Source organism: Stenotrophomonas sp. Pemsol (assembly GCF_003586545.1).
Lineage (GTDB): Bacteria > Pseudomonadota > Gammaproteobacteria > Xanthomonadales > Xanthomonadaceae > Stenotrophomonas > Stenotrophomonas sepilia.
Map to the genome: position 1 here is coordinate 3,032,147 of NZ_CP025780.1, position 52,372 is coordinate 3,084,518.

At 66.6% G+C, this 52,372-nt stretch carries 51 protein-coding genes, 1 other RNA gene and 1 riboswitch (1 of these 53 only partly in view); of the genes, 25 read left to right on the forward strand and 27 right to left on the reverse strand.

The window, feature by feature from the left end:
- The 3 genes from PEM_RS13945 to pepQ form a co-directional block, all read left to right on the forward strand.
- A protein-coding gene (locus PEM_RS13945; RefSeq protein WP_005418975.1) for a DUF1631 family protein crosses the window boundary here: on the forward strand, window positions 1–1,239 show its 3' portion. It extends 1,041 nt beyond the left edge of the window; only the last 1,239 of its 2,280 coding nucleotides appear in the window; its start codon lies beyond the left edge, outside the window; the stop codon is at window positions 1,237–1,239.
- Window positions 1,236–1,610 (forward strand): PilZ domain-containing protein, encoded by a 375-nt coding sequence (locus PEM_RS13950; RefSeq protein ID WP_111128983.1) that lies wholly within the window; start codon window positions 1,236–1,238, stop codon window positions 1,608–1,610. The genes PEM_RS13945 and PEM_RS13950 overlap by 4 nt, the downstream gene beginning before the upstream one ends.
- Before the next feature lie 75 nt (window positions 1,611–1,685).
- Entirely contained in the window at window positions 1,686–3,017 is a 1,332-nt protein-coding gene (gene pepQ, locus PEM_RS13955; protein WP_065179103.1) for a Xaa-Pro dipeptidase, read from the forward strand.
- Between the two features lie 793 nt (window positions 3,018–3,810).
- On the opposite strand, the gene PEM_RS13960 is transcribed toward pepQ, so the two are convergent.
- Both PEM_RS13960 and PEM_RS13965 read right to left on the reverse strand, forming a co-directional pair.
- Window positions 3,811–5,133 (reverse strand): aminopeptidase P N-terminal domain-containing protein, encoded by a 1,323-nt coding sequence (locus PEM_RS13960; RefSeq protein ID WP_111174779.1) that lies wholly within the window; start codon window positions 5,131–5,133, stop codon window positions 3,811–3,813.
- 5 nt (window positions 5,134–5,138) lie between these two features.
- Window positions 5,139–5,687: a UPF0149 family protein gene (locus PEM_RS13965; protein WP_005418994.1), complete on the reverse strand. Its 549-nt coding sequence runs from the start codon at window positions 5,685–5,687 to the stop codon at window positions 5,139–5,141.
- Window positions 5,688–5,841: 154 nt separating this feature from the next.
- Here PEM_RS13965 and PEM_RS13970 point away from each other — a divergent pair, with 154 nt between their 5' ends.
- The 8 genes from PEM_RS13970 (at window position 5,842) to PEM_RS14005 (ending at window position 9,968) form a co-directional block, all read left to right on the forward strand.
- Window positions 5,842–6,063, forward strand: coding sequence for a TIGR02449 family protein (locus PEM_RS13970; protein WP_005418996.1), 222 nt, complete (start codon window positions 5,842–5,844; stop codon window positions 6,061–6,063).
- Complete coding sequence (locus tag PEM_RS13975) at window positions 6,060–6,356, forward strand: cell division protein ZapA (protein ID WP_005410899.1); 297 nt, start codon at window positions 6,060–6,062, stop codon at window positions 6,354–6,356. Before PEM_RS13970 ends, PEM_RS13975 begins: the two co-directional genes overlap by 4 nt.
- A gap of 153 nt (window positions 6,357–6,509) precedes the next feature.
- Window positions 6,510–6,695, forward strand: a non-coding RNA gene (gene ssrS, locus PEM_RS13980) — 6S RNA.
- Between the two features lie 83 nt (window positions 6,696–6,778).
- Window positions 6,779–7,372: a 5-formyltetrahydrofolate cyclo-ligase gene (locus tag PEM_RS13985; protein WP_032954483.1), complete on the forward strand. Its 594-nt coding sequence runs from the start codon at window positions 6,779–6,781 to the stop codon at window positions 7,370–7,372.
- The gene (locus PEM_RS13990; RefSeq protein ID WP_005419001.1) at window positions 7,369–7,848 is read left to right on the forward strand and encodes an EVE domain-containing protein; all 480 of its coding nucleotides are present in this window, start codon (window positions 7,369–7,371) and stop codon (window positions 7,846–7,848) included. The genes PEM_RS13985 and PEM_RS13990 overlap by 4 nt, the downstream gene beginning before the upstream one ends.
- A 23-nt stretch (window positions 7,849–7,871) precedes the next feature.
- A complete protein-coding gene (gene rpiA, locus PEM_RS13995) occupies window positions 7,872–8,519 on the forward strand; it encodes a ribose-5-phosphate isomerase RpiA (protein WP_005419003.1) in 648 nt (215 codons plus the stop codon).
- A gap of 21 nt (window positions 8,520–8,540) precedes the next feature.
- Entirely contained in the window at window positions 8,541–8,987 is a 447-nt protein-coding gene (locus tag PEM_RS14000) for a DUF192 domain-containing protein (protein ID WP_005419005.1), read from the forward strand.
- Between the two features lie 135 nt (window positions 8,988–9,122).
- Window positions 9,123–9,968, forward strand: coding sequence for a SirB1 family protein (locus tag PEM_RS14005; protein WP_005419007.1), 846 nt, complete (start codon window positions 9,123–9,125; stop codon window positions 9,966–9,968).
- A gap of 40 nt (window positions 9,969–10,008) precedes the next feature.
- Here PEM_RS14005 and PEM_RS14010 read toward each other — a convergent pair whose 3' ends face one another.
- Window positions 10,009–10,233 carry a rubredoxin gene (locus PEM_RS14010; protein ID WP_080104347.1) on the reverse strand — a complete coding sequence of 75 codons (225 nt, stop codon included), beginning with the start codon at window positions 10,231–10,233 and terminating at the stop codon, window positions 10,009–10,011.
- 34 nt (window positions 10,234–10,267) lie between these two features.
- Between PEM_RS14010 and thiE the strand changes: the two genes are divergently transcribed.
- A complete protein-coding gene (thiE, locus tag PEM_RS14015) occupies window positions 10,268–10,894 on the forward strand; it encodes a thiamine phosphate synthase (RefSeq protein ID WP_005419011.1) in 627 nt (208 codons plus the stop codon).
- Window positions 10,895–10,910: 16 nt separating this feature from the next.
- Window positions 10,911–12,200, forward strand: a complete 1,290-nt coding sequence (hemL, locus tag PEM_RS14020; RefSeq protein ID WP_095377969.1) for a glutamate-1-semialdehyde 2,1-aminomutase — start codon at window positions 10,911–10,913, stop codon at window positions 12,198–12,200.
- Between the two features lie 101 nt (window positions 12,201–12,301).
- Here the strand turns inward: hemL and azu are convergent, their stop codons facing one another.
- Entirely contained in the window at window positions 12,302–12,751 is a 450-nt protein-coding gene (gene azu, locus PEM_RS14025) for an azurin (RefSeq protein ID WP_005419015.1), read from the reverse strand.
- 123 nt (window positions 12,752–12,874) lie between these two features.
- Here azu and PEM_RS14030 point away from each other — a divergent pair, with 123 nt between their 5' ends.
- A complete protein-coding gene (locus PEM_RS14030) occupies window positions 12,875–13,477 on the forward strand; it encodes an HAD-IA family hydrolase (protein WP_005419017.1) in 603 nt (200 codons plus the stop codon).
- A gap of 53 nt (window positions 13,478–13,530) precedes the next feature.
- Here the strand turns inward: PEM_RS14030 and PEM_RS14035 are convergent, their stop codons facing one another.
- Window positions 13,531–14,757: an acetylornithine transaminase gene (locus tag PEM_RS14035; protein ID WP_053497478.1), complete on the reverse strand. Its 1,227-nt coding sequence runs from the start codon at window positions 14,755–14,757 to the stop codon at window positions 13,531–13,533.
- Between the two features lie 63 nt (window positions 14,758–14,820).
- Here PEM_RS14035 and PEM_RS14040 point away from each other — a divergent pair, with 63 nt between their 5' ends.
- Entirely contained in the window at window positions 14,821–15,693 is an 873-nt protein-coding gene (locus tag PEM_RS14040) for an ion transporter (protein WP_069139259.1), read from the forward strand.
- Window positions 15,694–15,795: 102 nt separating this feature from the next.
- On the opposite strand, the gene PEM_RS14045 is transcribed toward PEM_RS14040, so the two are convergent.
- The 3 genes from PEM_RS14045 to PEM_RS14055 all read right to left on the reverse strand — a co-directional run bounded on the left by PEM_RS14045 (window position 15,796) and on the right by PEM_RS14055 (window position 18,801).
- A complete protein-coding gene (locus tag PEM_RS14045) occupies window positions 15,796–16,737 on the reverse strand; it encodes a YiiG family protein (RefSeq protein ID WP_111129424.1) in 942 nt (313 codons plus the stop codon).
- 160 nt (window positions 16,738–16,897) lie between these two features.
- Window positions 16,898–17,890 (reverse strand): YiiG family protein, encoded by a 993-nt coding sequence (locus PEM_RS14050; protein WP_111129425.1) that lies wholly within the window; start codon window positions 17,888–17,890, stop codon window positions 16,898–16,900.
- Between the two features lie 92 nt (window positions 17,891–17,982).
- Window positions 17,983–18,801: an NAD(P)-dependent oxidoreductase gene (locus tag PEM_RS14055; protein WP_005419027.1), complete on the reverse strand. Its 819-nt coding sequence runs from the start codon at window positions 18,799–18,801 to the stop codon at window positions 17,983–17,985.
- Window positions 18,802–18,909: 108 nt separating this feature from the next.
- On the opposite strand from PEM_RS14055, the gene PEM_RS14060 reads away from it, so the two are divergent.
- Complete coding sequence (locus PEM_RS14060; protein ID WP_005419028.1) at window positions 18,910–19,593, forward strand: hypothetical protein; 684 nt, start codon at window positions 18,910–18,912, stop codon at window positions 19,591–19,593.
- A 55-nt stretch (window positions 19,594–19,648) separates the two neighbouring features.
- Here PEM_RS14060 and PEM_RS14065 read toward each other — a convergent pair whose 3' ends face one another.
- A complete protein-coding gene (locus PEM_RS14065) occupies window positions 19,649–20,155 on the reverse strand; it encodes a DUF2867 domain-containing protein (protein WP_065185340.1) in 507 nt (168 codons plus the stop codon).
- On the reverse strand, window positions 20,152–20,814 hold the full coding sequence (locus PEM_RS14070; protein ID WP_049413709.1) for a serine/threonine-protein kinase: 663 nt from the start codon (window positions 20,812–20,814) through the stop codon (window positions 20,152–20,154). Before PEM_RS14070 ends, PEM_RS14065 begins: the two co-directional genes overlap by 4 nt.
- Before the next feature lie 85 nt (window positions 20,815–20,899).
- On the opposite strand from PEM_RS14070, the gene PEM_RS14075 reads away from it, so the two are divergent.
- A complete protein-coding gene (locus tag PEM_RS14075; RefSeq protein ID WP_032954490.1) occupies window positions 20,900–22,897 on the forward strand; it encodes a bifunctional DedA family/phosphatase PAP2 family protein in 1,998 nt (665 codons plus the stop codon).
- A 122-nt stretch (window positions 22,898–23,019) separates the two neighbouring features.
- Here PEM_RS14075 and PEM_RS14080 read toward each other — a convergent pair whose 3' ends face one another.
- From PEM_RS14080 to PEM_RS14090, 3 genes are all read right to left on the reverse strand, one after another.
- On the reverse strand, window positions 23,020–23,598 hold the full coding sequence (locus PEM_RS14080) for an LON peptidase substrate-binding domain-containing protein (RefSeq protein WP_005419042.1): 579 nt from the start codon (window positions 23,596–23,598) through the stop codon (window positions 23,020–23,022).
- Window positions 23,595–24,959 (reverse strand): UDP-N-acetylmuramate:L-alanyl-gamma-D-glutamyl-meso-diaminopimelate ligase, encoded by a 1,365-nt coding sequence (gene mpl / locus PEM_RS14085; protein ID WP_005419043.1) that lies wholly within the window; start codon window positions 24,957–24,959, stop codon window positions 23,595–23,597. The genes PEM_RS14080 and mpl overlap by 4 nt, the downstream gene beginning before the upstream one ends.
- Window positions 24,960–25,287: 328 nt before the next feature.
- Window positions 25,288–25,851 carry an adenylate kinase gene (locus PEM_RS14090; protein WP_005419045.1) on the reverse strand — a complete coding sequence of 188 codons (564 nt, stop codon included), beginning with the start codon at window positions 25,849–25,851 and terminating at the stop codon, window positions 25,288–25,290.
- Window positions 25,852–25,987: 136 nt separating this feature from the next.
- Here PEM_RS14090 and PEM_RS14095 point away from each other — a divergent pair, with 136 nt between their 5' ends.
- Both PEM_RS14095 and PEM_RS14100 read left to right on the forward strand, forming a co-directional pair.
- Entirely contained in the window at window positions 25,988–27,244 is a 1,257-nt protein-coding gene (locus PEM_RS14095) for a 6-phosphofructokinase (protein ID WP_005419049.1), read from the forward strand.
- 117 nt (window positions 27,245–27,361) lie between these two features.
- Window positions 27,362–27,751 carry a DUF488 family protein gene (locus tag PEM_RS14100; protein ID WP_005419050.1) on the forward strand — a complete coding sequence of 130 codons (390 nt, stop codon included), beginning with the start codon at window positions 27,362–27,364 and terminating at the stop codon, window positions 27,749–27,751.
- A 52-nt stretch (window positions 27,752–27,803) separates the two neighbouring features.
- On the opposite strand, the gene PEM_RS14105 is transcribed toward PEM_RS14100, so the two are convergent.
- A complete protein-coding gene (locus PEM_RS14105; RefSeq protein WP_061480501.1) occupies window positions 27,804–28,307 on the reverse strand; it encodes a hypothetical protein in 504 nt (167 codons plus the stop codon).
- 308 nt (window positions 28,308–28,615) lie between these two features.
- Between PEM_RS14105 and PEM_RS14110 the strand changes: the two genes are divergently transcribed.
- On the forward strand, window positions 28,616–30,643 hold the full coding sequence (locus PEM_RS14110; protein ID WP_005419062.1) for a sodium-translocating pyrophosphatase: 2,028 nt from the start codon (window positions 28,616–28,618) through the stop codon (window positions 30,641–30,643).
- A 119-nt stretch (window positions 30,644–30,762) separates the two neighbouring features.
- Here PEM_RS14110 and PEM_RS14115 read toward each other — a convergent pair whose 3' ends face one another.
- Together PEM_RS14115 and PEM_RS14120 are read right to left on the reverse strand one after the other, a co-directional pair.
- Window positions 30,763–31,206, reverse strand: coding sequence for a YbaN family protein (locus PEM_RS14115; RefSeq protein WP_095377962.1), 444 nt, complete (start codon window positions 31,204–31,206; stop codon window positions 30,763–30,765).
- Window positions 31,207–31,237: 31 nt separating this feature from the next.
- On the reverse strand, window positions 31,238–31,825 hold the full coding sequence (locus PEM_RS14120; RefSeq protein ID WP_111129427.1) for a biliverdin-producing heme oxygenase: 588 nt from the start codon (window positions 31,823–31,825) through the stop codon (window positions 31,238–31,240).
- Between the two features lie 109 nt (window positions 31,826–31,934).
- Here PEM_RS14120 and PEM_RS14125 point away from each other — a divergent pair, with 109 nt between their 5' ends.
- Window positions 31,935–32,192 carry a DUF2789 domain-containing protein gene (locus tag PEM_RS14125; RefSeq protein WP_065185344.1) on the forward strand — a complete coding sequence of 86 codons (258 nt, stop codon included), beginning with the start codon at window positions 31,935–31,937 and terminating at the stop codon, window positions 32,190–32,192.
- A gap of 166 nt (window positions 32,193–32,358) precedes the next feature.
- Window positions 32,359–32,751 (forward strand): hypothetical protein, encoded by a 393-nt coding sequence (locus tag PEM_RS14130; protein ID WP_111129429.1) that lies wholly within the window; start codon window positions 32,359–32,361, stop codon window positions 32,749–32,751.
- Between the two features lie 147 nt (window positions 32,752–32,898).
- Here the strand turns inward: PEM_RS14130 and PEM_RS14135 are convergent, their stop codons facing one another.
- The 5 genes from PEM_RS14135 to PEM_RS14155 form a co-directional block, all read right to left on the reverse strand.
- On the reverse strand, window positions 32,899–35,817 hold the full coding sequence (locus tag PEM_RS14135; protein ID WP_119706117.1) for a TonB-dependent receptor: 2,919 nt from the start codon (window positions 35,815–35,817) through the stop codon (window positions 32,899–32,901).
- A 254-nt stretch (window positions 35,818–36,071) separates the two neighbouring features.
- Window positions 36,072–37,007 carry a FecR domain-containing protein gene (locus PEM_RS14140; protein ID WP_005419070.1) on the reverse strand — a complete coding sequence of 312 codons (936 nt, stop codon included), beginning with the start codon at window positions 37,005–37,007 and terminating at the stop codon, window positions 36,072–36,074.
- Window positions 37,008–37,110: 103 nt separating this feature from the next.
- Window positions 37,111–37,611, reverse strand: a complete 501-nt coding sequence (locus PEM_RS14145; RefSeq protein WP_111129432.1) for an RNA polymerase sigma factor — start codon at window positions 37,609–37,611, stop codon at window positions 37,111–37,113.
- Between the two features lie 84 nt (window positions 37,612–37,695).
- On the reverse strand, window positions 37,696–38,151 hold the full coding sequence (locus PEM_RS14150) for a hypothetical protein (RefSeq protein WP_005419074.1): 456 nt from the start codon (window positions 38,149–38,151) through the stop codon (window positions 37,696–37,698).
- Between the two features lie 35 nt (window positions 38,152–38,186).
- Complete coding sequence (locus tag PEM_RS14155; RefSeq protein WP_111129434.1) at window positions 38,187–38,678, reverse strand: hypothetical protein; 492 nt, start codon at window positions 38,676–38,678, stop codon at window positions 38,187–38,189.
- Between the two features lie 184 nt (window positions 38,679–38,862).
- On the opposite strand from PEM_RS14155, the gene ppa reads away from it, so the two are divergent.
- Window positions 38,863–39,399, forward strand: coding sequence for an inorganic diphosphatase (ppa, locus tag PEM_RS14160; protein ID WP_005410935.1), 537 nt, complete (start codon window positions 38,863–38,865; stop codon window positions 39,397–39,399).
- Between the two features lie 152 nt (window positions 39,400–39,551).
- A complete protein-coding gene (locus PEM_RS14165; RefSeq protein ID WP_049413685.1) occupies window positions 39,552–40,673 on the forward strand; it encodes an HDOD domain-containing protein in 1,122 nt (373 codons plus the stop codon).
- A gap of 59 nt (window positions 40,674–40,732) precedes the next feature.
- Here PEM_RS14165 and PEM_RS14170 read toward each other — a convergent pair whose 3' ends face one another.
- The 6 genes from PEM_RS14170 to thiC form a co-directional block, all read right to left on the reverse strand.
- On the reverse strand, window positions 40,733–40,942 hold the full coding sequence (locus PEM_RS14170) for a hypothetical protein (protein ID WP_014648325.1): 210 nt from the start codon (window positions 40,940–40,942) through the stop codon (window positions 40,733–40,735).
- A gap of 169 nt (window positions 40,943–41,111) precedes the next feature.
- Window positions 41,112–43,958, reverse strand: a complete 2,847-nt coding sequence (locus PEM_RS14175) for a TonB-dependent receptor (RefSeq protein ID WP_061479548.1) — start codon at window positions 43,956–43,958, stop codon at window positions 41,112–41,114.
- 49 nt (window positions 43,959–44,007) lie between these two features.
- Window positions 44,008–44,907 carry a helix-turn-helix transcriptional regulator gene (locus tag PEM_RS14180; RefSeq protein WP_053497516.1) on the reverse strand — a complete coding sequence of 300 codons (900 nt, stop codon included), beginning with the start codon at window positions 44,905–44,907 and terminating at the stop codon, window positions 44,008–44,010.
- Between the two features lie 115 nt (window positions 44,908–45,022).
- Window positions 45,023–47,341, reverse strand: a complete 2,319-nt coding sequence (locus PEM_RS14185; protein WP_111129436.1) for a winged helix-turn-helix domain-containing protein — start codon at window positions 47,339–47,341, stop codon at window positions 45,023–45,025.
- A 259-nt stretch (window positions 47,342–47,600) separates the two neighbouring features.
- Window positions 47,601–48,272 (reverse strand): ion channel, encoded by a 672-nt coding sequence (locus PEM_RS14190; RefSeq protein WP_050562719.1) that lies wholly within the window; start codon window positions 48,270–48,272, stop codon window positions 47,601–47,603.
- A gap of 136 nt (window positions 48,273–48,408) precedes the next feature.
- Entirely contained in the window at window positions 48,409–50,253 is a 1,845-nt protein-coding gene (gene thiC, locus PEM_RS14195; protein WP_111129438.1) for a phosphomethylpyrimidine synthase ThiC, read from the reverse strand.
- A gap of 82 nt (window positions 50,254–50,335) precedes the next feature.
- Window positions 50,336–50,437: riboswitch (TPP riboswitch) on the reverse strand.
- A 224-nt stretch (window positions 50,438–50,661) separates the two neighbouring features.
- Between thiC and PEM_RS14200 the strand changes: the two genes are divergently transcribed.
- A complete protein-coding gene (locus tag PEM_RS14200; RefSeq protein WP_111129440.1) occupies window positions 50,662–52,239 on the forward strand; it encodes a BCCT family transporter in 1,578 nt (525 codons plus the stop codon).
- Window positions 52,240–52,372: the final 133 nt, after the last annotated feature.

A 52,372-nucleotide genomic window follows, 5' to 3' on the forward strand; every position in this document is an offset into this window, starting at 1 on the left:
ACCGGCGTAGCCGACCTGCAGGCAGCCGTGGTGGCGCAACTGCGCAGCGAGCATGGCACGCAGGCCCAGCTGGGCAGCCACGACCGCGACAGCCTCGACCTGCTGCGCATGCTGATGCAGCAGGTGCAGCAGCAGCAGCGTCCGGACCCGGTGCCGGCCGCCCTGCTGGCGCGCCTGCAGGTGCCGCTGGCACGTGCGGCAATGGCCGACCCCGGCTTCTTCGTGCGCGACGAGCACCCCGCGCGCGAACTGCTCAACCAGATTGCCGAAGTCGGCGCCAACTGGCTGGCCGACGATGATGTCGACCCGCAGTTGCTGCAGCGCATGGCGCAGAGCGTGCAGGGCCTGCTGGGCCAGGATGCGCGGGCGCCGGAGGCCTTCGCCAGCGCGAACGAGGACGTGCAGCAGCATCAGCGTGCCGCAGCGCATCGCGCCGAGCTGGCCGAGCGCCGCCATGTGGAAGCTGCACGCGGCAAGGAGCGGCTGGAACTCGCGCGGCGACAGGCCAGTGCACAGATCGACCAGTGCTGCGACGCGCAGGAGCCGCCCCGCTTCGTGCAGACCCTGCTGCGTCAGGCCTGGGCCGATGCCCTCACCCTGACCCGCCTGCGCCACGGCGACGATTCACCGCAGTGGCAGGAACGCCTGCAGCAGACCCAACGCATCGCCGCCATCACCGCGCAACCCGTTGATGCACCCGGCGGCACCGATGCAACGCTTGCTGCCGAGGTCGAGGCCGCCCTGCTGCAGGTCGGCTACCACGCCGAGGAAGCCGCCGCCGTCGCACGCAGGCTGGCCACGCCTGGCGGCGAGGACGAGAGCACCTCGCGTACCGAACTGAGTGCCCGCCTGAAGGCGCGCGCGCGCCTGGGCGAGCACGCCGGTACGGCCGCCGGCACGACGCCCGCCACACCGCGCAGCAGTGCCGAGGAAGCCGCTTACCAGCAGCTGTCCTCCCTGCCCTTCGGCAGCTGGTTCGACATCGATACCGGCGATGGCACACTGCGCCGCCAGCGCCTGTCCTGGTACAGCCTGCTGACCGGCCACGCCCTGCTGGTCAATCCGCGCGGGCAGAAGATCGCCGATACCGACCTGGATACGCTGGCCCGGCAGATCAGTGCCGGCCAGGCGCAGCTGGTCACTGAGGACAAGGCCCGGCTGGTTGACCGTGCCTGGGAGGCCAGCCTTGGCGCATTGCGTGCACTGGCGGCCGGCCATACGCAGGAGACTTCCGCATGATCACCCAACCGCCGCAGGATACCCGCCGCGCGCCGCGCCGCCAGGTCTCGGACCTGGTACCGGTCACCGACCAGATGCGCGAAAGCGTGGTGGGCCGGCTCGGCAATATCTCCGAAACCGGCATGCTGATGCTGGCCAGCGCACCGTTGCGCGAGGATGCGCTGTACCAGTTGCGCTTCCCCTTGCCGCTGGGCGATGGCCGCCACCAGGACATCGACGTGGGCGTGCACCTGCTGTGGAGCGAACCCGCACACGCCCCCGGACAGAACTGGACCGGCTTCCGCTTCCTCACCCTGTCGCGCGAGCATCGGCAGCTGCTGCGCCAGTGGGTGGGCGAAGACAGCGACGAGGGGCCGGTTTCGACGGCCTGAGTGCCGGTTCCAGCACAGCGGTTTTTCCCGCTATGCGGCAGAATCTAGGGCCGTTTTCCGTGTCGAGCCACCGCAATGATCCAGCAAGACCCCGGCGCCCTGTATCCCGACCACCTGGCCGTGCTGTGCCGACGTGCCGAACAGGCGCTGGCCCGCGGCGGCTTCGACCACCTGGTGGTGCCCAGCGGCACTCTGCACTACCAGGTGTTCGATGATCGCGACTACCCGTACGCGGTCAATCCGCAGTTCAAGGCCTGGCTGCCGCTGACCCGCGTGCCCAACAGCTGGATCGTGTTCAGCCCCGGCAAGCGCCCGGCGGTGATCTTCCACCAGCCCTTCGACTACTGGCACGTGGTGCCGGATGCCCCCAGCGGCTGGTGGGTGGATCACTTCGACATCCACATCATCCGCAAGCCGGAAGACGCGCTGGCGCTGCTGCCGGCCGATCCATCGCGCTGCGCGATCCTCGGCGAGCCGCAGAGCGCGCTGGGCAACTACGTACCGAACAACCCGGCGCCGGTGGTGAACTACCTGGAATGGCACCGCGGCAGCAAGACACCGTATGAGATCGCACTGATGCGCCAGGCCCAGGTGCTGGGCGTGCGCGGCCACCGCGCTGCGGAGGCCGCATTCCGCAATGGCGCCGACGAGTTCAGCATCCACATGGCGTACTGCCAGGCAGTCGGCCAGGATGCCAATGAGCTGCCGTACGGCAACATCGTGGCGCTGAATGAACATGCCGCTGTGCTGCATTACACCGAGCTGGGCCGCAAGGCACCGCAGCCGCTGCGCAGCTTCCTGATCGATGCCGGCGCCAGTGCCCACGGCTACGCCAGCGACATCACCCGTACCTACGCCGCGCAGGGCCACGACGAGTTTGCGGCGATGATCGCCGCCGTCGACGCCGCCCAGCAGCGGATGTGCGCAGCGGTGCGCCCGGGCTTCGACTACAAGCAGCTGCACGTGGACGCACATCTTTCGCTGATGGGCGTACTGAAGGACTTCGGCGTGATCAAGGTCTCGCCGCAGACCGCGCTGGAGACCGGCGTCAGCGCCGCGTTCTTCCCGCATGGTATCGGCCACCTGATCGGCCTGCAGGTGCACGACGTGGCCGGTTTCGCGGCCAGCGACGAGGGCGGCCGCATCGAGCGCCCGGCGGGCCACCCGTACCTGCGCCTGACCCGCGTGCTGGAACCGGGCATGGTGGTGACCATCGAACCGGGCCTGTACTTCATCGACATGCTGTTGAACGAAGTGAAGGACGCCGGCCACGGCGATGCGATCAACTGGGACCGCGTGGACTTCTTCCGTCCGTATGGCGGCATCCGCATCGAAGACGAAGTGCTGTGCACTGATGGCGAGGCGGACAACCTGACGCGGCCGGCGTTTGCGGCGGCCAACGGCTGAGCCCCTCGTGGTGTGACGCTCAGGTAGAGTCGACTGTTAGTTGTGTAAACCCACCACGTTGTTCAGCGGGATTCTGGAAATAGGCGGCTGGCTGCCGGTAACCACCATTTTCCAAAGATGCCCCGGATGAACAACCTACCGAGAGATCACAGTTAGTCGACTGGCATCATGCGTGATGCGCGCTTGGCGGGGCGGGTAGGCCATGCAGGGGACGCTGCAAGTACGTCCCTGTAAGCTCGATGGCGCCATCCATGGCGCCAACGCCCCTGCATGGCCTACCCGCCCCACCTTTGACAGTTTCCTGCGCGCGTCCAACCACGGAAAAGAAAAAAGAAAAGCAGAAGCGGGTCGCTCGCTGCGCTCGCTCTGTGTCGACCAAGGTCGACACCCACCAACAGCCACGCGCGCCAACAACCGCAATTGCCAGTAGATTCACGCCATGCGTGGATGATTCATTCGATGTCAGACAGATGTGCCGACCAACGGTCGGCACCCACCGACAGCGCACGGGATCTGTCAGAGGCGGGGCGGTGTGGGTGGGCAGGACCGTTGGCGCCATGGATGGCGCCATCGAGCCCCCATGGGTGAGGGCGCTTTGCTTGCGAAGCACTGCTTCGCAAGCGCCCGAACGCCCAGCCGCCAGCGGCTGGGCCGGACCGCGGAGCGGGGTTTACGGCGTGTCCTGACCACCCACACCACCCCGCCATCCCACGCAATGCCGCTCTTGCTTCGGCCGTTGCCGTTGCTTCGGCTTGCAGCGGGTGCAGGGCCGCAAGCCCTGCAGAAAAACACCCTACCCCGCCATCACCGCTTCGATCTCATCGGCGCTGCGCGCCAGGCCTTCGGTCAGCACGCGATGACCGTCATCGGTGATCAGCACATCGTCTTCAGTGCGGATGCCGATACCGCGCCAACGCGGTTCCACCGTCGTGTCGTCCACGCCGATGTACAGCCCCGGCTCGATGGTGAACGCCATGCCAGACTCCAGAAGGCGTGAATCACCGGCGAGGCGGTAATCGCCTACATCGTGCACGTCCAATCCGATCCAGTGGCCGGTCTTGTGCCGGTAGAAGCGCTGGTACAGGCCTTCGGACAGATTCTTTTCCAGCGTGCCCTTCAGCAGGCCCAGCCGCAGCAGGCCCTCGGTCAAGGTCTGCACTGCGGCCAGATGGCCGGCCTCGTAGGGCACGCCCGGCTTGGCCTGGGCCAGCGCCGCCGCCTGCGCTTCACCGACCAGGTCGTGCAGCGCGCGCTGCTCGGCACTGAAGCGGCCGTTCACCGGGAAGGTGCGGGTGATGTCGCTGGCGTAGCCGCGGTACTCGGCACCTGCATCGATCAGCACCAACTCGCCATCGCGCGACCGCGCGTTGTTGTCGCGGTAATGCAGGATGCAGCCGTTGCGGCCGGCACCGACGATGCTGCAATACGCAGGCACCGCATCGCTGGCGCGGAACACGCGTTCCAGCTCGGCCTGCAGCTCGTACTCGTGGATGCCGGCCCTGGCGGCCTTCATCGCCGCCAGATGCGCACGCACGCTGATCTGTGCGGCGTGGTGCATCAGTGCCACTTCGGCGCCGGATTTGAACAGGCGCTGCTCGTGCAGCAGGTGGCCCAGCTCCAGGAACTCATGTGGCGGCTGCGCACCGTGGCGTACCTGCGAACGCACGCGGTTGACCCAGCCGATCAGCTTCAGATCGAAGTCGGCGTCGCGGCCGAAGTGGTAGTAGACGCGCGAGCGCCCTTCCAACAGGCCCGGCAGGATGTCGTCCAGATCATCGATCGGGTAGGCATCGTCCATGCCGTACTGCGCTACCGCGCCTTCCTGGCCGGCGCGACTGCCGTCCCATGCCTCGCGCTCGGCATCGCGCTCGCGGCAGAACAGGATGGCCTCACCGTGGCGGCGGCCCGGAATCAGCACCAGCACCGCTTCCGGTTCCGGGAAGCCGGTCAGGTACTGGAAATCCGAATCCTGGCGGAACGGATAATGGGTATCGAGGCTGCGCACCTTCTCGGCTGCGGCCGGCAGTACCAGGATCGCATCCTCGCCAGCCATGTCCATCAGCTGGCGGCGGCGACGCTTGTATTCGCCGGCCGCGATGCCGGTGCGCTGCTTGATATCCATCAGTTCAGGCGCTGCCGATGGCGCGCGGCCAGCACCACGTCGCCGTGCAGCAGCAGCACCGCCACGCGGATGAATTCCTCGATCTCCGACAGGGCTTCGTCGTCGTCATCGCCGCCGGCCTCGAAATCCTCACTGGACGCACGCGCCAGGCTGGCCATGTCGGTCAGCGCTTCTTCGCCCTCTTCGGACAGGGCCGGGCGGCGGCCGCCGCTGCCCAGGCCGAAGCCGCCCAGGAACGAGCGGGTCCAGCTGAACATGGCATCGGCCTGCGCGGACACGTCGTCGCTGTCGGCGAGCAGCAGTTCGAAGGCGAAGTCGCGGTCTTCCAGCTGCTTGATGGTGGCCTGCAGCAGCTGCCCCAGCACGCTGTCGGCGGCCACCGGTGGCAGGGTGTCGTCGGCCAGCACGCGCGCCGGCCAATCGTTGCCGGGGGCGCCGCCGGCGGCCAGCCAGCCGCACAGCGCTCCGTGCAGCTCGGCAGCGGTAGCGCCCAGGCCCAGCGCCTGGCTGGCGCGGGTAACGTCGTCGACGGAGGGAAGTTCGGTCATCGTGCGGCTCGTTCGGAATAAGGAAACCCGGGGTGCGCACGCGCGCGCCCGTGAGACCCTGTAGTGTAGCAACCCTGCGTCATCCTCTCGTGGCCGTCCGGCCTTGCTGCGACAGCGCTTGACCGCCCTCACCCGGCTTGCCTATCGTGCCCGCATGGAACCCGCCGATCCCCTTGCCCAGCTGCAGGACTTTGCCGCCCGCGTGGACGCGTTGCTTGAACGCAACCAGCGCCTGGCCGAGGAGAACCGCAGCCTGCGCCACCAGCAGGAACAGCTGGTGGCCGAGCGCTCGACGCTGCTGGCCAAGAACGAACAGGCGCGCTCGCGGGTGGAAGCGATGATCAGCCGGCTCAAATCCCTGGAGCAGCACACATGAGCGCCGAACCGGTCAGTGTCCGCATCCTCGATCGTGAATACACCGTAGGCGTCGGCGGCGACGAACGCGACAGCCTGATGGCTGCTGCGCGCCTGCTCGATGCGCGCATGCGCGAGATCCGCGGCAGCAACCGCATGGCCGCCGTCGACCGCGTCGCCGTGCTGGCCGCGCTGAACCTGGCCCACGAACTGCAGCTGCTGCGCGACGAGAACGCCCGCCAGGCCGTGGCGCTGCAGCAGACGCTGGCCGACCTGAACCGGCGCCTGGACCGCGCCATCGACGGCACCCCATAGAAAAAGGGGACGGAGGGAATTAAGGCGCATTCGCCCCTTCCGTGCTGGAAACGCCTTAATTCCCTCCGTCCCCTTTTCGCTTGTCTGAATTGGCACGGACTGTTGCCGACGAACGGCCTATCCAGATCCTGCGTGCTGGCTATAATGGCCACGCGTTCTCTGCGGTACTCGACAGCATGTGCAAACATTCGCCTTGTCCCTTAAGAACGACACCGGGAGCGCGACAGCGCCGGGAGTGCAGGTCCGCCTTGTAGCGGGAAGCCCGATGGTTCTCCAGCGTTCCCACTTGAGCCCCCGGGTTCAAGGTCGTTTCGCATGCATCGACATTGCGGAGAATGCAATATTCCAGCAAGGGCGGCGTCTTCGGGCGTCGCCCTTGTTCTTTCCGGCACAATGACGGCTGATCCTTGCCGCTCGCTGCCATGACCGACCCGCGCCAGGCCCTGCGCCACGACCTGCGGCAACGCCGCCGTGACCTTAACGCTGGTGAGCGCATCGCCGCCGCCGAATCGCTTGCCGATGCCCTGCTCGCCCTGCCGTTCGCCCCGCGCGAAGGCGCCGTGGCCGGCTACTGGGCGCTGGATGGCGAAATCGCCCTGCACCGCTGGCAGCTGCAGCTGCCCGAAGGACTCACCTACTGCCTGCCGGTGCTGGCCGGCGACGTGCTGCGCTTCGCACCATGGCGGCCCGGGCAGCCGCTGACCAGCAACCGCTATGGCATCCCCGAGCCGGACGTGGCCGTGGAAGACACCCTGGAACCGGAACGGATGGCGCTGGTCGTGACCCCATTGGTGGGTTTCGACGCACAGTGCCGCCGGCTGGGCATGGGGGGCGGCTGGTATGATCGCAGCTTCGCCTTCCGCCACGACCGGCCGGCGCCGCCCTGGCTGGTCGGTGCTGCGTTCGCGGTGCAGCAGGTCGAGTCCTTGCCGGTGGCGTCGTGGGACGTGCCGGTGGATGCGATCTGCACCGAAGACGGCACCCTGTTCCCCTCCGCTGCCCCCGTGAACGCATGACCGCCCGCAAGCGCTACTGGCTGATGAAGTCCGAACCGGACGCCTTCTCCATCGATGACCTGGCAAAGGTCAAGGTCGAACCCTGGAACGGGGTGCGCAACTACCAGGCGCGCAATTTCATGCGCGATGGCATGCAGGTGGGCGACGGCATCCTGTTCTACCACTCCAACACCAAGGTGCCCGGCATCGTCGGCCTGGCCACCGTCGCCAGCCCAGCCTACCCGGACGACACCCAGTTCGACCCGAAATCCGACTACCACGACCCCAAGAGCACGCGCGAAAACCCGCGCTGGATGCTGGTGGACGTGGCCTTCGACCGCAAGCTCAAGCAGGTGATCGCGCTGGACGAGATCAAGCTGCACGCTGACGAGCTCGGCGAGGGCTTCCCGCTGGTTGCCAAGGGCAATCGCCTGTCGGTGTTCCCGGTGACCGCCGCGCAGTGGAAGCTGCTGCTGTCGCTGGAAAAGAAATCCTGATTCCCCGCCTGAGAGTTCTTCCCATGTCCGAAGCCAAGCGCCTGGCCGCCGAGAAAGCCATCGAGTACGTCGAAGACGGCATGATCGTCGGTGTCGGCACCGGTTCCACCGTGGCCTATTTCATCGATGCCCTGGCCCGCATCCAGCACCGCATCAAGGGAGCCGTGTCCAGCTCCGAGCAGAGCACCGCACGCCTGAAGCAGCACGGCATCGAGGTGATCGAGCTGAACCACAGTGGCAACCTGTCGCTGTACGTCGATGGCGCCGACGAGTGCGACCCGAACAAGTGCCTGATCAAGGGCGGCGGCGCCGCACTGACCCGCGAGAAGATCATTGCCGAGGCCAGCGAGCGCTTCATCTGCATCGTCGACCCGAGCAAGCAGGTGCCGGTGCTGGGCAAGTTCCCGCTGCCGGTGGAAGTGATCCCGATGGCGCGCAGCCTGGTCGCCCGCCAGATCCGCGACATGACCGGCGGCCAGCCGACCTGGCGCGAGGGCGTGGTCACCGACAACGGCAACCAGATCCTGGACATCCACAACCTGCAGATCACCGATCCGGAAAAGCTGGAGCGCGAGCTCAACCAGTTGCCGGGCGTGGTCTGCGTCGGCCTGTTCGCGCGCCGTCGCGCCGATGTGGTGATCGTCGGTGGCGAGCCGCCGGTCGTGCTCTGACCCTTCCCAAGGATCCTGACAATGTCGCTGTTGCGTTCGCTGCTGATGCTTCCGCTGCTGGCCCTGGCCGGCTGCGCCACCGACGCGGCCCGCCATTGGGTCGAGCTGGACGGCGCCCGCTACCAGGTCGAGCTGGCCACCAACGATGAAACCCGCGCGCGCGGGCTGATGTTCCGCGACCAGATGGCGGCCGACCACGGCATGCTGTTCATCCACGACCGCGAGGAAATGCAGGCGTACTGGATGAAGAACACCAAAATCGCGCTGGACATCCTTTACTTCGACAGCCAGCGCAAGCTGGTCAGCCAGCAGCGCGACGTACCGCCGTGCTCGGCCGGCGACATGTGCCCGCCCTATCCCAGCGGCGGCCCGGCGCGTTATGTGCTGGAACTCAACGCCGGCCAGGCCGAGAAGCTGCAGCTCAAGGACGGCACGGAGCTGAAATTCGGTCCGGGCATCGAAAAATAACGGTAGTGCCGGCCGCTGGCCGGCAATCCAACCCGACCGGGGTCAGATCCCTTTCGCAAGCGAAAGGGATCTGACCCCTGAATTTTTCACGCGACACCGCTTGAAACCGCCTGCGAATGACGCCAGTCTGTGGCCATGCAGGACCGGATCACACTCCCCGACTGGGATGCCTTGGCCGACCTCGAAGACGAGGCGCTGCCACTGTTGCCGACCGCGCTGCTGATCGCGCGCGATGAATACCCCGATCTGCAGCCGTCCACCTACGACGCGCTGATCCAGAGCCATGTCGAGCACCTCCGCTCGGAAGTGGAGAGCATCGACAACAGCCCGCTGAAGATGGCGGCGATCAACCGCCACCTGTTCGACGAGCTGGGCTACAGCGGCGACCACGACGAGTACTACGACCCGCGCAACAGCTACCTCAACCAGGTATTCGAGCGCCGCCTGGGCAACCCGATCTCGCTGGCGCTGGTGCAGATGGAAGTCGCGCGCCGGCTGGGTATTCCGCTCGATGGCGTGTCCTTCCCCGGCCACTTCCTGGTGCGCCTGCCGGTGGACGACGGCGTGCTGGTGATGGACCCGTTCAACGGTGGCCGGCCGCTGGACGTGGACGAACTGCGCGAGCGGGCCAAGTCACACCTGGGCGGGCAGATGCCCGACGACCAGGTGCTGGCGCAGATCCTCGACCCGGCACCCGCGCGCGCGATCCTGATGCGCATGCTGCGCAACCTGCACGGCGTGTATGCCGAAGCCGGCGAGTGGGACCGCGCCGCGCGCAGTGCCGACCGCCTGCTGAAGCTGGCCCCGGAGCAGGACGATGCGCTGCGCGACCGCGGTCTGGCCTACCTGCAGCTGGAGTACCTGGCCGGTGCCCGCCACGATCTGGGCCAGTACCTGAAGCGCAACCCGGAAGCCAGCGACGCGCAGTGGCTGCGCGAGAAGCTGATCGACCTCGGCGGGCCGATGCCGCGGCTGCATTGAGGGAGGCGGTGTGCGGACCGACAGTCCACACCTACCCTCATCAATCGACCTCGACCATCTCGAAATCGGCCTTGGTCACCCCGCAATCCGGGCAGGTCCAGGTCTCGGGAATGTCCTCCCAGCGCGTCCCTGGCATGATGCCTTCCTCCGGCAAGCCTTCTGCTTCGCTGTACAGGAAGCCGCAGACCACGCACATCCAGGTGCGCAAGGTGGTGGGGGTGGCATCGCTCATCGGATAATCAGGACTGGATTCACGGGCCGCCATTGTCCCATCGCGGTCCACTCACCGGTAGCCATCGATGACTTCTGCTTCCCCGGCGCCCCGCGGCGTCTACCTGATCACCCCGGACGAGCCCGATACCACACGCCTGCTGGCCCGTACCGCGCCGCTGCTGGCCGCGGGCGCCACCTGGCTGCAGTACCGCAACAAGACCGCAAGCGACGCGCTGCGGCGGGAGCAGGCCACCGCGCTGCAGGCACTGTGCGCAGACCACGGCGTACCGCTGATCGTCAACGACGACCCGGCGCTGGCCAAGGCCGTGGGCGCGGCGGGCGTGCACCTGGGCGGCACCGACGGCGACATCCCCAGCGCGCGCGCCCTGCTCGGCCCCGAGGCCATCATCGGCGCCTCCTGCTATGACCAGCTGGCCAATGCCGAGAGGGCCGTGGCCGCCGGCGCCAGCTACGTGGCCTTCGGCGCGTTCTTCCCGACCACCACCAAGATCACCACCAGCCGCGCCCATACCGACCTGCTGCGGCAAAGCGCCGCACTGGGCGTGCCGCGGGTGGCGATCGGTGGCCTGACGCCGGACAATGTCGGTCCCATCATCGACGCCGGCGCCGATCTGGTCGCCGTGGTCAGCAGCGTGTTCGCCGCCGAAGACCCGGTCGCGACCCAGCGCGCCTACCTCGCCCAGTTCGCGTAATGCCCAGGAAAGCCCCATGAACCACGACCAGTCCCACGCCCTGTTCTCCCGCGCCCAGCAGCTGTTGCCGGGCGGCGTCAATTCGCCGGTGCGCGCGTTCAAGTCGGTCGGCGGCGAGCCGTTCTTCGTTGAACGCGCCGACGGTGCCTACCTGTACGACGTCGATGGCAACCGCTACATCGACTACGTCGGCTCCTGGGGCCCGATGATCGTCGGCCACAACCATCCGGCGGTACGCCAGGCGGTGAAGAAGGCGATCGACAACGGCCTGTCGTTCGGCGCGCCATGCGCGGCCGAAGTCACCATGGCCGAGACCATCACCCGCCTGGTGCCGTCGTGCGAGATGGTGCGCATGGTCAACTCCGGCACCGAGGCCACCCTGTCGGCGATCCGGCTGGCGCGTGGCGCCACCGGCCGCAACCGCATCGTCAAGTTCGAAGGCTGCTACCACGGCCACGGCGACTCGTTCCTGGTCAAGGCCGGCAGCGGCATGTTGACCCTGGGCGTGCCGACCTCGCCGGGCGTCCCGGCCGGGCTGAGCGAACTGACCCTGACCCTGCCCTACAACGACTTCGAAGCGGCCACTGCGCTGTTCGAGCAGCAGGGCGATGACATCGCCGGCCTGATCATCGAACCGGTGGTCGGCAACGCCAACTGCATCCCGCCGCGAGAGGGCTACCTGCAGCACCTGCGCGAACTGTGCACGAAACACGGCGCGCTGCTGATCTTCGACGAAGTGATGACCGGCTTCCGCGTTGCCCTCGGCGGTGCGCAGGCGCACTACGGCATCACCCCGGACCTGACCACCTTCGGCAAGATCATCGGCGGCGGCATGCCGGTGGGCGCCTACGGCGGGCGCCGCGAGCTGATGCAGCAGATCGCCCCGGCCGGCCCGATCTACCAGGCCGGCACGCTGAGCGGCAACCCGGTGGCGATGGCCGCTGGCCTGGCGATGCTGGAGCTGATCCAGCAGCCGGGCTTCCACGCCGACCTGGCCGAGCGCACCGCACGCCTGTGCGCCGGCCTGGAAGCGGCCGCCGCCGAAGCCGGCGTGGCGGTGACCACCACCCGCGTGGGTGCGATGTTCGGGCTGTTCTTCACCAGTGAGAAGGTGGAGACCTATGCGCAGGCCACCGCCTGTGACATCCCAGCGTTCAACCGCTTCTTCCACGCGATGCTGGAGCAGGGCGTGTTCCTGGCGCCGTCGGCGTACGAGGCCGGTTTCCTGTCCAGCGCGCACGACGATGCCGTGATCGAGGCCACCCTCGCCGCTGCACGCGTGGCATTCAAGGCCGCCAAGGGCTGAGACACCCTCTGGTAGGTGCCAACCTTGGTTGGCACAAAAAGGGGACGGAGGGGATTAAGTCGTTTATGCACAAACGACTTAATCCCCTCCGTCCCCTTTTTTCAACCGAAGACGAACTTGCCCTTCATCATCGCGAAGTGGCCGGGGAACGAGCAGAAGAAGGTGTAGTCGCCGCCCTTCTGCAGGCCCTGGGTGGAAAAGCGCACGCGCGTGGTCTCGCCACCACCAATTACTTTGGTGTGCGCCAGCACGCGCTTGTCAGCCTTCGGCAGGTAGCTGTCGGCCAGGGTCATGCGCATGCCTGCCAGTGCCACCGGCTGGTAATCGGCAGTGCGGGTCAGCACCCAGTTATGGCCCATCGCGGTAGCGGCCAGCTTGCCGGTGTGGCGCAGGGTCAGGTCCACGGCAGTGCAGTCGGCGGCAAGCTTGATCTCGCGAGTGCTGAAGCTCATCTGGTCGGTGCTGTCGATGCTCACTGCACACACCCGCGCCATCGCCGACGGCGCCAGCATCAGCGCGCCCAGTCCCACTGCCACCCACCAAGCCTTCATCGTTGCCTCTCCTGCGGATTCAAGCGCCATTCTAGGCAGGCCCCTGCGGCCGCGTCTGCGACCGTCTGTCGCATGCCCACTCCAGGGTTTCCCGCGCACTCACTGCAATGGCATGCTCGACCGATGCGGATCGACCTGTTGCTGCTGGATGTGGACGGCGTGCTGGTACAGTACCAGCGCGCGCAGCGCGTGCTGCACCTGGCGCAGGTACTGGATGTTACCCCTGCCGCAGTGCAGGCGGCGCTGTTCGACAGCGGACTGGAAGCGGCGCATGACAACGGCACGCTGCAGGGTCCGGCCTATCTGGCGCGGCTGGGGGAGTGCCTGGGCAGGACCGTCGATGTACCCAGCTGGATCGCCGCACGCCAGGCGGCCAGCCATCCGCAGCACGCGGTGCTGCAGCGGCTGCAGGTCCTGCAGCTGCCACTGGCGGTACTGACCAACAATGGCGCGCTGATGGTGCAGGCGCTGCCCATCCTGCTGCCGGAACTGTTCCCTGCGCTGCAGGGACGCGTGTTCTGCAGCGCCGATTTCGGCCTGCGCAAACCCGCACCGGAGGTCTTCCTGCGCACGCTTGAGGCCCTCGGCGTGGCGCCTTCGCGCACGCTGTTCGTCGATGACCTGTTCGCCAATGTGCGCGGCGCACGCGCCGCCGGCCTGCACGCGGAAACCGTGCGCGATGGCCGAGGGCTGGGCAAGGTGTTGAAGCGATACGCGGTGGGCTGATCGGGGTCAGAGCCCTCTCCGCAGGAGAGGGATCCGACCCCAGCGCCGGGGCGTCAGCGCGCGGCGATGAACGCAGCAATCGCTGCGCGCAGGCGCTTGAGGCCTTCGGCCACTTCTTCGTCGGTGATGTTCAGCGACGGCACGAAGCGCAACACGTCCGGGCCGGCCTGCAGGGTCAGCAGGCCGTGCTCGGCGGCATGGTCGAGGATCGCCCCGGCCTGGCCGGCAAAGTCCTTGCCCAGCACCGCACCCAGCATCAGGCCGCGGCCACGCACGTCGCTGAACACACCGAACTCGTCGTTGATGCGGGCAAAGCCATCGCGCAGCGCCTTCGACTGGCGGCTGACATTGGCGGCGATCTCCGCCGAGGCCAGCTTGCGCAGTGCCACGCGGGCCACCGCAGCGGCCAGCGGGTTGCCGCCGAAGGTGGTGCCGTGCGCGCCGAACTGCATGGTCTCGGCCACCTTCGGGCCGGCCAGCATCGCGCCGATCGGGAAGCCGCCACCGAGTGCCTTGGCCAGGGTGACCATGTCCGGCACCACATCATCCTGCCAGTGCGCGAACAGCGTGCCGGTACGGCCCATGCCGGCCTGGATCTCGTCCAGCACCAGCAGTGCGTTGTGCTGGTCGCACAGTTCACGCACGCGCTTGAGGAAACCGGACTTGGCCGGCATCACGCCGCCCTCGCCCTGGATCGGCTCCAGCATCACCGCCGCCACGTCGCCGGCGGCCATCGCGGTTTCCAGCTGCACCTCATCGTTGAAATCGATGTAGCGGAAGCCGCCAGGCAGCGGCTCGTAGCCTTCCTGGTACTTCGGCTGGGCGGTGGCGGTCACCGCGCCCATCGTGCGGCCGTGGAAGCTGCCACGGAAAGTGATGATCACCCGCTTGTCGGCGGGACGGCCCTGGCTGGAGGCCCACTTGCGGACCATCTTGATCGCCACTTCGTTGGCTTCGGCGCCGGAGTTGCACAGGAACACGCGCTCGGCAAAGCGGCTGGCCTTCACCAGTTCCTCGGCCAGGTGCAGCGGCGGCGCGCTGTAGAACACGTTGCTGGTGTGCCAGAGCTTGCCGGCCTGCTCGACCAGCGCGGCCACCAGGTCCGGATCATTGTGGCCCAGGCCGCACACGGCGATGCCGGCGGCCAGGTCGATGAACTCACGCCCCTGGCTGTCCCACACGCGGGCGCCCTGCCCTCGCTCCAACACCACCTGGCGGGGCTTGTAGACCGGCAGGTAGTAGTGCGAAAGGGAGATCAGCGGATCGGTCGCGGCAGTCATGGCAGTCGGCAGGGTTCAGGAATGCCCATTCTCGCGCCGGAACCCCTGCGGCACAATGCGCCCATGCGACCGTTTTCCGCCCCCCAGCTCAACCCCGCCACCGAGACCGGCTGGCGCCGTCGGTGGTTCGACATCATCTACCGCCATGACTCGCGGCCCTCGCGCAACTTCGACCTGATCCTGGTGGTGGCGATCGTCGCCAGCATCCTGGTGGTGATGATCGACAGCGTGCAGCACCTGCATGCCGAGTGGTCCACCGGCCTGTACATCCTGGAATGGGGCTTCACCATCATCTTCACCGCCGAGTACCTGCTGCGGCTGGCGGTGGTCAAGCGACCGCTGCGCTACGCGGTGAGCATCTGGGGCATCATCGACCTGCTGTCGATCCTGCCCGCCTACCTGTCGATGTTCATCCCCGGCGCGCAGAGCCTGCTGGTGGTGCGTGCGCTGCGCATCCTGCGCGTGTTCCGCATCCTCAAGCTGACCCGCTACATCGAGGAAAGCGGCGTCCTGATGACGTCGCTGTGGCGCAGCAGGCGCAAGGTGCTGGTGTTCCTGTTCACGGTGATCACCATCACCATCATCGCCGGGGCGCTGATGTACGTGATCGAGGGCCCCGAACACGGCTTCACCAATATCCCGGCCAGCATGTACTGGGCGGTGGTGACCATGGCCACGGTCGGCTTCGGCGACATCGTGCCGCAGACCGTGCTTGGCCGCTTCGTCACCTCGGTGCTGATCCTGATCGGCTACAGCATCATCGCCGTGCCGACCGGCATCTACACCGCCGAACTGGCCAGCACCATGCGCGAAGCCGAACTGGCCGCGCGCCGCGATGCCCGCGGCTGCCCGCATTGCGGGCTGGAGGGGCATGAACCCGATGCGCGGCACTGCCGCAAGTGTGGTGGCCAGCTGCCGGATGCGTTCAGCCATTGAGGCACATGCCGGCCAACGCCCGGCACTACCGGACCAACAGGGTGCGCGCCGGGCATGGCCCGGCGCTACCGTGGGCAGATCCACGCCCTGCGTGGATCGCCCTCAACGCATCCGGTTGCTGGTGGTCACCAGGTCGTTGTAGGCATCCAGAATCGTCGACTGTGCGCCTTCAGGGTCGGTGGTGAGCCAGCTGCCCGACGCCTTGCGCTCGGCGGCCAGCGCATCGGCGGTGATCGGCTTGCCCTGTTCCAGGCGCTCGACTCCGCGCCCGGCGGTACGCACCAGCTTGTCGGCCGAGCGCTGCACATGGCCCCACATCGGGTCGTCCTTGCCGACACCACCGTTCTGGATTTCCGTCACCAGCGCCTGATAGTCGGCCAGCTGGCCGCGCAACACCGCAACGTCCGGTGCCTCGCCCTGGAACGCCATTGCCAGCTGCTTGCCATCGCCGACAAGGCGCAGATGGTAGTACGCCAGCGAGCGGCCTTCGCTTTCCTCGATCTGCTTCAGCTGGGCGGCGCGGCGATCGTTCTCGTTCTTTTCCAGCGCCGCATCCATCGCCTCGCTGGCCTTGAAGAAATCAGCATAGGCCTGCATCAGCGGGGCATGCTGGCTGCGCATCCCTTCACCACCATCGCGACGATAGTCCTCGCGGGTGAAATAGCCATCGGCGCGCTCGATCAGGGTGTTCAGCGCCAGGAACGCCTGCTGGTACTGCCGCGCGGCCGCATCCAGCGACGTCGCCGGGGCCTTTGCCAGCGCCTCGCTCAACGGCTGGCCGCAGTGCTCGACCCGGTGCGACAACACCTTGCCAGGTGAGCGCGGCTGCGCTTCCTTGCCGGTTGGACCGGCTTCGGGATCCTTCATCCAACCGGTGTAGGTCTGGAAACCCTCGTGGATGGGCTGTTCGACGCCGTTGTAGCACTCGATATAGGCGTTCACCTTTTCCAACCCGGGATCGGCGACAGCCAGCCCGGCCGGGTTGTTGCAGCCGGCCAGCGCGCAGAGCAGGAGAACAGGAATCAGGCGTGTGGATGCATTCAAATCAGTTCCTTGCACAAGTGAAAACTGCAGGCATCGTCATGCATGGCGCGAGCGCGCGCTCCAGCACCTCGGCAAGGTGCTGGCATTCGGGGCTGCAGGGCGTGTCATGCCTCAATCAACCTGCTCAATCGCGACAAAAATGAAGCGTTGAGCTTCCCGCTTACTGGCGGTTGCTCTGGAAAACCAGCGAGTTGTATTCCTGCATCAGCTTGCTGGCCGAGCCGCGTGGCGCCATCGAGGGCGAATCCAGCATGCGCCGTTCGAAATCGCTGTAGGGCGTCTTGCTGCTGACCCGCTGCAGCCGCTCCTTGCCTTCCCGACGGAAGTTCTCGGCTTCGCGCTCGAAGCTGTTCCAGTCCAGCTTGCCCGGCTCCTGATCGGCCACCTTGGCATGCGCCTCGTCGGAAATACGGTTGAAGGCGTCGAGTCGTTCACGGGCTTGGGCCGGATCAAAGTCGTCCTCGCTCATCAGCTCCACGATCGCCTTGGCTTCCAGCATCATCGCCAGACGGTAGTACTCGCGCGTTCGCCCCTCGGCCTGTTCCAATACCTTGAGCTGCTCGCGCTGGGCAGCGTCATTCTGGCGCTCCAGCTCGGCGTTGAACGTTTCGCTGGCAGCCACGAAGTCCTTGAATGCGGCCATCAAGGGCGCGTGCAGTTGCTTGCCCCTGGCAAACTGGTCGTCTTCGTAGTCCTGGCGATCGTAGTAGTCGTGCGCCTCCTTGCTGATCGGCACCAGCGCCTTCAGCGCCTGCTGATAATGGCTGGCAGCAACATCGAGTTCGGCCAGCGCCGGCTTGGCAGCCATCGCCTCGGTCACCGGGCCATCGCACTGCTTCATGTCGTAATCGCTGATCTCGAACGGGCCGTACACCTGTGTCTCGCGCCCGGTCGGGCCGGCCTCGACGTCCTTGATCCAGCGCGTATAGGACTGGAGGCTGTCGTGCGTCTTCGAATCAAGCGCGTTGAAGCAGCCGATGTAGGCGTTGAGCTTCGCAGTCAACTGCTGCTGTGCGTCGGACGGCACCGTGTTGGCCTCCGGCTTGCCCGAGGCGCCGGCGTCGCCAGCGGTTGCAGGAGCCTTGCCACCGCAGGCGGCCAGGACAAGCGACAGCGAAGCGGCCAGCGCCGCGACGGAAAGCGTACGTGACATGTGTTCACATCCCTGTTGAAAACGGTTACAGCCCTGTATTCTAGCGCAGCAGGCCGAGGGCCGCAGCCCTCGGCCCTTGCGCAACGTAGCACTCAGTCCAGGAACAGATCCGGCAACAACGACCGCGACGGGTCCACGGCATAGCCGGACAGGTCGCTGACGCCGGCCTGTGCCAGCACTTCATCGTCGATCAGGAACTGGCCATTGAAGCCCGCCGCTTCGCGCACCAGCACCGCATGCGCGGCGTCGGCCATGATCTGCGGCGTACGGCAGCCGGCCGCATCGACGCCCGGAATCATGTTGATCGCATCGGTGGCGATCACCGTGCGCGGCCACAGCGCGTTCACCGCCACACCCTGCGGGCCGAACTCCGCGGCCAGGCCGAGCGTGACGAAGCTCATGCCCATCTTCGCCAGCGTGTAGCCGGTATGCGCGCCCCACCACTTCGGCTCCAGGCTCGGCGGCGGTGCCAGGGTCAGGATGTGCGGGTTCGGCGCCTGCAGCAGGTACGGCAGGCAGGCCTGCGCACACAGGAAGCTGCCACGCGAATTGACCTGCTGCATCAGGTCGAAGCGTTTCATCGGCGTATCCAGCGTGCCACGCAGCCAGATCGCGCTGGCGTTGTTGATCAGGATGTCGATGCCCCCAAAGGTGTCGACCGTGGCCGCAACCGCGGCGTGCACCTGCTCTTCCTCGCGGATATCGCACTTCAGCGCCAGCCCCTGGCCACCGGCGGCGGTAACGGCCTCGGCCGCGCTGTGGATGGTACCTGGCAGCTTCGGGTTCGGCACCGCCGACTTGGCCGCAATGGCCACGTTCGCCCCGTCACGCGCAGCGCGCAGTGCGATGGCCAGGCCGATGCCACGCGAGGCACCCGTGATGAAAAGCGTTTTGCCCTGCAGACTGCCCACGTTCCACACTCCAGCGTATGCAATGAGCCGCTAGTATGCCGCGCCGACGTGGAGTTCACCCGGCCTTGACGATACTGGCGCCTCCAGTCAACGCACGAGGTCCACGCCATGCGCCGTTCCCGCCTGTTGCTGCCTGCCCTGGGGCTTGCCCTGCTGACCGCCTGCCAGGGCCGTTCGCCGGAACCCGGCAAGGAACCGTCGGCCGGTGACACGCCCAGCGCGGAGAAAGCCGCCGCAGACGGCAAGCTGCGCTGGAGCGAGGCAGTGGTGTGGGATGGCGACCTCAACGCCTGCCGCCAGGGCGGGAATGCAGCCACGCGTGAGTGCCTGCGCGATGCGATGCGCGCTGGTGGCGCAAGCGCCGATGCCATTGCTGCCGCCGAACAGTTGTCCACCGGCGGCGAGCTGGCCTACGTGACGGCCTGGCACGAGAACGAAGGCCTGGGCATTGCCACGGTCGAGTATCCGTTCCGCGCCAACACCAACGAGGGCACCCGCCTGGTCGACGCCACCGGCAAGCGCATCGATGTGGATGCCGTGCAGCTGGACGACACCCTGCGTGCCGACCCCGCTGTGCAGGCCCTGCTGAAGGACCACCCGCAGGCCACGCCGTTCGCACCGGCGCAGTCGGCCGGGGCCACGCCGCTGGAGAACGGCGGCATCCGCCTGCTGTACCGCACGCCGCTGCGTGACTGCCACGCCTGCCCGGATGTAGGCCAGCTGCAGATCGCCTACGACTTCGACGCCAAGCGCAACTTCATCGGCCAGCAGGTAGTGCCGGCAACGCCGTAAGGTCGCCGGCACTACATCAAGGCCGTCAGCGGGCGCATCCACGCATCGCGTGGATCTACCGGTACGCCTGCGCCTGCTTCCTCAGCAGATGCGGCACGATCAGCCGATGCACCGGCGCAACCGGCAGCATGTACACGCGCCCGAACGCGTTGTGCGTATGCACCACGGTCGCCACTTCCAGCACGTCGCCCTGCCACTGCAGGGCCAGCTGCACACGCAGGTGGCGGTCGTCGTCTTCCAGCACGATGGCATCGTCACTGAGCGACTGCAGGGTGAAGATGCCCAGTCGCTGCCCGGGTTGAGGATCCGCAACATCCTGCACCGCGCGCAACGAGCCCAGGTGCTTCATGCCGAGCAGGCGCATGCCGCGATTGCGCAGCGCCATCAGCCCATCGAACCAGCCGGGAATGGTCGCGGCCATATCGCGATAGGCCTGCAAGGCCGAGCGCCCATCACGATGGGTTGTTGCCTGGCAGGCGTGCACGAAGTCGGCACCGGCCAGCTGTGGGCGCAGGACGCTGCCCGCACTCGGTGGGCCGGTCACTACCTGCAGTGGACTCACGGCTTGGGCCCCTGCCCCTCGTTGTCTTCCCAATGCAGGATGCGACGGGTAACGAAGCGGTAGACCGGCTTGCCCGTGGCGAACCACAGTTCGCGCACCCACGAGGTGCGCTTGAGCACGCGCTTTTCCACTGGGGTGAGCGACTCACGGCAGTACATGCGCTTGTGCTTGAGCAGGTGGCGCAGGTCCTCGCGGGCCAGCAGGCGCATCCAGCGCGAGCGCGGGTTGCCGATCACTGCCAGCTGGAAGTCGATCAATGCCGGGCGGCCGTCTTCGGTCACCAGCCAGTTGGCTTCCTTGGCCAGGTCGTTGTGGGCCACGCCGCGCCGATGCAGCTGCTGCAGCAGCCGACGCGCGGCGCGGAACCAGGCCAGGTCGCCACGCGGTGGGCGCTGGTACATGGCGTCGCCGGCCATGAAACTGCGGTCGAGATGATGCCCATTCCACGCCAGCAGCTGCGGCACGTCAGCCATGCCATGGATATGGCGCAGCGCGCGCGCTTCGCGGCGGGCCAGCCACCAGGCCGGCAGGCGCAACCACAGCGGCGTGGCGCCCAGGTCACGGCGTACGAAGGGGCCGGCAGGCCCTTCCACACGGAGGATGCGACCGAAGCTGTCGGCCTTCAAAGCATGTGGTGGCGTGTCTGGCGTATGCGGCATGGGCCCATTCTAGGCGATGGCGCCGGTTGCAAACGGTCACCAAGCGGCTGGGAACCAGTCACCTTCACGCCCCTATAATCGGGCAATGGACTCTTCATGGATCGACGCCACGCTTGCGTGGATTGCCGCTCACCCCGTGCTGGCGGGTGCCGTTATCTTCCTCATCGCCTTCTGCGATGCGGTGATCATTCTCGGCGCCATCGTGCCGGCGCTGCCGCTGCTGTTTGCGGTGGGCGTGTTCATCGGCCTGGGCCAGATCTCCGGACCGTACGCGGTGGCGGCGGCCGCACTGGGCGCATTCGCCGGCGATGGCATCAGTTACTGGATCGGGCGCCGCTGGGGCGACCGCCTGCGTGGCGTGTGGCCGTTCAGCCGTTACCCGCAACTGCTCGACCGCGGCGAAAACCTGTTCCGCCGCAACGCGTTCAAGAGCATTCTGGTGGCACGCTACGTCGGCGCGATCCGGCCGTTCGTGCCGGCCATCGCGGGCATGATGAAGATGCCAGCCAGCCGCTATGTACAGGCCAGTGGTATCGCCAGCATTTCATGGGCGGTGCTGTTCCTGGCCCCCGGCTGGATTCTTGGCGAGGCCTATGACGCGGTCGCCGCAGTAGCCGGTCGGCTGGTGGTGGTGGTCGGCCTGCTGGCGGTGATCCTTGGCCTGGTCTGGGCCATCGTGCTGTACGGCTACCGCTGGTCGGCCGCGCGCATGGACAACTGGCTGGCACGCCTGCTCGACTGGTCCAACCGCCATCCGACGCTGGGCCGCTACACCGTCGGCGTGCTGGATCCGAAGCGGCGCGAGTCGGTGCCGCTGGCGATGCTGGCGCTGATGCTGCTGGTGCTGGGCTGGGGCTGGTTCGCGCTGCTGACCGTGGTGGTCGCGCATGGCGAGCCACTGGCGATCGACCTGCTGGTACACCAGGCAATGCTGGCCCTGCGCAACCCGCTGGCCGATTACCCGATGGCCGCGCTGGCGTCGCTGGGCGCCTGGCAGGTGCTGCTGCCGGCCACTGCGGCGGCGATGGGCTACCTGGTCTGGCGCCGGCGCTGGATGGCGGCCGCGCACTGGCTGGCCGCGCTGGCTTTCGGCCTGGCGCTGACCATGCTGCTCGGCGCTACCGTCGATGTTGTGCGCCCGGTCGACGCCAGCAGCGGCTTCGGCTTCCCGTCGGTGTCGGTGACGATGGCCACCATCACCTTCGGCTTCTTCGCGGTGCTGATCGCCCGCGAGATGCCCGGCCGTACCCGCGTCTGGCCGTACCTGGTGTCGGGCATCGTGGTCAGCCTGATCGGTTTCTCGCGCCTGTACCTGGGCGCGCATTGGCTGAGCGATGTGATCGGCGGCATGCTGTTCGGCACGTTCTGGCTGCTGGTGCTGGGCATCGCCTACCGCCGCCGCTTCAACCGCTCGTTCTGGGTGAAGCCGGTGGCATGGCTGTTCTACGGCGTCTTCGCCGTCGCCGCGATGTGGTACGCACCGCGCAACATCCCGGTGAAGCTGGAACGCTTCGAGCCGACCTTGCCGGCCCCGCAGGCAATGGACACGCAGGCCTGGTGGCAGCACGACTGGGCGACACTGCCGGCGCGCCGCAACGAGTTCGATGACGACCAGCGCTGGCCGCTGGACGTACAGGTGGCCGGTCCGCTGGCACCGCTGCAGGCGCAACTGGAAGCGCGCGGCTGGAAGCGGCAGGAGCAGGCCGGCTGGCAGCAGGCGCTGCTGATGCTGGACAAGAACACTGGCGCCGATGAACTGCCGGTGCTGCCGGCGACGCTGGAAACCCGCGTGGAAGCGCTGTTGATGGTACGCCCGGGTACACACCGTGATGAGCGCTACGTACTGCGCCTGTGGCCGGCCCCCGCGCAGTTGCAGCCGGGCAACACGCCGCTGTGGCTGGGCAGTGCACAGACCCTGCGCTACGAACGCCATTTCGAGTGGATCGGCATGTGGCACCCGCTGCGTGGCGTCGACCCGGCATTGAATGCCGTGAAGGACGCCGTGCAGGACCTGCCGCAGCGCGAGGACGTGCACAGCGAAACCGGGTTGCCGGTGCTGCGGTTGAAGACCACCACGCCCTGACCGGTACCGGTCGCGATCACCCAGTGTAGAGCCGAGCCCATGCTCGGCTGCTCTTCGCGGGATCCATCAAGCCGAGCATAGGCTCGGCTCTACAGCAGATCCACGCCATGCGTGGATGGCTTCTACGGCATCCAGCCCAGCAGCTGCTGCAATCGCTGGTGCGGATCGTCCATCTGCAGCAGCTGAAGGCGCTGCTGCTCGCTCAGCGGCAGCAGCTCGGCCAGCCGCCAGCCGACCCAGCTGGCCTGGTCCAGCAGCGCCGGATTGGCCGGCGCATAGGCCTCGCCGGCCTGCTCGATGATGTGCCCCAGCACCGTGGCCAGCAGTGCATGCTGTGGCCGCAGTTCGTCATCGGGGTCTTCCTCGCACCAGCGCACATCAGCCACCACCAGGCCGTTGTCGCGCACGCGGGTGCGCTCGACATGGAAGCGACGGGTACCGCGCAGGCGCAGCTGCAGCACGCCGTCGGCGCCGACATCGAAGTCTTCGATGCGTACCTGCACGCCAAAGGCGGCCGGTGTCGCCGGTGCGCCGACCTCCTCGCCCTCGAGGATCAGGCAGACGCCAAATCCCTCACCACTGCGGCCGCTGTCGCGGACCAGGTCCAGATAGCGCCGCTCGAACACGCGCAGGCCTACCGCTGCACCCGGTACCAGCGCGGTGTGCAGCGGGAACAGCGGCAGCGAGCCGTCGCCGCTCATCGGGCCTGCAGCGCGGCGAGGAAGCGGCGCGGGGCACCGTCGAAGCCACCGTTGGACATGAATACCACGTGGTCGCCGCTGCGCGCGCTGGCCTGCAGCTGCGCCAGCAATGCGTCGGTATCGGGCACCGCGTGGGCTTCGCCACGCACCGCGGCGATCACCGCCGCAGCATCCCAGGCCAGTTCCGGGCGATGCAGGAACACCACTTCATCGGCCAGCGCCAGCGAGGGAGCCAGCGCCTGCGCATGTGCGCCCAGCCGCATCGAGTTGCTGCGCGGCTCCATCGCGACCACGATGCGCGCATCACCCACCTTGGAACGCAGGCCCTCCAGCGTGGTGGCGATCGCAGTCGGATGGTGGGCGAAATCGTCGTAGACGGTGATGCCGTCATGGCTGCCGATCACTTCCATGCGGCGCTTGACGCTGCGGAAGCGTGCCAGCGCCGGAATAACCTGGGCGGGCGCCACGCCCACTGCATGCGCGGCGGCCAGCGCGGCCAATCCATTGAGCACGTTGTGGCGGCCCAGCAGCGACCACTGCACATCACCCAGCGCCTGCCCACGATGGTGCACGCGGAAGGCGCTGCCATCAGCGGCCAGCAGCTCGGCATGCCATTCCAGCGACGGATCGAATCCGAAGCGCTCGACCGGGGTCCAGCAGCCCATCGCCAGCACTTCGGCAAGGTACTGATCCTCGCCGTTGACGATCAGACGCCCACGTGCGGGTACGGTACGCACCAGATGGTGGAACTGGCGCTGGATCGCGGCCACGTCCGGGAAGATGTCGGCGTGGTCGTACTCAAGGTTGTTGAGGATGGCCACCAGCGGCCGGTAGTGCACGAACTTGCTGCGCTTGTCGAAGAAGGCCGTGTCGTACTCATCGGCTTCGACCACGAACTCGCGCCCCTGGCCCAGGCGGGCGGAGACACCGAAATCCTCGGCGACACCGCCGATCAGGAAGCCCGGCGAGCGCCCTGCACTTTCCAGCAGCCAGGTGAGGATGGTGGTGGTGGTGGTCTTGCCGTGGGTACCGGCCACGGCCAGCGTGTCGCGGCCCGGCAGCACCTGCTCGGACAGCCACTGCGCGCCGGAGATATAGCGCTGGCCGGCATCGAGCACGGCTTCCACGGCGGCATTGCCGCGCGACAGCGCGTTGCCGATCACCACCTCGTCGGTACCGGCCGGCACGCTGTCGGCACGGTAGCCCTGGTCCAGTGTGATGCCCAGCTGTTCGAGCTGGGTCGACATCGGCGGGTAGATGGCCTGGTCGCTGCCGCTGACGGAATGCCCAAGTTCCCGCGCCAGGGCGGCCACGCCGCCCATGAAGGTGCCGGCAATTGCAAGGATATGTACGCTGCTCATGACCGAGGATTGTGACCGATGACGGCTGTATAGGGCCAATGTCCGCTATCGGGTAAGACAACCCCTACACGGGATGTGAGAAAACTCCAATCAGCTGTCAGGGAATTCCCGATAGCGATGTTCTGTGAACCCGGACACAATTCGAACTGCCAGCCGCAGTACCCGAACCGGTCCTACTCCCCAAGAGGCCATCCCCAAGGGAGCTCATGCTGCGGGGCCCTGAGCAAGCCCTTCGCTGGCGCCTATCAAACGACACAGGCCTGATCCTCGCGGACCAGGCCTGTGTTTTTTGCGCCTGAAGGACCGGACGCATGCCGGCCCCGCCGGATCAGGCCTTGATCGCTGCCAGGATGCGGGCTTCGATCTCGTCCAGCTCACCGACGCCATCGACGCGGGCCAGGGTGCCACGGCCGGCGTAGAAATCGACCACCGGGGCGGTCTGGTCGTTGTAGACCTGCAGGCGCTGGCGCACCGCTTCCGGGTTGTCATCGGCGCGGCCCTGCTCCTTGGCGCGGCCGGCGATGCGGTCCACCAACAGCTCGGTGGGCACATCCAGCTGCACCACCGCGTCCAGCGGCTGGCCGATCTTGGCCAGCAGGCCATCCATCGCATTGGCCTGGGCCACATTGCGCGGGTAGCCATCGAGGATGAAGCCCTTGGCGACATCAGCCTGGGTCAGGCGCGACTCCAGCATGCCCAGCAGGATGTCGTCCGACACCAGGTTGCCGGCATCCATCACCGTCTTGGCCTGCTTGCCCAGCTCCGTGCCGGCGGCGATTTCCGCGCGCAGCATGTCACCGGTCGAAATGTGGGCGATCCCCAGCTTTTCCTTCAGGCGCGTCGCCTGTGTCCCCTTGCCCGAACCGGGCGGTCCCAACAGAACCAATCGCATTGACCTGACTCCAACGTGTTGAAAACAAAGAAGGTTCGCGTCCCGGACGGTCCGGTATCGCTGCACCGCAATAGCGCCACTTTACCGCATCCGGGTAATGTCCCTGCAATGTCCCCTCCCCCGAGCAGGTAGAAGCATGCGCAACGGTACTCTCCTTTATGCCCAGTCCGGCGGTGTCACCGCCGTCATCAATGCCACGGCGGCAGCGGTGATCGAGCAGGCCCGGGCCAAGGGCATCAAGGTCCTGGCGGCCCGCAACGGCATCCTCGGCGCGCTGCGCGAGGAGCTGATCGACACCAGCAGGGAGAGTGCCGCCGCGATCCGCGCCCTCGCCCATACCCCGGGCGGCGCCTTCGGATCGTGCCGGGTCAAGCTGAAATCGCTGGATGCCGACCGCGCCCGCTATGACCGCCTGCTGGAGGTGCTGCAGGCCCACGACGTGCGCTGGTTCCTCTACAACGGCGGCAACGACTCGGCCGACACCGCACTGAAGGTCTCGCAGCTGGCCAAGGCCTCCGGCTACGACCTGACCTGTATCGGCGTGCCCAAGACCATCGACAACGACCTTGCCGTTACCGATACCTGCCCCGGCTTCGGGTCAGCGGCCAAGTACACCGCGGTCTCGGTGCGCGAAGCAGCACTGGACGTGGCGGCGATGGCCGAAACGTCCACCCGTGTCTTCATCTACGAAGCGATGGGCCGCCACGCCGGCTGGCTGGCCGCCGCCGCCGGCCTGGCCGGCAACGGTGATGACGAAGCGCCGCACATCATCCTGCTGCCCGAGCGCGCCTACGACGAGGCCACGTTCCTGGCCAAGGTGAAAGCCGTGGTCGAGCGCGTCGGCTACTGCGTGGTGGTGGCGTCGGAAGGCATTGCAACCGCCGATGGCCGCTTCGTTGCCGATGCCGGCGGTGGCAAGGACTCGTTCGGTCATTCGCAGCTCGGCGGCGTGGCGGCGCACTTGGCCGGCCGGGTCAAGGATCAGCTGGGCCTGAAGGTGCACTGGGCACTGCCCGATTACCTGCAGCGCTCGGCCCGCCACCTGGCCAGCAGGACCGACTGGGAGCAGGCGCAGGCGGTGGGCAAGGCCGCGGTGCAGCTGGCACTGAAGGGCCAGAATGGCGTGATGCCGGTGATCGTGCGCAGCAGCGATGCGCCCTATCGCTGGAAGATCGAAGCGGCGCCGCTGTCGAAGATCGCCAACCACGAGAAGAAGATGCCGGCTGGTTTCATCCGCCGCGATGGCTTCGGCATCACGGCCAGGGCGCGCGCCTACCTGTCACCATTGATCAAGGGCGAAGCACCGCTTCCCTATGGCACCGATGGCCTGCCGAAGTACGTCACCCTGAAGAACGTAGCGGTGAAGCAGAAACTGCCGGCCTTCGAAGGCTGACCTGAAAAAGGGGACGGAGGGGATTAAGTCGCATACGCCCCTCTGTCATCTCCAACAGCATCAGCAGTGGGTCGGATACGACTTAATCCCCTCCGTCCCCTTTTCATGGAGATCAGCATGGCACTGCGTGTTGTCCGACTCGGTACGCCGCGCCAACCCGGCGAGGGACTGCGCATCGGCACGGTGCGGCGGCCGCCGCGCGGCGTGCCGCGCAGCGAGTTCGCCCGACAGGACTGGTACGACGTCTGGTTTCCTACGCTGTCACCCAGCGCGGAGCTGGTGAAGCGGGCACATGAGGCAACGACGGCGGCCGATTGGACCGCCTTCTTCCGCCATTACAAGGCCGAGATGAAGGCGCCCGATGCCGCCCACGCGCTGGACCTTCTGGCCGCGATGTCGCAACACAGCGACATCAGCGTGGGCTGCTACTGCGAGGATGAAGCGCACTGCCACCGCAGGGCATTGCGCGAGCTGCTGGTGGCGCGCGGGGCAATGCTGGCGGATTGATCAGCCGGATGTCGGCCGTGGATGACGGCACGGGTGCACCACCCACGCGACTTCAATTGCAGGCCTTGCCTTCCATCTGCAACTGCGCGGCGAACATCGTCACCTGCGGAATCTGGCCGGCGGCGGCCTGCTTCTTCGCCTCTTCCAGATAAATGCGCGATTGGCCCTGCCCGTCCAGCTCGACCTTGTGGCTCGACGGCAGGCGCCACACCCGGACCACCGCCTGCTGCGCCGGGCACGCGGCATTGGGCACGCGGATCACATCATTGAGCTTCCAGCCCTTGTCGGCACTCGGCTGCGCCTTGGTGTAATCGACGAAGCGCGCGCGTGGCTGGCATTGCTCGCTGGTCCGGACGGCGGAGAAGCGATATGGCGCGGCGGCATCACCGGTGAACGCACCTTCCAGCCGCGCGCAGGCCTCGGGGATCTGCCGCAGCGTATGCACCGCGCCCACCGCCTGCGGCGCACCGACCGCACGCTGCAGTTCCGGCGTTTCCGCAGCGAAGGCCGGTGCGGCCGGGACCAGGGCGGCAAGCATCAACAGGGACAGGCGCATGGGGAATCTCCTACGGGGCTGTGCGCAGGCTTGCAGAGGCTGCCTTAACGGGGTGCAAAGGCCGTTGGCTCGCCAATCATGCCCAGGGCCCGACGGCATGCGCCGCGGCTCCCAGGAGCCGGTCGAGTATGGCTCGACTCTACAAGTGGCGGCACGCATACTGCGGGCACCAGGGAATGCTGAACACCGCCATACGTCGGACGACCGCCAAGGTCGGTACGGGTTGGTTCCAGGCTGCAGCCCGTCGTCCCCCTCGTGGTGCCGTTCATCGCCACTGGATGCCTACATCCATTCTGCGGAGGGGTCTAATGCTGGAACGTCACGGGCTGTCACTGGCGCTGGGCTGCGCCATTCTCGCGATCCTGTTCGGAATCGTCTCGGCGCGCTGGATCCTGCGCCAACCCACCGGCAATGCGCGCATGATCGCGATCGCCACCGCGATCCAGGAAGGTGCGCGTGCCTATCTCAACCGCCAGTACCTGACCATCGGCATCGCCGGCGTGGTGCTGTTCGTGCTGGTCGGCATCTTCCTCAGCTGGTACACCGCGATTGGTTTTGCAGTCGGCGCGGTGCTGTCCGGCGCCGCCGGCTACATCGGCATGAACGTGTCGGTACGCGCCAACGTGCGTACCGCAGAGGCGGCGCGCAACGGCATCAGCGCGGCGATGGACGTCGCCTTCCGCGGCGGCGCGATCACCGGCATGCTGGTGGTCGGGCTGGGCCTGCTGGGCGTGGCCGGCTACTACGCACTGCTGTTGCAGATGGGCCTGCCGATGGAACAGGCGCTGCACGCGCTGGTCGGCCTGGCCTTCGGCTCCTCGCTGATCTCGATCTTCGCGCGCCTGGGCGGCGGCATCTTCACCAAGGGCGCCGACGTGGGTGCCGACCTGGTCGGCAAGGTCGAAGCCGGCATTCCCGAGGACGATCCGCGCAACCCGGCGGTGATCGCCGACAACGTCGGTGACAACGTCGGCGACTGCGCCGGCATGGCGGCCGACCTGTTCGAGACCTACGCGGTGACCGTGATCGCCACCATGCTGCTGGGCAGCCTGATGCTGGCCGAAGCCGGTGCCAACGCGGTGCTGTATCCGCTAGTACTGGGCGGCGTGTCGATCATCGCTTCGATCATCGGCGCGCTGTTCGTCAAGGTGAAGCCAGGCGGCTCGATCATGGGCGCGCTGTACAAGGGCGTGATCGTTTCCGGCGTGCTGGCCGCCATCGCCTTCTACCCGATCACCACCGGACTGATGTCCGACAACGTGCATGGACCGATGGCGCTGTATGGCTGCGCGCTGATCGGCCTGGTCCTGACCGGCCTGATCGTGTGGATCACCGAGTACTACACCGGCACCCAGTACAAGCCGGTGCAGCACGTGGCGCAGGCGTCGACCACCGGCCACGGCACCAACATCATCGCCGGACTCGGCATCTCGATGAAATCCACCGCGCTGCCGGTGGTGGCGGTGTGTGCGGCGATCTGGGGTGCGTTCGCACTGGGCGGCCTGTACGGCATCGCCATTGCCGCAACCGCGATGCTGTCGATGGCAGGGATGATCGTCGCCCTCGATGCCTACGGCCCGATCACCGACAACGCCGGTGGCATCGCCGAAATGGCCGAGCTGCCTTCGGAGATCCGCGACATCACCGACCCGCTGGATGCGGTGGGCAACACCACCAAGGCCGTGACCAAGGGCTATGCGATCGGCTCGGCGGCGCTGGCGGCACTGGTGCTGTTCGCCGACTACACCCACAACCTGCAGGCAGCCAATCCCGGCCAGGAGTTCCGCTTCGATCTCAGCGACCACACGGTGATCATCGGCCTGTTGATCGGCGGCCTGATCCCCTACCTGTTCGGTGCGATGGCGATGGAAGCGGTCGGCCGCGCGGCAGGCGCAGTGGTGGAAGAAGTGCGCCGCCAGTTCCGCGAGATTCCCGGCATCATGCAGGGCACCGGCAAGCCGCAGTACGACAAGGCGGTGGACATGCTGACCCGCTCGGCGATCCGCGAAATGATCGTGCCCTCGCTGTTGCCGGTCGCCGTGCCGGTGGTGGTCGGCCTGCTGCTGGGGCCGCGCGCACTGGGCGGCCTGCTGATCGGCACGATCGTCACCGGCCTGTTCGTGGCCATCTCGATGACCACCGGCGGCGGCGCCTGGGACAACGCCAAGAAATACATCGAGGATGGCCACTTCGGTGGCAAGGGCAGCGAAGCGCACAAGGCTGCGGTGACCGGCGATACCGTCGGTGACCCGTACAAGGACACCGCCGGCCCGGCAATCAATCCGCTGATCAAGATCATCAACATCGTGGCGCTGCTGCTGGTGCCGCTGCTGTAGATCCACGCGACGCGTGGATGGCAGGCTCGACGGGGCCAGAACCCTTTCCTGCGGAAAGGGATCCGACCCCGATGGCGGTCACCGCCCGCGCAGGAAGAACCACACGGGCACCATCACGTTCACCGGGTCGCCGGCCACCTCGGGCGGCGGCGGGCCGCGCGAGGATCGTTGGCGTCGTCCACTTCCACGGCCGGATGGGGCTCCGGTCGCGGTGCCGGCCGGCTGAGCACGTAACCGGCGCTGGCGGCAAAGAACAGGCCCACGCCGAGCAACAGGCGCCACGACGGATGCGCGCCCCAGCAGAACAGGGCAAAGCCCGCCGCCATGCCTGCGCTGGCAAACGCCTTGCCCTTGCCCGACACGGCACCCTGCTCGCGCCACAGCCGCAGCGACGGGCCGTAGCGTGGATGCGCCAGCAGGCGCTGCTCGAACTTCGACGAGCTGCGCGCGAAGCAGCCCACCGCGAGGATCAGGAAGATGGTGGTCGGCATGACTGGCAGCAATGCGCCGATCACCCCGAGGCCGACCATCAGCCAGCCCAGCGCGAACCAGAGCCAGCGCATCAGCGCTGCACCTGCGGGCGCACGCCGCGCATCAGGCGAATTCCACTTCGACGTGGCGGTACACGCTGCGGAACGCAGCGTCGGCTGCATCGATCACCTGCTGGTCCTGCTCGGCACTCAGCGGCACCGCGTCCAGCACAGCGGTGAACTCGCGCCAGTGGCGCGCTGCGCCATCGGGAGGGGCGGCCAGGTGGCGGGCGCCGAAATCACGGTGCAGGCCGAGCCTGGCCACCATCTTGTACAGAAGGGTGCCACCGAGATTGGAGCCTTCGGCCACGTACAGCCAACCCAACGCAGTCGGCAGCGCGAGGTCCGAGGGCAGCGCGTCGATGTCCGCGCCAGGCAGGGCCTGCTCCAGGTCCTGCAGGTCGCGCGCGACCTGTCTCAGTCGGCGGCGCGCGCCCAGATCGGGCAGCAGTGCGTCCAGCGCAGGATTGGCATACAGCGCATCAATGCTGCGGTGGAAGCGATACTGCACGCGCAGGAAACGGGCGAAGTTGCCGCGGTCGGCGAAGATGTCACCGGCCATGATGCGCTTGTCCAGCGCACCGTGGCTGTCGCGGGTGGCGGCCTTGAGCCGCAGGCTGCGGCTGTCTTCGGGAGCGATGTGTGCGTTCATGGGGGAATGCCAGGGGGGGCGTCCTGCTGTAGACGTCCGCCGCGGGGGTTTCCCCAAGCCCATGTGTGCCGATAATGGGGCCATCCCCTTCTTCCACCCGGAACCGATGATGATCACCACCGAACCGCGCATGACCAACCTGTTCCTGCAGCTGGGCCTGGACGCCAGCGCCGAAGGCATCGCCCGCTTCATCCGCGAGCACCAGCTGGCCACCGACGTCGAAGTCGTCGAGGCGCCCTACTGGAACGATGCCCAGCGCCAGTTCCTGGCCGAGTCGCTGCAGGCCGATGCGGCATGGACCACCGTGGTGGACGAGTTGAACGAGTCGCTGCACGAAGATGCGGTGAAGGCGTCGACCGGGCTTTAGGTGCCGTGATGGGGGCGCCGGGCACGGCCCGGCCACTCCCTGTAGATCCACACCATGTGGAGATGAATTCCCTTGCCGAGAGAATTCTGAACCTCGGTCGCAATCGGCCCTCGATGAAGCGCGTCATTTCCATCACCATGAGCGCGGTAGCAAGGCTGATCCATCCATGGCGAAAGCAGCGAACATCAACTACATCCATTACCTCTACTACCCGCTGTTGTCCATGTCGGACGATGAACTGGCGGCGTTCGAGATAAACGATGCGCAGGACAGAGCTTGGCTGTTCGGTGAGATGGGCAAGGTTCTGGAGACATTCGGTCCCGCTGCCCGTGCCCATGTCTGCAGCTCTCTCGGCTTCCTTGCAGGGACGAATGGCGCTGAAGATCACTGGCGAAAGCTGATTCCACATGAACTTCCACTTCGCGAAGTCGAGAACAAGGCTGGCTACTTGAACGAACTATTTCTCAGCCTTTTTCATCGCCTCCCGGTTGAAGAAGACTGGACGGATGTCGAGCTCTCACTGGACCTTCCAGCCAACGGATTGAGAACCAATATATAGAGCGGTTGTTCCGGGCAAGTGGAGTCTTCCGCACGTCAAAGGCGGTGCGGACCAAGGTCCGCACCCACCGAGTGTGGTTGGGGCGCGCTGGGGTCAGAACCCTTTCCGCGGGAAAGGGATCCGACCCCACCGCTCATCCGCGCCCGATCAGTACGTCCAGGTCAACGCCAACCGCGCGGTGCGGCCCGGTGCCGGCATCACGCCCAGGGCCAGCGGGTCCAGGTAGTAACGGTCGGTCAGGTTGTCGACGCCGGCTTCCACCGACAGCTGGTCGTTGAAGCTCCAGCTGGCGAACAGGTCGACCAAGGTGTTCAGCCGGTACAGCTGCTGGATCGCCGACAGGCCCACGTTCCAGGCCTTGTCCAACTTGCTGATCGGGCCAGCGTTGTGGACCATGCGGGTGCCGAAGGTCAGGCGCTCGTCGAACAGGCGCGAGCCCAGGATCAGGTTGACTGTGTAGCGCGGCGGGTTCTGGGTGTTGGTGTACGAGCCCTCGAAGCCACCGTCCACGCAGTTGGGTGTATTGGCCAGCTCGTCGTTCCCGCGCTGCGCACCATAGGCACGACGCTCGGCGGCGATGTCCGGCGCGCAGGTCTTGGCCTTGACATAGTAATGCGCGGACAGGTCGGCGAAGACCTTGCCGCTGTCATAGCTGGACTGGAATTCCATGCCCGAGACCTTGAACTGATCGACGTTGCGGATCAGGCCGGCCGAAAGCGTGCGGTAGTCACGGGTGATCAGGTCGTCGATGCGGGTATCGAAGTACGCCAGCTTCAGCGCCAGGCGGTCGCCAGCGGTAAACAGGTGGTAGCGGAGGGTGCTGGCACCGATTTCCCAGCTGCGCGCGCGCTCCGGCTTCAGCTCACCGACCGGCTTGGCAGCGGTGAACAGGCCCAGCGTGGTCTCGAACAGGCTCGGCAGCTTGGTGCCTTCGGCGTACTTCACGTAGACCAGGGTGTCTTCGCTGAAACGGTAGGCCACGCTGGCGGTAGGCGAGAACGCGGTGTCGCGACGGCGGATCGGCTGCGACCAGCTCCAGCTGACCGGCACTTCCAGATCCTGCGGCTTGCCGGCGTCGTAGAAGTTCCAGCCGGCGATGTCGCCCACCGTACCCTTCTTGTACGGCGAGGCCAGCAGCGAGGCCTGGGTGAAGTTGCCGTTGGCATCCGGATACCAGTTCAGCAACGCGATGCGCTTGGCGCGCCACGAGGGCAGTGCCGGGCTGCCGTTGAGCAGCTCGGTGTAGCGGTACTGGCCCTGCACCTCGTAGGCATCGGGCGTGGCCAGCCGGTTGCGGTCGTGCACGTCCACCCGGTTCCAGCGGCCACCGGCCAGCAGCTCCCAGTGTTCGTCGGGCTGCCACTTCAGCGCGGCCACGGCGCTGTATTCCTTGCGCTCGGCATTACGCAGGAAGCGGTTGTTGACCAGGTCATCGTGCATGATCGGGCCCGAGCTGCCCGGGGCGATGTCTTCGTCGCTGTAGGACAGGCCGTAGTCGAGCGTGAACGCACCGGCGCGGGTGTCGAACCTGGAGGTATTGCTGGCATCCAGGCCGAAGCGCTTCTGCCGCAACGGATTGCGGTAGGCATCCTTGTAACCGGGATCGCCACTGAAGCTGGGTGCGTCATACCACTCTGTGCGGCGGTCGAAGTACCACGGGGTGATGCCGGTCAGGCTGTTGTACATCACGCTGTCGGTGTCGGTGTACGCAGCGTTGACGCGCAGGTCGATCAGCCCGCTGTCCGGATTGAAGCGATAGCGCAGGGTGTAGCTGTCCATGTCGACGTGGCCCGGGTCCCACTGCGGGATGCGGTCACGGTCGACGCGGATGATCTGCGAGGCCATGATCTCGCCGGCCGTGCCTTCATAGCGGCGGTAGCCGGCTTCCAGGCTCTGCGTGTCATCGATGCGCCAGGTGCCCTTGAGCAGCGCCGACTTCGAACGCGAGGAGGTATTGAACACTTCGGTACGCGGCGGATTCAGCGGCGCCAGCGTACGACGGGTCTGCGGGAAATCATCGTAGCCGTGCTTGCCGGAGAAGTAGTTGCCGTTGTCCCGGTACGCGTAGGCCGCAACCAGGTCGAAGCGGTCCCAGTGACCGGCACCGGCCACGTTGAAGAACTGGCTGCCGGTAGCGCTGCGATCGCTGCGCGGCGCCGCACTGTATGACGGCAGGTTGTTGGCACTGCCATTGGCCAGGCCACCGCGCACGCGCACGCCGAAGTCGCGGCCCTCGCGCAGCACGTCACCGATCTTCAACGTCTCCATCTCGACCACGCCGCCGATGCCACCGGACGCGTTGGCCTGCAGGCTCGGGCCCTTGGTGATGGTCAAGCTGGAGATCAGGTCGGGGTCGAGGTAGGTGCGCTGTGACTGGCCCGCATAGCCGCGGTAGGTGTCCATGCTGGACTGGCCACCGTCGATGATCACCGGTACGCGGCCCTGGCCCTGGATGCCACGGATGTTGACGTCGAAGCCGTTGCCCACGCGCGGATCACCGGCGGTGACACCGGCCACCCCCTTGACGATGTCACCGTTGGAGGTGCCGCGGAAACGCTCCAGATGCGTGCGGTCGAGCGTGGTGGTCGAACCCACGCTGCGATAGCTGTCGAGCAGGCGCGCTTCGTCGTTGTTCGCACCGCTGTCGACGCGGTCGCCGGCCACACTCAGCGTGTCGGTGACGATCACACCGCTATCGGCCGGCACCGGCGTTGCTGCCCCCAGAGTGGCCGCATCGGCGCTGACCCGGCGCACCGCCACGCCACTGCCCTGCAGCAGGCGCTGCAACGCCTGGTCGGCCGACAGGCTGCCGCTGACCGCGTGGGAGGTTACGCCGTGTGCCAGCGATGCGGGGTACACCACCTGCACGCCGGATTGGCGCATGTAGCTGCGCAGGGCCTCATCCAGCGGTTGTGCAGGAATATCAAAGCGCAGTACGGCCGCGTGCTCGCTGCGGGCGCTCTGCGCCAGTGCGGGTGGCGTCGTACTGGCCAGCCCGGCGGCAAGCAACGCAATGCACAGACGGGACGGGCGCAGTACGCGGCCCGAGCGGTGGGAGTCGAACATGGAAGAACCTGTCAGGTAATCGGTGCCGCGAACGCGGCGTCATCCGCAACACGGGCGGACACGGCGACGTACGTGGCGACGGCGGGTACGTTCGCCGGGTAAGACGGCTGGGCGCGCGACAACCCCAAGAGCAATTTGCGGTCGTGGGGGATGCCGACGGGGCGCGGCGGGTGCCGACCGTTGGTTGGCCGGTGGTAGCGGTGGGTGCCGACCGATGGTCGGCACAGAGACGCTCATCCACGCGTGGCGTGGAGCTACTGCACGATGGCGACGCCGAATGGAAGACGAGTAACCTGAAGACCTGCCGTTGCCGCCAGTGCATCCAATGCCTGCTCCGGGCGGTCGATGCGCAACGCAGCACTCACTGCAGGCAGACGTGACAGATCACCGCGCACGAAGGTCGGCCCCGCGCGATAGCGCCCCACCCACTGCACGGCATCGGCGACGCTGGCCTGCTCCAGCAGCAGCTCGCCCTGGCGCCAGGCGCCGACGCTGTCGGCGGTCACGTCAGCCCGTCGCATGACCCCGCCACGTTCAGTGTAGACGGCACGCTGCCCCTGCTGCAGGTAGGTCCAGCCACCATCGGCCGGGCTGGCCACGCGCACCCTGCCCTGCCCAACCTGGGTTTCCACCCCCTCGTCTCCACGCGCCACGGTGAACGCGGTCGAGATGTCCTCGACCAGGCCATTGCCGGCGCGCACGCTGAAACGCCGCTGTGCATCCGGGCTGACCTCGAACCAGGCGCGCCCGCGCAGCAGCTCGACCTCGCGGGCGTTCGCATCGAAGCGCACGGCAATCGCACTATCCGCATCCAGCACCGCCCGACTGCCATCGGGGAGCCGCACGTGCTGCACCTGATGCGTGCTGCGATGATCGGACTGCAGGCGCAGCCACGCCTCCGGCCATGCCACCAGCATCGCCAGCATTGCCGCCACAGCCATCGCCCAGCGCAGTCGATGTGGCCCACGCCATCGGCTGGCCCCGGCGGCCTGTGGGCGCGGCCCGACACTGCGCCACAACGCGCGCTCGTGTTCGAAGGCCCTGCGGTGCCCCGGCTGTTGCAGCCAGTGCTCGAACGCCTGCATGCGTGCATCGCTGATGTCACCCGAGGCCAGCCACGCGATCCAGTCCCGGGCCTGTTCGGCCAGGGCATCGTCATTGGCGGCGGGCTGCATGTTCGGCGGGCTCATCGGCTGGCGGACAGGCGCATTCAAGCGCAGGCGGGGAACTAGACCGCATCCACGGTCCAGTGATCAAGACGTCTGCGCGAAGGCCAGCCCCAAGCCGGCGCGCTCATCGACCGCTGCGCGCCCAGGCCAGGCGCTGCAGCGCGGAGCGCACATGATTCTCGACGGTGGTCACCGACACCCCCAAGCGGCGTGCGATCTCGGCCTGGGTGAGGCCCTGCAGGCGGTTGAGCCGGAAGATGGTGCGGGTCGGCTCCGGCAGGTGACCCGCCGCATCGAGCACCCGCTGCAGCTCATCCTGTGCCATGGCCTGCTCCTCGGTGGAGATCACCTCGTCGGCCCCCCACAGGTAGTGGTCGGCCAGCAGCCGGTTGCGGCGGCTCGATTCGCGGCCGTGGTCAGTGGCAAGGTTGGCGGCCAGCCGATACAGATAGGCCCGCGGATTGTCGATCGCCTGGCTGTCATCGACCCCTCGCGCCTTGAACCAGACCGCCTGGATCACGTCCTCGGCGCCGTTGTCGCCCCCGAGGATGCGCTGCACCCGGCGCAGCAGCGCGGGCCGCTCGCGGATCAGCAGCTCAGTGAGGGAGGCAGCATTGGAGGGCATGCGCGGAGCCGGGACGACAGACGGGAGGCACCGCGCATGCTACTCCGGCAATGCGAATAAGTCACATTCTTGTCTATGCCGGGACTACAGGCAATCAACCAGTGCGTCGTAGGTATTGGCTTTCGTGCCGGGCAGCGGCGCGTGCAACGCATCGAACCCGTCCCCCGTTTCCCACACCTGCAACAGGGTTTCCAGGCGTGTTCCTGTTGCCAGCGGCAGCACGCAGGCATAGCGTCCGCGGTTGACCGTGATCAGGCCGCTGGGCTTTACCCTGGTGTTGCTACCAGCGAAGGTCCATACACACTGGACAACCACCCCCGTGGCCTGTTCCACGGAACAGCGCAGGCGCATGGCCCACAGATTGATGTACTCGCCCTCGCAGAAGGTATCGCCACATACCTCATCGAAGCCACGCACCAATTGCCGCTCGGCAGCAAGGAAACGCTCGTGGCCGCCCCCGGGGCCGGCGTAATCCCGCGCATCGACGAACGCAGGCGCAGCCTGCGCGACACCGGCGCACGGCAGGCTGACAGACAGCACGCCACACAACAGCCAGCATCTACGGAAGCTCCCCATCAGCCCACCCTCCCCTGCGTGCGCAGGCATTCAGGCAACCCATCGAAGATGCCGTGGTCAAGCCCAGGCAAAGGCGCGGTCAGGCCGCCCGGCGCTTCCAGGGAGGCGTAGAACGCGTCGACGGGCACCCCGGGCTGCATTTCGACCGGACAGACCCAGCTCCCGTTGTCGATCCGCACGTGTCCCGTGTCGGGCTCAACCTCCAGCTCGCTGGCGGCCACCACCCAGACACAGCGCTGCACGGTGCCGCGGTGGGCGAGCACGGCGCAGCGGAACTCCATCACCCGGTAGTTGCTGTAATCACCTTCACACACGGTGTCGGCACACCATGCGGCGAATTCGCCGGCGACCGCGTCCTCCAGCGCAAAGGCACGGTACCATCCGGCCTCGTCGGAGGGATAGTCAATCAGGTTGACATGCAACCCGCGCGCGAGCGCGGGCAGCGGCGCCAGCAGCAGCAAGGCACAACAGCCCAAGCGGTTCCAGTTCATGGCAAGTCTCCTTGGCAAGGACGTCCAGCCTGCCGCGGGGACCGGGTCGAACCCATCGGGAAACCCCGCCCCACCCGCTCCGCCAGGGGCGGGCGCGCAGGTCGGCCCAGCCCTACCCTGCACAGCGCCCGGCAAAGGCATAAAATGGTGAGCTATCCGTCTATATCCCCACCTGGAGCACACCATGGGCCTGGAACTCGTCTCGCCCGGCAAGAACCCGCCGGAAGAAATCAACGTCATCATCGAGATCCCGAAGGACTCGGAACCGGTGAAGTACGAAGTGGACAAGGAAACCGGCGCGATCTTCGTCGACCGCATCCTGTCCACCCCGATGCGCTATCCGTGCAACTACGGCTACGTGCCGAGCACCCTGTGTGGCGACGGCGATCCGGCCGACGTGCTGGTGGTGCTGCCGCTGCCGCTGGTGCCGGGCTCGGTCGTGCGCTGCCGTCCGGTCGGCGTGCTGAAGATGAGCGATGAGGCAGGCAGCGACGAGAAGATCCTGGCCGTGCCGGTCTCGAAGATCTTCAGCGGCTACGCCCACGTCGAAGACATCGCCCAGGTCTCGAGCCACTGGCTGGAGCGCATTGGCCACTTCTTCGAGCATTACAAGGACCTGGAGAAGGGCAAGTGGGTCAAGCTGGACGGTTGGGGTGGCGCCGCTGAGGCCAAGCAGATCCTGATCGAGGCGCACCAGCGCCATCTCGACAGCAAGGCCTGAGCCTGAACCGCATCGCTCCGGCGATACCCTGCCGGAGCGATGCGGGTCACGTTTCATGATGACGGCACATCACTCTTGCTGCCGTATTAGGTAAATTGCGTCACTTCACACGTCATCGACATCCATCGTCGAGACAGCCAGGGGAACGTGTCGTGCGTATTCTGCTTGTTGGGGATGCAGCCAGCCTGCCGGCTGAGCTGACCGAATTCATTGCCGATCTTGGGGAAGACTGGCAGCCGCTGACCGCCGCCGATGGCCAGACCGCGATGACCGCGGTGGCCACGCAGGGCGTGGACGCGGTGATCGTCTGCCCGCAGTTGCCCGATCTCAATGCCACCACGCTGCTGGGCCAGATCCGGACACTGCGCCCGGAAACCATCCGCATCGCGCTGGTCGATGCGCACCATGGCAACCGCCCGCCGCCGGCGCGCCTGATCGGTGTCGCCCACCGCTTCCTGCCGCTGCCGCTGGCGCCGGAAGTGCTGCTGGAGGCATTGACCAGCCTGGAAGAACTGCGCGAAGTGCTGGACAGCCCGCGCCTGCGCGATGCCATCGGCCGTATCGAGAAACTGCCATCGCCACCGCATCTGTACCTGAGCCTGACCCAGGCCCTGGAACATGACGACGATACCGACAGTGCCGATGTGGCCAAGCTGGTCGCCGCCGATCCGGCCATCGCGGCCAAGGTGCTGCAACTGTCGAACTCGGCTTTCTTCAGCCAGGGCCGCACCATTGCCGACCTGCGCACCGCGGTCACCCGGCTGGGCCTGGCCACGCTGCGTGACCTGGTGCTGGCCAGCGAAGTGTTCTCCGCGCCGACGCTGTCGGCTGCCGAGCGCAACTCACTGCAGCAGCGCGCCCTGCTCGCCTCCCGGCTGGCCGCACGCCTGCTGCCCGAGTCCAGCGCCGAACTGGGGGCGACCGCCGCACTGCTGGCCGACATCGGCCTGCTGCTGCCCGGCGTGCGCAACGAGCGCAGCGAGCCCGCGCTGGCCGGCGACACCCGCCCAGGCCATGCCGAGGCCGGCGCCTACCTGCTGGGCCTGTGGGGCCTGCCGATGCCGATCATCGAAGCGGTGGCCTTCCACCTGCAGCCGCAGCGCGCCAACACCCGCAGCTTCTGGGTGACCGGCGCGGTGCACGTGGCCCTGGCGCTGGTCAATGGCGATCCGGTGGACGAGGACTACCTGCAGCGTGCAGGCGTGCTGAACAAACTGCCGCAATGGCGCGAGCACGCCAATGCACTGATGGGACTGGTGCCCAGCGACGCCTGAGCGTGCTGGATGATGTCCGGACGACAGAGGGCGCACCCACACGGTGCGCCCTTTCCTTGTCAGCGGGTACCGCAGGCATCCTGCACGCAACGCCGGTACTGCGACTCGCAGATGACCGGTGACTTGCCACTGGCCAGGCACTGCTGGCGGAACTCTTCGCAATAGAGCCCGCCACCACAGACACCGAGGCCCTGCGCGAACACCGCGCCCACCAGCGTTGCATAGATCAATGCAGCCGCCGATGCCTGGCGCAGCAACGTGTTCTTCATACCCCTCTCCACATGCGAGCGTCCGGTATTGGACCTCCTGACTGTGTCGATTGCGACACGACGGGACCGTGACTGCGCTCACCTTCCAACAGTTTCCGGAATTCCCCTACAAAAAAGAGGGCGGACCTAGCGGCCCGCCCTCCTCGTGTTGCTACCGCACTTCGATGGATCAGAAGCGCTGGGTGTACTTCATGTACAGGAAGCGACCCACATCGAAGCCGCCGTAGTAGGCGAACGCCGAGTTCGGAGCCGAGTACTGCAGCGGACCCTTGTGGTCGAACACATTGTTCGCGCCCAGGGCGATCGTCGCATCCCACGGTGCCTTCCAGCTGACCTGCAGGTCGTGGAAGGTGTTGGAGCCGGTGTGACGCAGCGGATCGGTTTCGCCATTGGCCATGTGGTTCGGCGCATCGCACCAGCCATCAGCCAGCGAGATGCAGCTTTCCTTCATGCCGGAGTAGTAGCGCGCGGTGTAGTTCACACCGAAATCGCCGTACTGCCAGTTGACGCCCAGGTTCGAACGCACGCGGAACAGGCCCGGCTCGCCGACGCGGCCGATCATGATGTTGTCACCCGCGCTGTTCTGGCCCTGCTCGTCGTACTTGGCGGTGTAGCTGGTGGTCCAGTCGATGCTGAACTGACCGATGGCCAGTTCCGGCAGGCGGTACTTGATGCCCAGGTCGTAACCTTCGGTTTCCATCTTGCCGAGGTTGGCGGTGCCGTAGGTGATCGCACTGACGTGGCCGTCAGCCGCACGGGTCACGCTCGAGCAACGCTCGGAGTTGCCCAGCACGTAGCAGTCACGCAGGATGCGGTCGACGCTGTCAGCGATGATCATGTCGCTGATTTCGTACTTGTACCAATCCAGCGAGACGTCCAGGCCCTGCACCCAGCGCGGGCTCCACACCAGGCCGAAAGTGGTGCTCTTGGAGGTTTCCGGCTTCAGGTTCGGGTTGGCACCCGAGACGAATTGGTCACCCGACTGGCACGGCAGGGTCGAGCACGGCAGGTTGCCCTGGCCCAGCTGCACATAGTTGGCCGGAGCGCCAGCGGCGGTGCACGCGGCATTGCCGGCAACGCTGCCCGGGGCGTTCACGCCGCACGGATCGATGTAGGACTCGAAGCTCGAGCTCAGGCCACCGTACAGGTCGCTGATGGTCGGAGCGCGGAAGCCCTCGGCGTAGGTGCCGCGGACCAGCAGTTCATCCAGCGGACGCCAGGTCAGGCCGAACTTGCTGTTGGTGGTGCCACCGAAGTTGCTGTAGTCCGAGTAACGGCTGGCAACGTTCAGGGTCAGCTCCTTGGCGAAGGCCATGTCGGCCAGCAGCGGCACGTTCAGTTCGAGGTAGACCTCGTTCAGATCGTACTGGCCGCGGGTCGGCTTCTGGCCCAGGCCGGTGGACTGGCCCGACTGCGCGAAGGCGTCCGGCACGTAATTGCCTTCTTCCTTGCGGTGCTCGACACCCAGCGCGAAGCCCAGGTCGCCGGCCGGCAGGGTCACGATGGAACCGGACAGGTTGGCGGTGAAGCTGGTGGTCTTGGTGACGCCGCGGGTGGTGAAGGTCGGGAACAGGAAGTCCTGCAGCTCCTGGTTCGCCAGCGAACCCTGGCCATCAACGCCGTACGGCAGCAGCGGGTTCCACGGGCGGCAGTCGCCCAGGATCGGCTTGGCCGAGGTGCCGCAGCGTGCAACGCCGCCGGCATCGATGAACGACGGGCCCAGGGCCTGGCCTGCAGCGATCAGGCTCATGTCGCCGCGGTTGCTCTTGATCGACTCGTTGCGGTTCCACAGCGCGCCGACGTCCCAGTCGAAGGTCTTGCCGCCCAGCTCGAAGAAGCCGGTCAGGGTCGGAGCGAAGCGCAGGGTCTTGAGCTGGCTGTCAGTGGTACGCGGCACTTCCCACAGGCGGCGACGGAAGCTGACGTCCTGGCCGACCGGGTTGAAGGCGCTCGAACCCTCCAGCGGGGTGCCGAAAGAGTTGGACTGGAACGGGTAGCCGGCGATCTGCTGGAACGTCTGGCGCTCGTTGTAGAGCACGTCGGTGTTCAGGCTGATCGAATCGGTGAAGTCGTACGTGCCGTTGATGTAGACCGACTTGCGCTTCACACCGGTCAGCAGGGTCATCTGCTCGTTGGAGTTGGCGAATTCGTCCGGCGTAATGACATGGTAGTCATTCGGGTTCTTCGGGTTGCCGCCGGCGTTCAGGGTCTTCCAGACAGCCTGCTTGGAGTCGCCGCAGTTGACCTGGGTCGGGTTGCACCAGCTGCCGTTCTGGCTGATCGGGCTCCAGGTGGCCGAGGTCGAGTTCGGACCCAGCGAGCCGTCGCGGCTGTACCAGCGGTCCTTGGCCCACACCGGATCCTGCTTCGAGTACTCGGCCGACAGGGTCAGGCTGCCGCGTTCGCCGCGGGCACCGAGGGTCATCGAATAGGTTTCGGTGTCGCCGTCGCCCTTGCCGTACTGGCCGACGTAGACGTTGGCTTCGCCGCCGTCGAAGTTCTTGCGGGTGATCACGTTGACCACGCCGGCGATGGCGTCGGAACCGTAGATCGACGAGGCGCCGTCCTTCAGGATTTCGATGCGCTCAACGGCAGACATCGGGATCTGGCTCAGATCCTGGTAGCCCGCAGTGGTTGCGCCCAGACGCTTGCCGTTCATCAGCACCAGGGTGCGCTGGGCGCCCAGGTTGCGGATGTCGACGTAGTAGCCGCCCACGTTCTCGCCCGAAGCCAGCGACTCCGAACGCGAGATGGCCGGGGAGCCGGCCGAGGTCAGGTTGTTCAGCACGTCGGCGACGCTCGAGAAGCCCTGCTTTTCCAGGGATTCGCGGGTCATCGTCAGGATCGGCTGCTGGGTTTCCACCGAGGCGCCGCGGATGCGCGAGCCGGTGACCGAAATGCGGTCCAGGTCGGTGGTGCCCTTTGCTTCCTGGGCGGAAGCAAAGGCCGGCGCCAGCGCCAGCGCAATGCCGGCCGGCAGCAGGCCGAACCGCACTGCGGGATTACGAACGTTCATCTATCTCTCCAAGGTACGTGTTAGCAGCGTGTTAAAACACCCCAGCACGTTACGATTGCGTTGCAGCGCTGTATTTGCGCGAACCAACCGGAGACTTTGCGGATTGTGGCGGGAGCAAGCCACCGTTCTCCCTGAAGCGCGATGCGGACTGGCCGTAGCGGGCGCGGAACGCACGCGCGAAGCTGCAGCAGTTGTCGAAACCGCTGGCGGCAGCGACCTCGCCCACCATCATGTCGGTGTCGCGCAGCAGATCAGCGGCGCGTTCGAGGCGCAGTCGTGCCGAAAGCGACTGCGGGCTTTCCTCGTACAGGCTCTGGAAGGTCTTGGACAGGTACCAGCTGGAGAAGTTGGTCAGCTCGGCCAGTTCGCCGATGCGCACCACCCGGTGGCTGTTGCCTTCCAGATAGAGGCGCGCGCGCTGCATGCGGCCGAACACCTGGCGCTTGCGGCTGCGCGAGCGGCCCGGGCAGCGCTGCACGTTGTCGGCCAGGCCGCGCTGCAGGCCCGCGAGGTGCAGCAGCAGCGGGCGCAGGGCCTGTGCCGGCTGGCCGCTGGCCAGCGCATCGCGCCACAGGCGCAGCGCCACGCGCGCATCAGTGCGGTTCATCCGGCCACGACCTGCATACAGGCCGCAGTCGGCCATCTCGGTCAGCACGCGAAGCGCTTCGATGTTCAGGTTCAGGCCAACGCACAACCCGTTGCGACCGGCCTGCACCAGCGGCCGCGATTCCTTCTCGAACGCGATCCACTCGCCCTGGCGCAGGCGGAAGCGCCCTTCCTTGGCCTCGACCCACGAGCTGCCACGCACCTGCATCCAGACAGTGAAGCTGGAGCCGGCGGTCTGCAGGCTGCCGAGCCGGGCCACGCCCAGGCAGGTCGGTGCGACGTCGTCGAGCGACCGGTCCAGGGAAACAGTTTGGCCGCGATCGGCCAGCGAGAGTTGACGCATGGGGGCACCACGGATTTGCCTAGTACAGGACTCCGTTTTGCCAAATCAGGCGGCACCGCGTCAGGAAGGTCCGACGAGATCGCCACGAATTCGCGACGAGATCCCGACGAAGAAATTACGAAGGCCCATTTCCCTTGAACAACAACAACTTGGAGAATGCGGGGAACAGTGCAGGCGGGCGTTCGGGCAACCGCATCACGCCGATGTCAGCGCCATCGCTGACCGCCATCGCCACGAACAGGTCCTTTCCGTCGGCGCTGGCACTGAGCCCGTTGCCGGCGCTGAGCCGTTCTGCGTCCAGGCAACGTTCCGGCTCCTCGCGGCCGGGCTGGATGCGCACGAAGGTAGTGCCACACGTGGTCGAGGTACCGAGGTAGCCGATGCCGCTGTTGCCGGTCACGGTCCAGGCCCGGTATCGCCAGCGGCTGGGCCGGTCATCGCTGATCTGCTGCACGCTGGCCGGGGACAACGCGGCATCCGCCGACCACAGGCCACCGGCGGCCAAGCGGGTGAACAACACGCGGCCACTGCTCCGGTCAAAGCGCGCCTGCGACACCCCATCGATGCTGGCCAATCGGCGCCAGGGCTGGACGCTGCGATCGAACAGGCTCAACCGCGTGCGCTGGTCGGCATCGCGCTCGACCACAAACAGCTGCTGCGGCGAGGCGCCATACAGTGCCTGCAACGGCTGTTCGGCCGGAACCGGCAAGGGTTGCAGGCGTTCATCGCGTGGCGCGATTTCATAGAGCACCGTGCGCCCATGCGCATCGCGGCCAACCACGAGCAACTGCCGGCTGTCGGCCGACCAGTCAGGCGCCTGCCGCGCTTCCGGCCGCAGCCCTTCGATGGGACGCAGCGAATCCGGTCGCTGCATGTCCGCCCACCACAGGGCGAAGCTGCCGGAACGATCGGAGGTGAAGACCAGCTGGCGGCCATCAGGCGCTGCCATCGGCTGCCCATCGCGGCCACTGGAGGCGAACAGTCGCTCGGGCGAGCCGCTGCCCTGCATCGGCACCTTGAACACGCCGAACTGCGCGCGCCGGTGGACGAACGCCAGCATGCCACCGCGTCGCGACACCGCTGGCCACTGCGCATCATCCAGGCCGGCATCGCGCAACGTGTGCCGCTCGACGTCCAGGTAATAGAGCCGCGCCTCGCTGTCGACGCGGCGACCGAAGACGATGGTGCGGCCATCGTCCAGCCAGGCCCAGCCGCGCAGCTCTGCCGCTTCGTTGGTCAACTGCTCCGGCGTGCCGCCCGCAGCGGGCACCCGCCACAGATCACCCAGCTGCGGGTTGCGCACGAACACCAGCCATTGCCCATCGGGCGAATACCGCGGTGCGTAGTCGAAGTCATCTTCATCGACGCTGTAGGCCAGCGCGCGCCACTGGCCACTGGCCAGGTCCAGCACGCGGATGCCACGGTGCGCGTAGCGACCGACCATGCTGCCGAACACCAGGCCACGCCCATCTGGCGTCCAGTCGAAACTGAGCAGCTCCGTGCCATCGCAGCGTGTGGCCTGGCGCAGTGCGCCACCTGTGGCGCTGGCGATCAGTACCTGGCAGCCGCCGTCGGCGGAGAACCGCGCGAAGGCGATTTCGCGACCATCCGGCGACCAGTTCGGGAAGCGATCGACGGCACCGGCCGGTGGCGCCAGCAACTGGCGCGCCGGTGCGTTGCCGGAGGTCTGCAGCTTGATCGCGCCACCGCCGTTGCCATCCTCGTTGGCGCCCTCATAGGCCACCAGCGAACCGTCCGGTGACAGCGTGGGATAGGTTTCGAAGCCGCTGGTTGCGGTGATCAACCGATACGGTCGCTGCGGGCTGCCGATCACCCGCGTACCGTTCTCCACGGCAGCCTCCACCGGCGAGCTGCCGGCCGGTGCACGACGCAGCAGCAGCGTGGTCAACACCAGCAGCGTGGCCAGCATCAACACGCCCAGCACCAGCAGCACGCGCCGACGGATATGGCGCCAGCGGCGGCGCGCTGCCTGTGGATGCGCAGGCAACGCAGCAGTGGTCACCGGCTGCGCGGCCATGCCTTCGTCGTCGGGGACGCCTGCGGCCACGGGCTCGGCATCGTCCAGCACCTGCACCGGGACCAGAAGCCGATAGCCTGTCTTGGCGATGGTTTCGATGTAGGCCTGGCCGTTGTCGTCGTCGTTGCTGAACGCCTTGCGCAGCTGGGTGACAGCCTGGGTCAGCACATCGTTGGTCGGCAGCGTGTCCGGCCATACCTCGGCGAACAACTCGTCGCGGGTGACAACGCGACCCGGCTGCCGCAGCAGCACGCGCAGCACGCCCAGCGCCTTCGGCGTCAGCCGGCGCGGGCGACGCGCGCCGACGACCTCGACTTCGCGCGAGGACAGAGTGACGGTGCACTCTCCTATCCGGATCCGATCGGATACCGGGAACTGGATTTCGCTGCTGTTCATTTTCTGCTACACAGTAGAGACAGGTCCCGGGCAGTGTTTGCCTTCGATACCGCCCCGTCCTGGGAACAGCGAAAAGCCAGACTCCGCACAAAGCATCGGCGCATACCGCAAAAACAATCGAGCGCGCGAATACTAGCCTATGCAAGTTACCTCGCCTATCGCGTGGTCGACATCAGGCTCTCTCTCGCCGACGAATTCACATAATTTGCGACATCATTCGCGCCCTTTCGGGCGCGAAATTTTTATCTGGCGTTCATTTTCACATGCGCCGCAACATGGTCAATCCGACCAGCCGCGAAACCACCAAAGCCACGTACATCACGCCGGAAAACTGCTCCAGCATGACCAGTGCGCGTGCCTGTGGATGCAACGGCACGACGTCACTCAAGCCGACTCCAGACAGCAAGCTGAAGCTGAGATAAAGCAGCTCCATCCAACTGCGCTGCGAGCCTCCGCCGGTGCCCTGGAAGCTGCCCGGGTACCACTGCTGGCATACCGCGAATGCGAACGCAAATGCCCATGCAAGCAAGGTGAATGTCGCGCCTGCGGCGAACAGTTCGTCGCGGGTGACCTTGTGGTCCTGGAGCATGTAGGCAATCAGGGCGCCGGCCGTATAGAAGTACAGCAGGCTCTCCAGCAACTGTGCGGTGGTCAGCAGTGCGCTGCGGTCGAGCAATGCGCCAGCCAGCGAGAACACCACCGACGGGATGGCCAGCAGCAGTGCCAGCCAGGTGCCCAGTGGGCTGCGCTGGACCACCCACAGCGCCAGGCCCAGTACCGCCATGCCGAACATGCCCAGCGCCGCGCGGCCGGCAGCGGTGTCATCCAGCGCGGGGTACAGCAGCACCGCGATCAACTGGGCACCCAGCAGCCAGGCCGAAGGATGACGGCGGGCAATGGCCAGCCAACGGGTGGTCATGGCAACGGGCATGGTGTCCTTCCCCCAGGGTGATGCGCGGAGCATAGCGGGGAGCGGCGTGATGAGCGGTGGTGCCGGCCGCTGGCCAGCACTCCTCCCGGCCCCTGCACAACCGGCCGCCGGCCAGCGGCCGGCACCCGGCTGCTCGTCATCCCTGGTGGTAGACCTCTGCGCCAGCCGCGCGGAACTCCTCCGACTTCTCCTTCATGCCGGCTTCGGCGTAGTCACGCACATCCTGGGTGATCTTCATCGAACAGAAGTGCGGGCCGCACATCGAGCAGAAGTGGGCCAGCTTGTGCGCATCCTTCGGCAGCGTCTCGTCATGGAACTCCTTGGCCTTCTCCGGATCCAGGCCAAGGTGGAACTGGTCTTCCCAGCGGAACTCGAAGCGCGCCTTGCTCAATGCGTTGTCGCGAACCTGCGCCCCCGGATGGCCCTTGGCCAGGTCGGCTGCATGCGCGGCAATGCGATAGGCCATGATGCCGTCGCGCACGTCCTGGCGATTGGGCAGGCCGAGATGCTCCTTCGGCGTCACGTAACAGAGCATGGCCGTGCCGAACCATCCGATCATCGCCGCGCCGATCGCGCTGGTGATGTGGTCGTAGCCCGGTGCGATATCGGTGGTCAACGGCCCCAGCGTATAGAACGGCGCCTCGCCGCACTCACGCAGTTGCTTGTCCATGTTCTCCTTGATCAGCTGCATCGGCACGTGGCCGGGGCCCTCGATCATGGTCTGCACATCATGCTTCCAGGCAATCTTCGTCAGCTCGCCCAGTGTTTCCAGCTCACCGAACTGCGCGGCGTCGTTGGCGTCGGCGATGCAGCCCGGGCGCAGGCCGTCACCCAGCGAAAAGGTCACGTCATAGGCCTTCATGATTTCGCAGATCTCTTCGAAATGCGTGTACAGGAAATTCTCCCTGTGGTGCGCCAGGCACCACTTGGCCATGATCGAGCCCCCGCGGCTGACGATGCCGGTCACCCGCTTGGCGGTGAGTGGCACGTAGCGCAGCAGCACGCCGGCGTGGATGGTGAAGTAGTCCACGCCCTGCTCGGCCTGCTCGACCAGCGTGTCGCGGAAGATCTCCCAGGTCAGTGCTTCGGCACGGCCGTCAACCTTCTCCAGCGCCTGGTAGATCGGCACCGTACCGATCGCCACCGGCGAGTTGCGGATGATCCACTCGCGGGTTTCATGGATGTGCTTGCCGGTGGACAGGTCCATCACGGTGTCACCGCCCCAGCGGATCGCCCACACCAGTTTCTCTACCTCCTCGGCGATTCCCGAGGAAACGGCGCTGTTGCCGATGTTGGCATTGATCTTGGTCAGGAAGTTGCGGCCGATGATCATCGGCTCGCTTTCCGGATGGTTGATGTTGTTGGGCAGCACCGCGCGGCCACGCGCGATTTCATCCCGCACGAACTCCTGCGTGATGATCTTCTGGATCGAGGCGCCGAACGCCTCGCCCGGGTGCTGCTGCAGCAGGCCCGCATCGCGGATCGCTTCCAGCCGCTGGTTCTCGCGGATGGCAACGAATTCCATTTCCGGCGTGATGATGCCGCGGCGCGCGTAGTGCATCTGGGTGACGTTCGCGCCTGCCCGTGCACGGCGCGGCAGGCTGCGTGCGGGGAAGCGCACGGCAGCGAGCTTGGGGTCGTGCTCGCGATCACGCCCGAACGACGAACTCAGGCCTTCGAGCTGCTCGGTATCGCCACGTTCCTCCACCCAGCCGCGACGCAGTGCCGGCAGACCGGCGGACAGATCGATACGCACGCCCGGATCGGTGTAGGGGCCGGACGTGTCGTAGACCGTGACCGGCGCATTCTCTTCGCCGCCGAACAGCGTCGGGGTGCGGGTCAACGCGATCTCCCGCATCGGCACCTGCAGATCCGGGCGCGAACCGGGCACGTGGATCTTGCGCGAGCCGGGAATGGGCCGGGTCACGGATTCGGAGAGTTGCTGGGCCTGTTGCTGCAGGGCGGAGAGCTGTGCGTTCATCGGGCATCGTCCAGGAAGGTCAGGGACGAAGCGGCGGCGCACTGCGACCGCGCCCGGACGCTCCTTGGGCGGAGGCCGGGAATGGCTGCATTGCAAAGCTTCCCTACGCCGGTATGAGCCGGATCAGGTTCCAAGGGACTGTCTCAACCGTGGCCACATGGCCGCGGTACCCCCGCTTCTTGGCGTGCATTAGAGCATAGACCGCCCGCCTCCGGAGTTGCCCCCAATCGATATTCGTTAACAGAACCATGACGTCGCGTTCAGTAACGTGCACGTCCGTCGCGCTCCAGCGACCGATGCTTCCTTCGCCGCCGACGCGGCCCCTGCCCGGTTCGCGCCGCATGCCGCCGGCCCTTCGCTGCAAGCTCTGCTCGCTCCCCTCAATCCCTTGATCGGAGAAGCTCCTTCATGGTGTTTCGTGTTTCCATCGCACTGGTTCTGCTGCTGGTGCTGCTTGCCGGTATTGCACCCGGCCCCTTCAATACCGTGGTGCAGAGCATCCTCGGCGAACTCATCCGCGGTATCGGCTGGCTGTACCTGCTGGTGGTGTTCCTGGCCCTGGTGTTCCTGATGTACCTGGCCTTCGGTCGCTTCGGCAACCTGCGCATCGGCGGCGAAGACGCCGAGCCGGAGTTCTCGCGGGCCAGCTGGATGTCGATGCTGTTCGCCGCCGGCATGGGCATCGGCCTGGTTTTCTGGGGCGCAGCCGAGCCGATCTCGCATTTCAGCAAGCCGCCCGAAGGATTGGCGCCAGAGAGCATGGACGCCGCGCGTGCTGCCATGCGCTATGTGTTCTTCCATTGGGGCCTGCACCCGTGGGCCATCTATGCGCTGATCGGCCTGGCAATGGCCTGGTTCCAGTTCAACCGCAACGGCCGTGGCCAGATCAGCGATATGTTGCAACCGATCATCGGCCGTCACCATCGTGGCTGGATCGGGCATATGGTCAACATCTCCGCGGTCGTCGCCACCGCGGTTGGCGTGGCTACAGCACTGGGCTTCGGCACGGTACAGATCGCGGCCGGCGTGGAACGCGTGTTCGGCGTGCAGGCGGGCGTGCCGCTGCAGCTGACCATCATCGCAGTGGCTTTCGTACTGTACATGGCGTCCACGCTCAGCGGCGTCGGCCGCGGCATGAAATGGCTGTCCAACTTCAACCTTGCATTGGCTGCACTGCTGCTCGCGCTGGTGCTGGTACTCGGCCCGACTGGCGCGATCTTCAACACCTTCACGACGACGTTGGGCTCCTATCTCAATCAGCTGGTGACGATGAGCCTGCGCATGTCACCGTTCTCGTCCAGCACCTGGGTCGCGGACTGGACGATCTTCTACTGGGCCTGGTGGATCTCCTGGGCACCGTTCGTGGGTTCGTTCATCGCGCGCATCTCGCGCGGGCGCAGCGTGCGCGAGTTCGTGATCGGCGTGGTGCTGGCACCGACGCTGCTGGGCTTCTTCTGGTTCTCGGTGTTCGGTGGCACCGCGATCTGGATGCAGATCTTCGGCCAGGCCGACCTGTTGCAGGCACTGGGCAACGGCTATGAAACGGTGCTGTTCACCATGTTCGACAGCATGCCGCTGCCGTTGCTGCTGTCGTGCATTGCGCTGGTGCTACTGATGATCTTCTTCGTGACCTCGGCTGATTCTGCGGTACTTGTGCTGGCCAGCATGTCCACGGACGACGCGGGCGAGCCATTGCGCAAGCACAAAGTGGCGTGGGGTGTCGGCATTGCGCTCGTGGCGGGTTCCTTGCTGTTGGCAGGGGGACTGGAGGCGCTGCAGGGCATGATCACCATCGCTGCGCTGCCGTTCGCGCTGCTGATGCTTCTTGTGATGGTGTCCCTGTACCGGGTGCTGGACCAGGAATACACCCGGGAGCGGCGGCAGGCGCAGCGCCAGCGGCACATGATCGATGCGTGGATCGCACGCGAGATGGCGGCGCAGGAGGAGACGCAGGCCGAGGCCGCACGCGCGCACGATCAGGATTGAGGGTGTTTTGCAGCCTGCGGCTGCACCGCTTTTTCAGGCAAGGGCCAAGGTCAAATTCAAAGGCGGTTCTGGGTTGCTGCTGGTTGGGTGGGGCGGTGTGGGTGGGCAGGGCACGCCGGGGACCCCTCCATGG

What these genes read in the sequence shown, in the direction of transcription:
- PEM_RS14180 (WP_053497516.1), bottom strand. Translation starts at nt 44,907, where the DNA reads ATGCGTCAACTCTCGCTGGCCGATCGCGGCCAAACTGTTTCCCTGGAC.
- PEM_RS14140 (WP_005419070.1), bottom strand. Translation starts at nt 37,007, where the DNA reads ATGAGCCCGCCGAACATGCAGCCCGCCGCCAATGACGATGCCCTGGCC.
- PEM_RS13985 (WP_032954483.1), top strand. Translation starts at nt 6,779, where the DNA reads ATGACCGACCCGCGCCAGGCCCTGCGCCACGACCTGCGGCAACGCCGC.
- PEM_RS14185 (WP_111129436.1), bottom strand. Translation starts at nt 47,341, where the DNA reads ATGAACAGCAGCGAAATCCAGTTCCCGGTATCCGATCGGATCCGGATA.
- PEM_RS14110 (WP_005419062.1), top strand. Translation starts at nt 28,616, where the DNA reads ATGCTGGAACGTCACGGGCTGTCACTGGCGCTGGGCTGCGCCATTCTC.
- PEM_RS14030 (WP_005419017.1), top strand. Translation starts at nt 12,875, where the DNA reads ATGCGGATCGACCTGTTGCTGCTGGATGTGGACGGCGTGCTGGTACAG.
- mpl (WP_005419043.1), bottom strand. Translation starts at nt 24,959, where the DNA reads ATGAGCAGCGTACATATCCTTGCAATTGCCGGCACCTTCATGGGCGGC.
- PEM_RS13970 (WP_005418996.1), top strand. Translation starts at nt 5,842, where the DNA reads ATGGAACCCGCCGATCCCCTTGCCCAGCTGCAGGACTTTGCCGCCCGC.
- PEM_RS14035 (WP_053497478.1), bottom strand. Translation starts at nt 14,757, where the DNA reads ATGACTGCCGCGACCGATCCGCTGATCTCCCTTTCGCACTACTACCTG.
- azu (WP_005419015.1), bottom strand. Translation starts at nt 12,751, where the DNA reads ATGAAGGCTTGGTGGGTGGCAGTGGGACTGGGCGCGCTGATGCTGGCG.
- PEM_RS14090 (WP_005419045.1), bottom strand. Translation starts at nt 25,851, where the DNA reads ATGCGATTGGTTCTGTTGGGACCGCCCGGTTCGGGCAAGGGGACACAG.
- PEM_RS14135 (WP_119706117.1), bottom strand. Translation starts at nt 35,817, where the DNA reads ATGTTCGACTCCCACCGCTCGGGCCGCGTACTGCGCCCGTCCCGTCTG.
- PEM_RS14145 (WP_111129432.1), bottom strand. Translation starts at nt 37,611, where the DNA reads ATGCCCTCCAATGCTGCCTCCCTCACTGAGCTGCTGATCCGCGAGCGG.
- PEM_RS13990 (WP_005419001.1), top strand. Translation starts at nt 7,369, where the DNA reads ATGACCGCCCGCAAGCGCTACTGGCTGATGAAGTCCGAACCGGACGCC.
- thiE (WP_005419011.1), top strand. Translation starts at nt 10,268, where the DNA reads ATGACTTCTGCTTCCCCGGCGCCCCGCGGCGTCTACCTGATCACCCCG.
- PEM_RS14190 (WP_050562719.1), bottom strand. Translation starts at nt 48,272, where the DNA reads ATGCCCGTTGCCATGACCACCCGTTGGCTGGCCATTGCCCGCCGTCAT.
- PEM_RS14075 (WP_032954490.1), top strand. Translation starts at nt 20,900, where the DNA reads ATGGACTCTTCATGGATCGACGCCACGCTTGCGTGGATTGCCGCTCAC.
- hemL (WP_095377969.1), top strand. Translation starts at nt 10,911, where the DNA reads ATGAACCACGACCAGTCCCACGCCCTGTTCTCCCGCGCCCAGCAGCTG.
- rpiA (WP_005419003.1), top strand. Translation starts at nt 7,872, where the DNA reads ATGTCCGAAGCCAAGCGCCTGGCCGCCGAGAAAGCCATCGAGTACGTC.
- PEM_RS14080 (WP_005419042.1), bottom strand. Translation starts at nt 23,598, where the DNA reads ATGAGCGGCGACGGCTCGCTGCCGCTGTTCCCGCTGCACACCGCGCTG.
- PEM_RS14175 (WP_061479548.1), bottom strand. Translation starts at nt 43,958, where the DNA reads ATGAACGTTCGTAATCCCGCAGTGCGGTTCGGCCTGCTGCCGGCCGGC.
- PEM_RS14095 (WP_005419049.1), top strand. Translation starts at nt 25,988, where the DNA reads ATGCGCAACGGTACTCTCCTTTATGCCCAGTCCGGCGGTGTCACCGCC.
- PEM_RS14000 (WP_005419005.1), top strand. Translation starts at nt 8,541, where the DNA reads ATGTCGCTGTTGCGTTCGCTGCTGATGCTTCCGCTGCTGGCCCTGGCC.
- pepQ (WP_065179103.1), top strand. Translation starts at nt 1,686, where the DNA reads ATGATCCAGCAAGACCCCGGCGCCCTGTATCCCGACCACCTGGCCGTG.
- PEM_RS14200 (WP_111129440.1), top strand. Translation starts at nt 50,662, where the DNA reads ATGGTGTTTCGTGTTTCCATCGCACTGGTTCTGCTGCTGGTGCTGCTT.
- PEM_RS14070 (WP_049413709.1), bottom strand. Translation starts at nt 20,814, where the DNA reads ATGCCGCATACGCCAGACACGCCACCACATGCTTTGAAGGCCGACAGC.
- PEM_RS13965 (WP_005418994.1), bottom strand. Translation starts at nt 5,687, where the DNA reads ATGACCGAACTTCCCTCCGTCGACGACGTTACCCGCGCCAGCCAGGCG.
- PEM_RS13975 (WP_005410899.1), top strand. Translation starts at nt 6,060, where the DNA reads ATGAGCGCCGAACCGGTCAGTGTCCGCATCCTCGATCGTGAATACACC.
- PEM_RS14155 (WP_111129434.1), bottom strand. Translation starts at nt 38,678, where the DNA reads ATGAACTGGAACCGCTTGGGCTGTTGTGCCTTGCTGCTGCTGGCGCCG.
- PEM_RS14010 (WP_080104347.1), bottom strand. Translation starts at nt 10,233, where the DNA reads ATGGCGGCCCGTGAATCCAGTCCTGATTATCCGATGAGCGATGCCACC.
- PEM_RS14040 (WP_069139259.1), top strand. Translation starts at nt 14,821, where the DNA reads ATGCGACCGTTTTCCGCCCCCCAGCTCAACCCCGCCACCGAGACCGGC.
- PEM_RS14105 (WP_061480501.1), bottom strand. Translation starts at nt 28,307, where the DNA reads ATGCGCCTGTCCCTGTTGATGCTTGCCGCCCTGGTCCCGGCCGCACCG.
- PEM_RS14170 (WP_014648325.1), bottom strand. Translation starts at nt 40,942, where the DNA reads ATGAAGAACACGTTGCTGCGCCAGGCATCGGCGGCTGCATTGATCTAT.
- PEM_RS14120 (WP_111129427.1), bottom strand. Translation starts at nt 31,825, where the DNA reads ATGAACGCACACATCGCTCCCGAAGACAGCCGCAGCCTGCGGCTCAAG.
- thiC (WP_111129438.1), bottom strand. Translation starts at nt 50,253, where the DNA reads ATGAACGCACAGCTCTCCGCCCTGCAGCAACAGGCCCAGCAACTCTCC.
- PEM_RS14100 (WP_005419050.1), top strand. Translation starts at nt 27,362, where the DNA reads ATGGCACTGCGTGTTGTCCGACTCGGTACGCCGCGCCAACCCGGCGAG.
- ppa (WP_005410935.1), top strand. Translation starts at nt 38,863, where the DNA reads ATGGGCCTGGAACTCGTCTCGCCCGGCAAGAACCCGCCGGAAGAAATC.
- PEM_RS14130 (WP_111129429.1), top strand. Translation starts at nt 32,359, where the DNA reads ATGGCGAAAGCAGCGAACATCAACTACATCCATTACCTCTACTACCCG.
- PEM_RS14115 (WP_095377962.1), bottom strand. Translation starts at nt 31,206, where the DNA reads ATGCGCTGGCTCTGGTTCGCGCTGGGCTGGCTGATGGTCGGCCTCGGG.
- PEM_RS14005 (WP_005419007.1), top strand. Translation starts at nt 9,123, where the DNA reads ATGCAGGACCGGATCACACTCCCCGACTGGGATGCCTTGGCCGACCTC.
- PEM_RS14060 (WP_005419028.1), top strand. Translation starts at nt 18,910, where the DNA reads ATGCGCCGTTCCCGCCTGTTGCTGCCTGCCCTGGGGCTTGCCCTGCTG.
- PEM_RS14125 (WP_065185344.1), top strand. Translation starts at nt 31,935, where the DNA reads ATGATCACCACCGAACCGCGCATGACCAACCTGTTCCTGCAGCTGGGC.
- PEM_RS14050 (WP_111129425.1), bottom strand. Translation starts at nt 17,890, where the DNA reads ATGTCACGTACGCTTTCCGTCGCGGCGCTGGCCGCTTCGCTGTCGCTT.
- PEM_RS13950 (WP_111128983.1), top strand. Translation starts at nt 1,236, where the DNA reads ATGATCACCCAACCGCCGCAGGATACCCGCCGCGCGCCGCGCCGCCAG.